A 56,630-nucleotide genomic window follows, 5' to 3' on the forward strand; every position below is an offset into this window, starting at 1 on the left:
GTACTAATAGACCGAGGGCTTGACCAGGTAAAAGCACTTGTACTCTGATTGCAAAGCAGATTATTATTCAGTTCTGAAGGCACGTCCTTCTAAAAAAGAATAGAGAGATATGTCCGGAAAAGACAACAGCGAGAGCTGATCATATATTCCGGACAGCCGGTGTCGATGACGGTGAGGTCCCACCTGTTCCCATTCCGAACACAGAAGTTAAGCTCACTTGTGCCGAAGATAGTTGGCTGGACACGGCCTGTGAAAATAGGTAGATGCCGGCTTCTCTCAAAACAAGACCCCTGAGGCGTATGCCTTGGGGGTTTTGCTTTTTGGAGCGACAACATAAACGCCTCCACACATGGAAAATGCACGGTGCGGAGGGTACTCCGGCTTACCTTACCTTGCATTCCGGACAGGGAAGCGATCCAATGCGGCTGCCGTGCCCCTGCGGCGGTCGGACGGCCTTGCAGATAAAACAAAACCCTCGCAGGAACTTTCGAACCTGCGAGGGTTTTTTGGCGGAAAGATGGGGATTCGAACCCCAGAACGCTTTTACACGTTACACGATTTCCAGTCGTGCGCCTTAGACCAACTCAGCCATCTTTCCATCTGTTTTTCTTTTGTTTTGCCGCTCAGCGTGGAGCGCTCCATAATAATACATGAATTGCCGGGTTTTGTCAAGCCTTTTTTGAAAAAAAGTTTTGCGGTTTGTTTTTGGGCTTCTTTTTGCCGGCTCTGCTTGACGGCGGGGCCGAACTGGCGTATGATGTGTGTCAGAGAGAATGGGCGGCGTTGCCGTCCTATGGAAAAGGAGCAACCTATGACATACACCGACGTTTTGGAAAATGCCCGCGCCTGCCTGGGAGATACCTGCAAGGCCTGTCCCATCTGCAATGGCGTTGCCTGCCGCAACCGCATCCCCGGCCCGGGAGCCAAGGGGGTAGGAGATACCGCCATCCGCAACTACAACAAATGGGCTGACATCCGCCTGAATATGGACACCATCTGCGAGGGCGGCGCCCCCGATACCACCTGCCAGCTGTTTGGACGCACCTTCCGCTATCCCTTTTTTGCGGGGCCTGTGGGGGCGGTCAACCTGCACTATTCCGAAGCCTACAATGACATGACCTACAACGATGTGCTGGTGCGCAGCTGCGCCGCAGGCGGCATCGCGGCCTTCACCGGGGACGGCACCGACCCCAACGTTATGACGCAGGCCACCCAGGCCATTGCGGCTGCGGGCGGCTGCGGCGTGCCCACCATCAAGCCGTGGGATATGGATACCATCCGGGCCAAGATGGAACAGGCGCGGCAGAGCGGCTGCTTTGCGGTGGCTATGGACATCGACGCGGCAGGGCTGCCCTTTTTGAAAGACCGCAATCCCCCTGCGGGCAGCAAGAGCGTGGAACAGCTGGGTCAGATCGCCCGGATGCTGGACAAGCCCTTTATTGTCAAAGGCGTCATGACGGTCAAGGGGGCGCTCAAAGCACAGCAGGCTGGCGCCGCCGCTGTGGTGGTCTCCAACCACGGGGGCCGTGTGCTGGACCAGTGCCCCGCCACCGCCGAAGTGCTGCCTGAGATCGTCGCCGCTCTGCAGGGCAGCGGGACCGCCGTCCTGGTGGATGGCGGCATCCGCACCGGTACCGATGTGTTCAAGGCGCTGGCCCTGGGGGCCAAAGGGGTGCTGATCGCCCGGCCTTTCGTCACCGCTGTGTATGGCGGCGGGGAAGAGGGGGTACGCCTGTACATCCAGAAGCTGGGAGCCGAGCTGGCCGACGCCATGCAGATGTGCGGCGCCCGCACCCTGACACAGATCACCCCCGACATGGTCCGCATTTGCGGGTGACCTGCAGGCCAGGCTGGAGGGTCTTCACAGGGCAGAGGCAGATAAAAGGAAAATAGAAACAAGAAAAGCGGCAGCCGTCTGGCTGCCGCTTTTGTGCGTCTATCGTTTATTGCAAGGTGCCGTCCAGGATCTGGCCGTAGTACCAGGGCTTGGGCGCATGGAAGACTTTGCCGCCCACATCGGCCAGGAGGCTGCCGTCGGGGAAGGAGGGCAGAGCCAGTTCCCAGGCGCAGAGGGCCTGGTATTTCAGCTTCAGCTCCCGGTTGGCGGCGTTGTTGCCATATTTGCTGTCCCCCAGGATGGGGCAGCCGATGCTGGCCATATGGGCCCGGATCTGATGGGTGCGACCGGTGATCAGCCGCACCTTCAGCAGGGCCAGCCGCCCCGACACGGCCACTGTCTCGTACTCGGTGCACACCTCTTTGGCCCCCGGCTTTTTCTCGGGCAGGATCTGAACCTTGCCCAGTTCGGCGTCCTTGAGCAGATAGCCGCCCAGGGTGCCCGCAGGGGGCACCGGCCGCCCGAAGGTGACGCAGAGATAGGTCTTTTTCACCTGCCGCTCCCGGATGGCCTCCAGCAGGATCTGCTCGGCCTCCGGTGTCTTGGCGATCAACACCAGGCCGCTGGTGCCGGTATCCAGTCTATGGCACAAAGCGGGCTGGTACAGGCTGTCAGGACCGTACTGCCCCTGCTGGTGCAGATACAGCAGCGCACGGTTGAGCAGGGTATCGTTTTCGGGACCGTCCACCGTCAGGCCGGCGGGCTTGTTCACCACCAGCAGCTGGGGGCAGTCGTAGACCACCTGGGCCGGTCCCCGGGCCCGCAGCCAGCCGGGGCCGCCGGTATCTTGGCCGGCGTCCAGCTGATCGTCCAGGATGAACAGCTTGATCTCATCCCCGGCCATCACACGGGTGGAGAGGGGCTGTTTTTTGCCGTTCAGCTTGATCTTGTTCTCCCGCAGGGCCTTGTTCAGGCGGCCGGGGGTCAGGGCAGGGTATTGCTGCATCAGGTAATGGTCCAGCCGGGTAGGGGCCAGGCATTTCACTTTCAGTATCTTCAAACCGATTCCTCCGTTGGTTTTTTGCTTTTACATACGGGTTTATTGTAGCCTATGGGACGGGGCTGTGTCAAGTTTCCTGCCCCCAGAAGGCATCCAGAGCCTGCTGCAGGGCCCCGGTGCCGGACAGATATTGGATATGGGTCCAGTGCCGGGGGAACAGCCTGCGGTAGCTCTCCTGGGCAAAGCGGTCGTCCAGCAGCAGCACCACACCCCGGTCGGTCTCGGTGCGGATGACCCGGCCGGCGGCCTGCAGCACCTTGTTCATGCCGGGGAACCGATAGGCGTAGTCAAAACCGCAGCCGTCCTTCTCGTCAAAATAACGGCGCAGCATCTCCTGCTGGGGATTGACCTGGGGCAGTCCCACCCCCACGATGGCGCAGCCGATCAGGCGGCTGCCCGCCAGATCCACCCCTTCGCCAAAGACGCCTCCCAGCACTCCGAAGCCCAGCAGGGTCTCGGCGGGGTCGGGAGCGAACCGGGACAGAAAATCAGCCCGCCCCGCCTCGTCCAGGCCGCTGGCCTGGGCAATGGTGCGGATGTGGGGATAGCGGTCGGTAAAGTCCTCGTACACCTGCTGCAGGTAGGCATAGCTGGGGAAGAAGGCCAAGTAGTTGCCCACCCGGCCGGCCGCCAGGGCCGCCAGCGCGTCCGAGATGGGCCGTATGCTGGCTTCCCGGCAGCGGTAGCGTGTGGAGATGCCGGGCAGGCAATAGAGCCCCAGATTGCCGGCAGGAAAGGGGCTTTCCAGCGCCACCGCCCTGGCCCCGCTGCATCCCAGCACGCTCTTGTAATAGCCCGGAGGGATCAGGGTGGCGCTGAACAGCACCGCAGTGCGCCCACAGGCCAGACTGCTGTCCACAAAGGCCGACGGGTCCAGGCAGAGCAGCCGGATGATCAGCTCACTGCCCCGGGCGGTCAGCTGGGTGACATAGTGCTCGTCGTACCGCTCGGCGGTGCGGATCAGGTCGTGCAGCTCAAAATAGAGGTCCAGCAGGGCCTCGTGGGCGGGGTCATCGGGATTCTTCTCCAGCCAGTCCTGCAAAGGGGACAGGAGCCCCTGCAGGGGCCGGATCAGGGCAGGGGGCAGCTCCCTGAAAAAGCAGGTGCCATCCTGGGCATAGAGGGGCTGGGGCAGTGCAGGGGCGCTGGCCTGGGCGGACTGGTCAAACAGGCCTAGCTGTTCGGCCTGGGCCGGTGCATCCTCTGCGCCGCCCTCTTTGCCCTCGCGGCGGGGGGCCAGGGCCTCGCAGGCCCGGCGGACAGCCAGCAGCGCCTTGTCTGCCCGCATCAGATGTCCCTTGAGGGAGTTTTTGCCCCGCAGGATGGCCCGCCTGGCCTGGAGGATGCTGCTCTTGGCAAAGCGGGCCGAGTACATATCCCGGGCACGGTCGGGCAGATTGTGGGCCTCGTCGATGAGGAACACCCAGTCTCCTGCCATCTCGAAGAAGCGGCGCAGGTGGACGGTGGGGTCAAACAGGTAGTTATAGTCCCCGATGATCAGGTCGCACCAATCGCTCAGGTCCAGCCCGAGTTCGAAGGGGCAGACGCTGTATTGCCGGGCCGCTGCTTCGATGGCAGGCCGGTCAAAACAGCCGTCCCCGTCCAGCAGGGCGGCCAGGGCAGGTTTGAGGCGGTCGTAATAGCCCCGGGCATAGGGGCAGGCATCGGGTATACAGACCGGTCTGCCCGCCTCGTTTTTGCACAGGCAAACCTTTTCCTTGGCGGTGAGGGTCACCGAGCGGAAAGCCAGGCCGGCGCTGGTGCGGCGCAGCAGCTGCACGGCCTCCTCAGCGGCCGCCCGGGCGGTGCTCCTGGCTGTAAAGTAAAATAACTTTTCGCCATTTCCTTCCCCCATCGCCTTCATGGCGGGAAAGAGGGCGCTCATGGTCTTGCCGGTGCCGGTGGGCGCCTGGCAGAACAGGCGGGAGCCTTTTTTGGAGCCGGCCCGGCCGGTGCGGCAGGCCCGGTACACCTCGCCGGCCAGGGCCCGCTGGCCCGGCCGGTAACTGGGATAGGGGAACGGAAGGGCGGTCAGGCTCTGCTGGCGCAGGCCCGCCCAGCGCAGCTGCCGTCTGGCCCAGGGCAGGTAGTCCCGCAGCAGCTCCAGCAGGAAATCCTGCAGCTCCGCACTGGTAAAATGACGTGTAAAGTATATAATCTTGTCATCATCGACCTGATAATAAGTCAGCCGGACATCGAGTTTTTCCAGGGCGCTGTGGGCAGCATGGATGGCCCCGTAGACCATCCCCTGGGCCCAGTGGCAAAAATTCATCCCCTCGGTGATCTGGTCGGTGGGAACGCCGGTGGTCTTGATCTCGTCGATGACGGTGCGGCCCTCTGCATCCTCAAAGATGCCGTCGGCCCGGCCCTCGATGGTGTAGACGACTTCCTCCACCTGCTGTGTGATGGAGAGAAAGACCTCGGGTCGGTAGCCTTCCCCCGCCTGCTTTTGGAGGCGGCGGTGGATGCGGGCCCCCTCGTTGGCCCGGTCGAAGCCGGAAAACCGGCTGTCGATGTCCCCCCGCTGGAGAAGAAACTCCACCAGCTGGCGGACGGCCAGACGGATCTCGTGCATGGTTTCACCTTCCTTGTTGTTTGCTTTTCAGCTTGTGGGCAGGCCGATCATCCGGGCGCAGTCCCGTGTGATCTGCTCCACGGCGGCAAAGTCCACCGCCGCCCGGTAATAGCTCTCCAGCTCGTCGTGGCAGGCTTTGGCGCTGGACATCAGGTCCACTGCCTGCTGGATCAGTTCCTGGGCGGCCCGGGCGTTGAAGTGCAGCCGCGCCCGGAAGCCGGACAGGTTGTTCCGGTCCAGGAACCGGCTGCACCGCACCGCCTGCTGACCTGGCAGGCCGGCGGGATGCCAGCTGTTGTCGGTGACAAAGGCCAGCCGCAGTTCGGGGATCAGGATGTGGTCGATCTTGTCCTCGGGGTGAAGGGCGCAGGGGCAGGTGATGATCCGGTAGCCCCTGCCCAGGGCTTCGGTCCGGATCTGTTCCAGCAGGAAGCGGGAAGCCGCCCCGTACTCGTCCCGGAAGATGACCGCCCGGTCGGCCAGAGCCTGGATGGTGGCGTTGTAAAAAACCGGCCCCTGGGGGGTCACTGCCGACAGCAGACGCACCTGTTCGACGCCCTGCCCCCCCTTGCGGGGCAGCAGACGGGCGCACAGCCGCTTGACGTAGCGGCGCACCTTTTCAAAGTCGGTGCTGCACGCCTCGGCCCGGCGGCTGTCCAGAAGCAGACTGCCCGCCGATGCGATGTAGCGGGCGGCCCGGCTGCGCAGGGCGGCGTTGCGGGCAAACAGGCTGCGGATCTCCTCCCGGTGGGGACGCAGGACATCCGGGTCCAGGGTGTGGTACAGGCTGACCACCACTTCTCCGGCGCCGGGAGCCAAAGGCTCCAGGGTGTGAGGGGCGGTGGCGTCCAGGATGGCGGCGTTTTTGTCGCAGAACACCACCCCATCCAGGCTGTCGGGGTCGCTGGAGCAGTGGATGCGCTGCACCGGCCCGTCGGAGCTGCGGGCCAGCTGCTTCATCAGGGTGGACTTGCCGCAGCCCGGGCCGCTTTTGATGAGGTACAGCTGCATCTCGGGTTCCTGCCCGAGCTCCTGGAAATACCCCCGGAACCCTGCGGGAGTGGTGGTGCCCAGAAAGAAATCGACGGCTTGCGGACACTTTGTCTCCATAGTAAAACACCTCGCTTTTGGCACAAGGTATGCAAAAGCGAGGCGGATTGCCACTGCCCCGGGTCCGGGCGGCGGGATTTTGTCTCAGTAGGTGTGGGTGCACACCTGGCCGATCTTATCCCGCAGGGCCGCAAAGTCCCCAAAAGCCAGAGGCTTGTTCTGGGGCTGGCGCAGCAGGGCGGCCGGATGGAAGGTGCCCATAAAGGCCACCCCTCCCTTGTCCACAAACACTCCGTGTTCCTTGGTCACCGAGAAGTCGGGGCGGATCATCCGCTGGGCTGCGATCCTGCCCAGGCAGACCACGATCTTGGGCCGCAGGATGCGGAACTGTTCCCGCAGCCAGGGCATACAGGCCTCGCTCTCGGCGGGCAGGGGGTCCCGGTTCTGGGGCGGGCGGCACTTGACGATGTTGGCGATGTAGCAGTTTTTGCTCCGGTCCAGGTCGATGGCGAACAGGTATTTGTCCAGAAGCTGGCCGCTGCGGCCCACAAAGGGCAGGCCCTGCTGATCTTCGTTCTGGCCGGGCCCTTCCCCCACAAACAGCACCTCGGCGTCCGGCACGCCCTGGCCAAAGACGACGTGCTGGCGGGTCTCCCACAGGGGGCAGCGCTGGCAGGTCAGGCATTTGGCCTGCAAGGTTTCAAGATCCATGGAACTTCCTCCTTTTCTTGGCTTGCTTGTCTATTACTATAACACAAAACGCAGCGTTTGTCCTCCAAAGTTTTGCAGGGGCAACGGCCCGGGCGCGGGGGCTGGACACCGGGCGGGGGCGGGTGATAGAATGAGCCCATCTTATACCTTCCGGGAGGGATACTGGAATGCGTTTTCATACCTTGGGGGACCGCCGGCTGCCGGCGGTCATGCTGATCCACGGCGGGGGGAACGCCTGGTGGAACTATCTGCGGCAGGCCCGTGCCCTGTCGGAGCGGTATCATGTGATCCTGCCCACCCTGGACGGCCACGGGGAGGAATGCGCCGTGCCCTACGTCTCCACCGAGCAGGAAGCGGACGCCCTGCTGGCTTACATCGACGAACACTGCGGCGGGCACCTGTTCGCACTGTGCGGAGTGTCGCTGGGCGGCCAGATCGTTATGGAGCTGCTGTCCCGCAGGCCGGACCTGGCCCGCAAGGCCATCGTTGACGGCAGCCTGTGCATCCCCCAGCCCGTTATGGGATGGCTCTGCATGGCGTCGGTCTGGCTGGCGGGCAGGTGGATGTTCAGTCAAAGGGCCTGCCGTCTCCAGCTGGCCCTGATGCCCCGTGTGCTGCCGGCCGCGATGCAGTTCCCGCCCGAGATCCAGGCCCATTATCTGGAGGATCTGCCCCGCACTCCCCGCAGGACCCTGTATGCCATGTACCGCACCTATATGATGCGCTATCGCCTGAAGGAAAGCATCTCCGCCACCCGGGCCCAGGTGATGTACTGGTATGGGGAAAAGGAGATGAAATGCGTCAAGCGGTCCGCCCGGCTGTTCCAGGAGAAGGTGCCCTCCTGCCGGATCTACGAGGCCAAGGGCTGCGGCCACGGCTATCTGGCGGTCTATCTGCCCGAGGAGTGGATGAAGGTCGCGGTGCCCTTTCTGGAGGAGGGGGAGGGGCGGTCGGAGGAGAAGTGAACTTTTCACAAACAATCCCACCCATCTATTGACCTGGGCTGAAAATCCGTGCATAATGGAAGAAGACGAAGCGCGACGGGAGCTGCGGCTGCGGCGAAACGCTGCCCCGGCAGACCGGTAAGAATAGGAAAGTCAGGAGAAAACGGATGGAAAAACAGAACAAACGCTTTGCAGCCTTCCTGGTGTTCGGAGGGATCGCCTTTTATTTCGGGCTGACCCATTTCAACACGGTGACCCACTGGGCCAGTGCGCTGATCGGTCTGTGCACCCCGGTGGTGATCGGCGGGATCATTGCCTTTTTGCTCAATGTGCCCATGACCGCCATTGAGAACGGCCTGAAAAAACTGTTCCGCCGCCAGCCCAAACGGGCGGGCAAGGGGCTGCGGATGCTCAGTCTGCTGCTGACCTTTGTGTGCATCATCGTGGTGGTGGCCCTGGCGGTGCTGATGCTGATCCCGGAGCTGCGCAAGTCCATCATGAGCGTGATCGTGCAGATCCAGGAGAGCCTGCCCGGCATCATCGATTACCTTTACAGTCTGGGCATCGACTCCAGCGTGCTGACCATGGTGGAACAGCAGCTTGCATCCATCAACCTGCGGGAAGTGGCCCAGCAGATGATCACCGGCGCTTCCAGTATGCTGGGTACGCTGGTGGGGGCGGTCACCGCCACCGTCTCGGTGCTGGGCAACGCGCTGTTCTCCACCGTCATCGCCCTGTATATCCTCATCGACAAGGAGAACCTCTCCCGTCAGTGCCGCAAGCTGCTCTACGCCTTTGTCGAGCCCCAGGTGGGGGACAAGATCTGGCATGTGGGCAGCCTGATCCGGGAAGTGTTCGGCAAGTTCCTGGGCGGCCAGTCCATCGAATCCTGCCTGCTGGGCTTTTTGATGTTCGTCGCCCTGTCGGTGTTCCGGATCCCCTATGCCAGCCTGATCGCCGTTCTGACGGCGGTGTGCGCTTTTATCCCGTATATCGGCGCATTCCTGTCCTGCGGCATCGGCGTGGCGCTGATCCTGCTGGTGGACCCCCTGCAGGCGCTGCTCTGCCTGGTGGTGTACCAGGTGGTGCAGTTCATCGAGAATCAGTTCATCTACCCCCATGTGGTGGGCAGTTCGGTGGGCCTTGAGCCGCTGTGGACCATCATTGCGGTCCTGGTGGGCGGCGCGGCCTTCGGCGTCCTGGGCATGATCTTCTTCATCCCGGTGATGGCGGTGGTCTATATCCTGCTGAAAGAGTCGGTGAACGCCCGCATCGAGCGCAAAATGGCCGCCGCCCGGCAGGCGCAGACCGCGGAGGAGGACGCCGCCCTCCAGGTCCTGGAGGACGAGGAGCCGGCGGACGGCAACGGCTGACCCATAGAAAAACGCGCCGCTGGCCTTTGGACGGGCCGGCGGCGCTTTGTTGTTGCGGGCGGCGCCCGCCTTGCAGAATCGGGAGGACAGAGAAATGAGACCCATCCACGACATTGAGTTTTTGCCGGCAGCAGGGAGGAACGGCTGCCCGGCTTTGCCCCCGATTTTCCCTACATTGCCTCCTGGGTGGAGATAGACCGCTATCCCGGGCACGTTGTGCCCTGGCACTGGCACAGCGCAGTGGAGATCTTCTACATGGAAAAAGGTTCGCTGGAATACAGCACGCCGCAGGGCTCTGGTTGGCTCTGCGGCGTGTTTCTTTCTGCGGGGGCGGGTTTGCAGGTCAGAGGCTGCCTTTCAGGCCGATCTCCTCTGCGTGCTCCTTCATCCCTTCGATGGTCTCCCGGATCACATCATCCAGAGGGGTGCCCAGCATTTCGGCGCCCTGGCGGATCACATCCCGGTTGACCCCGGCGGCAAATGTCTTGTCCTTCAGCTTCTTTTTCACCGACTTGACTTCCAGGTCCAGCACGCTTTTGGAGGGACGCACTAGGCAGGCCGCGTTGATCAGGCCGGTCAGCTCGTCCACCGTGAACAGGGTCTTTTCCAGCAGGCTTTCGGGCCGGGTATCGGTGCACTGGCCGTAGCCGTGGCACTCCATGGCCCGGATGTAGAGCGGGTCCACGCCGTGCTGCTCCATCAACTGCCGGGCCTTATGGCAGTGCTCCTCGGGGTGTTTTTCATAGTCCAGGTCGTGCAGCAGGCCGGCGGCCCACCAGATTTCCGGGTCCTCACCGGCCATGCGGCCAAAGTGCTCCATGGCGGCGGCCACCTGCAGGGCATGCTTTTGCAGGGCAGGGGTCTCGGTGTAGGAGGACAGCAGCTGCCATGCCTGTTCTTTTGTCAGTTTGTTCATGGGGATACCTCCTTGTTGTGGGGCTCAGAAAACGTTCTGGACCAGGATCATATACAGGATCGTGCCTCCTGCGATGCTCAGCAGGGTGTTGTTCCGCCACTTGTGCACCAGGGCGGTGAAAAGGATGGCGATCAGCTCGGGCAGGCCGTGCCAGGATGTGAACAGCGTGTCCTTCAGGCAGTAGACCACCAGCAGCCCGATCACCGCATAGGGCAGCACGGTGCTCAGGTAGGTGATGGCGGCGGGGGGCGTCCTGCCCTCGGGGAAGATGAGGAAGGGGAGGAAGCGGGTGAGCATGGTGGCCAGCACCACCGCCGCGATGGTGAGGATGCTCTGGGCAACGGTCATGGTCATGATGCGCCGCCCTCCTTTTCGGGCCTGCCGGCCGCAAAGCTCCTGCGGGTGAACAGGAAGCTGAGGATGATAAGAGCCATGGCGGGCACGATGAAACTGCTGCTGCCGAACACCAGCAGGCAGAGCAGCGAGCAGCCAAGCCCCAGCAGGGCGGGCCGGTGGTCCCTGGCCTCCTGCCACTGGTTGAGGAACATGACCACGAATAGGGCGGTCATGACAAATTCGATGCCGGTGGTGTCAAAGTGGATGACATACCCCAGCAGCGCCCCCAGAGTGGAACCGGTCACCCAGTAGATGTGGTTGAGCAGGGTGACAAAGAACATGAACCAGCCTTTGTCCACATCGGGGGGCGGGGTGACGGTGCAGTTGATGGAAAAGGACTCGTCACACATGCCAAAAATCAGATAAAACTTTTTCATGCCGGTGCCCCGGTACTTCTGCAGCATGGACAGCCCGTAAAACAGGTGCCGCGCGTTGACCATCAGGGCCAGCAGAAAAGCGTGCAGGGGATTGTAGGCCGACAGCAGCAGCTCGGCTGTCACAAACTCCATCGACCCGGCAAAGATGAACAGGCTGGTGCACAAAGGATATACAAAAGAGAACCCTTTGCTCCGCATCAGAAAGCCATAGGAGATCCCCAGGAACAGAAACCCCACGCAGATGGGCAGGGTGTAGGGGAAGGCTGCTTTCAGGGCTTTGCGCTTCATAACATTCCCTCTTTCGGTTGATTTTTACATCCCTGGGCAGGGCTGTATTTTTTATTTTGCATCGGTTTGCTTCGTCTGTCAAGCGCCACGGGCCGACCCAAAAGGCTCCAAAGCGCAAATTTTTGGAGATCGAGCCGGAATTTTCCATAAAAAATCCCAATTCAATATTGAAGTTTTAGCGCCTTGTGTTAAAATAGAGACGGAAAGGCTCTTGTGTCCAACACAAAAGTAAATACTGGAACGTAATCGGAGGTATCACAATGGCAGATATGTTTGCGCCGCTGATCGAGCAGCTGAAGGCGAACCCCAAAACCATCGTTTTCACCGAGGGCAGCGACCCCCGCATTCTGGAGGCAGCCAGCAAGCTGCTGGCCGAAAAGATCCTGAAGGTGGTCATGGTGGGCAATAAGGCCGAGTGCGAAGCTGCGGCTGCGGCCGGCAACTTTGATATTTCGGGCGCTGAGATCGTTGACCCCGATACTTACGAGGGCTTCGATGAGATGGTCAGCACCATGGTAGAGCTGCGCAAGGGCAAGATGACCCCCGAGGAGTGCCGTGAGCTGCTGAAGAAATCCAACTATTTTGGCACCATGCTGGTCAAGATGGGCAAGGCCGACTGCCTGCTGGGCGGCGCCACCTATTCCACGGCAGACACCGTCCGTCCCGCCCTGCAGCTGATCAAGACCCGGAAGGGCGCGCATCTGGTCAGCTCCTGCTTCATCCTGGACCGCGACTGGGGCGATGAGGGCCTGAAGCGGATCGCCATGGGCGACTGCGCCATCAACATCGACTACCAGGACACCGTGGACAAGGCCACCGGCGAAGTCAAGCTGTCCGCTGCCAGCAAGCTGGCTGAGGTGGCCGTCGAGACCGCCAAGACCGCAGCTATCTTCGGCATCGACCCCAAGGTGGCCATCCTGAGCTTCTCCACCAAGGGTTCCGGCAAGGGCGGCACGGTGGCCCTGAGCCACGACGCCACCCTCAAGGCACAGGAGCTGGCCCCCGAACTGGCCGTCGATGGCGAGTTGCAGTTCGACGCCGCCGTCTCCCCCGAGGTAGCCAAGACCAAGTGCAAGGGCAGCGCTGTGGCCGGCCAGGCCAACACCTTCATCTTCCCCTGCATCGAGGCCGGCAACATCGGCTACAAGATCGCCCAGCGTCTGGGCGGCTATGCGGCCTACGGCCCCATCCTGCAGGGCCTGAATGCGCCCATCAATGACCTGTCCCGCGGCTGCAACGCCGACGAGGTCTACAAGATGAGCCTCATCACCGCCTGCCAGTCCTGAAAGACGCGGGATGCCCTTCTGCCTGGATACGCGGGCCGGAAGGGACTGCAGATCTGAAAACAAGAGCCGCCCGGCCCTCCGCAGATGAAGGGGAGCCGGGCGGCTTTTTGCACGCTCAGTCAAACAGGAAGATGTCCTCGAAAACCGATCTCTTTTGCACAGATCTTGTCAAAACTGAAAAGGTCCGGGGATTTTACCCCTTCGCTTTGGTTTTGATGTACTGGTCGATGGCCTTGGCGGCAGCCTTGCCGGCACCCATGGCCTTGATGACGGTGGCTGCGCCGGTGACCGCGTCGCCGCCGGCATAGACGCCCTCGCGGCTGGTATCGCCGTCGTCGCCGCCGGTGACGATGCAGCCGTGCCGGTTGGTCTCAAGGCCGGGTGTGGTGGCCCGCAGCAGGGGATTGGGGCTGGTGCCCAGGCTCATGATGACGGTATCCATCTCCAGAGTGAACTCACTGCCGGGGACCTCGATGGGGCGGCGGCGGCCGGAGGCGTCGGGCTCGCCCAGCTCCATCTGGATGCAGGTGATGGCCTTGACAAAGCCGTTTTCGTCGCCGTGGATCTCCACAGGGTTGGTGAGGGTCTTGAAGATGATGCCCTCCTCCTCGGCGTGCTCGATCTCCTCCTTGCGGGCGGGCAGCTCCTCCATACCGCGGCGGTAGACGATGTACACCTGCTCGGCGCCCAGACGCAGGGCGCTGCGGGCGGCATCCATGGCCACGTTGCCGCCGCCCACCACGGCCACCTTTTTGCCCACGTAGATGGGGGTCTTGCTGTTGGGCAGGTAGGCCTTCATCAGATTGGAACGGGTCAGGAACTCGTTGGCCGAGTAGACGCCCTTCAGGCTCTCACCCGGGATACCCATGAACCGGGGCAGGCCCGCGCCCGAGCCGATGAACACGGCCTCATAGCCGTACTGGCCCATCAGCTCGTCGATGGTCAGCACCTTGCCGATGACCATATTGCACTCGAAATCCACGCCCATGGCTTTCAGGCCGTCGATCTCCTGTTGGACGATGGCTTTGGGCAGACGGAACTCGGGGATGCCGTACATCAGCACGCCGCCCGCCACGTGCAGCGCCTCGTAGACGGTGACCTTGTAGCCCATCTTGGCCAGGTCGCCGGCGGCGGTCAGGCCCGCGGGACCTGCACCGATGACAGCCACCTTGTGACCGTTGGGAGCGGGCATTGCGGGGTCGGTGTGGACGTTCTCCCGGTGCCAGTCGGCTACGAACCGCTCCAGGCGGCCAATGCCCACCGGCTCGTTTTTGATGCCCCGGGTGCAGCGCCCTTCGCACTGACTCTCCTGGGGGCAGACACGGCCGCAGACGGCCGGCAGGGAAGAGTCCTGGCTGATGATCTGGTAGGCGGCCTCGAAGTTGCCCTCGGCGACCTGGGCGATGAAATCGGGGATCTTGATGCCCACAGGGCAGCCCTCCACGCAGGGCTTGTTCTTGCAGTGGATGCAGCGCTTGGCCTCGTTGACGGCCATCTCTGCGGTATAGCCCAGAGCCACCTCGCTGAAATTCTTGTTGCGGACGCTGGGGTCCTGGGTGGGCATGGGGCACTTCTTGGGGTCCATATTAAAGGCCATGGTCACTTTACCTCCATATGCAGCAGGTTGCAGGCTTCCTCACGGGCATGGGCCTCAAAGGGGCGGTACATGGCGCCCCGGGCCATTGCCTCGTCAAAATCCACCAGGTCGCCGTCGAAATCGGGGCCGTCCACGCAGGCGAACTTGGTCTTGCCGCCCACGGTCAGACGGCAGCCGCCGCACATGCCGGTGCCGTCGATCATGATGGGGTTCATCGACACGACGCTCTTGATGCCGTATTTCTGGCAGGTCTTGACCACAAACTTCATCATGATCAGCGGACCGATGGTGATCACTTCGTCGTACTGGTTGCCGGCGTTGATCAGCTCCTCCAGAGCGGCGGTGACCACGCCCTTGGTGCCGTAGCTGCCGTCGTCGGTCATCACACGCAGCTCATCGCTACAGGCGTCAAACTCGTCCTCCAGGATCAGCAGGTCCTTGGAGCGGAAGCCGATGACGCTGTGCACCACGCATCCCTGCTCGTGCAGCTTGCGGGCCACGGGCAGAGCGATGGCGCAGCCCACGCCGCCGCCTACCACGCAGACCTTCTTCAGGCCGTCGGTCTCGGTGGGGCGGCCCAGGGGACCCACAAAGTCGTGGACGCAGTCGCCTGCTTTCAGGGAGTTCAGCTCCATGGTGGTGCCGCCTACGATCTGGAAGATGATGTCCACCGTGCCGGCCTGCCGGTCATAGCCGGCCACCGTCAGGGGGATGCGCTCGCTGTCCTCAAACGGGCGCACGATGATGAACTGGCCCGGCTGCGCCTTTTGTGCGATCAGAGGCGCCTCGATGACGAGTTTGGTCACCGTGGGGTTCAGCTCGACCTTCTGCGTGATCCTATACATTGTGACAACTCCTTTATATACTGTTGATTCCATTCCCGCAGGGGGATGCAGCCCCTCTGCTGCAAATCTGATTTTTATTATACAGTTTTTTGAGGGATATTGCAATGCAAACCGGGCCTTTGCGGAAAAAGCTGAAATTTGGTGTTGACAACCGGCCCAAACTCAGGTATAATATTGCTCGTCGCCGGTCCCGCAGACCGGCACGGCACATGGAGTGTGCGGCCGTAGCTCATCTGGTAGAGCGCCACCTTGCCAAGGTGGAGGTAGCGAGTTCGAGCCTCGTCGGCCGCTCCATTGCATGGAAGTTTAGCTCAGCTGGGAGAGCATCTGCCTTACAAGCAGAGGGTCAGCGGTTCGAGCCCGTTAACTTCCACCATGTGGCCCGGTAGCTCAGTTGGTTAGAGCACCAGCCTGTCACGCTGGGGGTCGTCGGTTCGAGCCCGATCCGGGTCGCCATTATGCCTCTGTAGCTCAGTTGGTAGAGCAGGGGACTGAAAATCCCCGTGTCATTGGTTCGATTCCGATCGGAGGCACCATATGCGGCCGTAGCTCATCTGGTAGAGCGCCACCTTGCCAAGGTGGAGGTAGCGAGTTCGAGCCTCGTCGGCCGCTCCAAACAGACAGAAACGTCGGTATCAGCGCCCAAGCGCCGGTGCCGGCGTTTCTGTTTTCCTGTCCTTTCGGGCAGTGTTGACAAAGTCCGCCCGCGGGGGATATACTGATAGAACTGCGTGGGTGGCCAGGCAGAAAAACGGGCTGTTGGGGCCCGGAAAGACAAGGAGGAACAACTGTGATCTTTGGCAAATACATCAACCGCTATTACCTCAAAAACGCCCCGGCCCTGCTGCTGGGCGTGGCGGCGCTGATCCTGGTGGACTATATGCAGCTGATCATCCCTGAGCTGTACCGGATGCTGATCAACGGGATCAACAGCGGGCAGGTGCTGGTGGGAGGGGAGCCGGTAGCCTTTACCGCCCAGGTGCTGATGCAGAATATCTGTATGCCCATGATCGGCATCATCGTATCCATGGTGATCGGCCGGTTTTTGTGGCGCATCTGCTTTTTTGGGGCGGCCATCCGGGTGGAGACCGACCTGCGCAACCGGATGTTCGACCACAGCAAGGACCTGTCCCAGTCCTATTACCAGGTGAACAAGGTGGGCAACCTGATGAGCCTGTACACCAACGATCTGGAGACCATCCAGGAGTGCTTTGGGGACGGCGTGCTGATGTTCTGCGATGCGCTGTTTCTGGGGCTGCTCGCCTTTATCAAGATGTGGCAGATGGACCGCTCCCTGACCATGATGGCCATGATCCCCGCCTTCCTGATGTTCCTGGTAGGCAGCATGGTGGGCCGGGTGCTGACCCGCCGCTGGGAGGAGCGGCAGCAGGCCTTTGCGGACCTGTCCGACTTCGCCCAGGAAAACTTTTCGGGCATCGCGGTGGTCAAGGCGTTTGTCAAGGAGACCCGGGAGCTGCTGGCGTTCCGCAAACTGAACCGCGAAAATGAGGAGATCAACGTCATCTATACCCGCATCTCCACCCTGCTGAATATCCTCATCACCCTCTTTGTGGAGTCGGTCACCTGCGTCATCCTGGGCTATGGCGGGTATCTTGTCTATACAGGCCGGTTCAATGCCGGACAGCTGGTGGAGTATATTGGCTACTTTTCCGCCATCGTGTGGCCCATCATGGCGGTGTCCATGCTGATCGAAAAGACCTCCCGGGGCAAGGCGTCCCTCAACCGCATCAGTGAGCTGCTGGATGCTCCGGTGGATGTGGCCGACCGGCCCGGCGTCCGGGATCTGACCGACCCCAAAGGGGAAATCGAGTTCCGGCACCTGACCTTCCGCTATCCCGACGGGGAATACGATGTGCTGCGGGACATCTCCTTTACCATCCACAGCGGGGAGCGTGTGGGTATCGTGGGCAAGACCGGCGCGGGCAAGACCGCCCTGGTGGACCTGATCCTGCGGATCTACAATGTACCCGACGGCACCCTCTGGATGGACGGCCAGGATGTGAACACCCTGTCGATCCGGTCGGTGCGCTCGGCCTGCGCCTATGTGCCGCAGGACAACTTCCTCTTTTCGGACACCATTTCCCACAACATCGCCTTTGGTGTGGACGCCGCCGGCCAGGCGGAGATCGAGCACGCGGCCCGGATGGCCGATGTGCATGACAACGTAGCCGCTTTCAAGGAGGGCTACAACACGGTTCTGGGTGAGCGCGGCGTCACCGTCTCGGGCGGACAGAAGCAGCGCATTTCGATCGCCCGGGCCCTGCTGCTGGACGCCCCCGTCCTGATCCTGGACGATTCGGTGTCGGCGGTGGATACCCGCACCGAAAAGGTTATCCTGGAAAACCTCAACCGGGAGCGCGCAGGCAAGACCACCATCCTCATCGCGCACCGCATCTCGACGGTGGAGCAGATGGACAAGATCGTGTTCATCGACGACGGGCGTGTGGTGGACGTGGGCAGCCATGCCGCTCTGTACCAGCGCTGCCCCGACTATCGCAAGATGGTGGATCTGCAGCGGCTGGAGGACGAGCTGGGAGGTGGAAATCAATGATCCAACTGAATCCGCTTTGGCTGGCGGGCGGCCTGATCGGCGGCGTGTCGGCGCTGCTGATCCTGGCCTACGCCCTGGTCAAGGACAAAAAGACTTCCATGGGCTTTGAGCGCAACATCTCGGACGGCGAGATCGTCCGGCGGCTGGCCCATTACGCCCGGCCCTATCTGGGCAGCTTTGCGGTGGCGGGCCTGCTGATGCTGTTCTCCATCGTCTACGATATCGTGTCGCCCCTCATCGTGGGCTATGTGGAGGAGATGCTGGTGGGGGACTTCGCCCTCCGCAGCCTGTTTGCCACGGTGGCGGTATACGCCGGCGTGCTGGTGTTTTCGATGGTCAGCTCCTATTTCCAGGCGGTCATCCTGCAAAAGGCGGGCCAGCGGATCATCTCGGACCTGCGGGAGGATCTGTTCACCCACATCGAGTCCCTCTCCCACCAGCAGCTCAACGAGATCCCAGTGGGCAAGCTGGTGACCCGTGTCACCAACGACACCAACGCCATCTCGATGATGTTCACAAACCTTCTGGTCAACCTGGCAAAGAACTGCTTTGTCATTTTGGGCATCCTGGGCGCCATGCTGCTGGTCAACTATGAGCTGACCCTGATGGTCCTCTGCTTTGTGCCCTTCATCGTCCTGTTCACCGTCATTTTCCGGCGGTTCTCCCGCCGGGCCTACCGCCGGGTCAAGGACTGCACCACCGACATCAACACCTATCTGTCCGAAAACCTGTCGGGCATCAAGATCACCCAGATTTTTGGCCGGGAGGATGTGCGGATGGAGGACTTCCGCCGCCGCAGCGAGGCGCTGGGCAAGGCCAAGCGGGACGAGATCTTTGTATTCGGCGTCTTCCGGCCTTTGGTGTATATGCTGTACATCAGTTCGGTGCTGTGCCTGTTCTATCTGGGCGGCATGGGCTACCTGGACGGCCATTCCTTTTTGGGACAGACCATCTCGGGAGGCACCATCGTCACCTTTTATATGTACATCTCCAAGTTCTACAACCCCATCCAGAACCTGGCCGAGCAGTTCAACTGGCTGCAGTCGGCCATGGCTTCTTCCGAGAAAGTCTTTTCCATCCTGGACCTCAAGCCCACCATGGTGGACGCTCCCGATGCCATCGACCTGCCTGTGATCCAGGGGGATATCGAATTCCGGGATGTGTGGTTCAGCTATGTGCCCGGGGAATGGGTGCTCCAGGGGGTCTCCTTCCATGTGTCCCCCCGCCAGACGGTGGCCTTTGTGGGCTCCACCGGTTCGGGCAAGAGCACCATTCTGTCCCTGATCTGCCGCAATTATGAGTTCCAGAAAGGGCAGATCCTCATCGATGGGGTGGACATCCGCAAGATCAAGATCTCCTGCATCCGCAGCCACTTCGGCCAGATGCTGCAGGATGTGTTCCTGTTCTCGGGCACCATCCGCAGCAACATCGTCCTGCGGATGGAGGATGTGCCCGACCAGCGGATCCTGGAGGTGTGCCGCTATGTCAATGCCGACCACTTCATCGACAAGCTGGAGGGCGGTCTGGACGAGCCGGTGCGGGAGCGCGGCAACAACTTTTCGGCGGGCCAGCGGCAGCTGATCTCGTTTGCCCGTACCATCCTGCATGAGCCTGCCGTGATGATCCTGGACGAGGCCACCGCCAACATCGACACCGAGACCGAGCTGCTGATCCAGGACTCTCTGGAGAAGATGCGCTCGGTGGGCACCATGCTGATCGTGGCCCACCGGCTGTCCACCATCCAGCACGCCGACAACATCATCGTCCTCTCGCATGGCCGCATCCTGGAGCAGGGCACCCACCAGCAGCTGCTGGAAAAGCGGGGCCGCTACTACCAGCTTTATACGCTGCAGTACCATAAAGAGCAGATGCGAAAAGAAACCGCCCGCTGATGCAAAAAACGCCCCCCGCCGGAAAAAGCCGGCGGGGGGCTGTGTGATTTGCGGGGAAACTTGAGGTCAGGCCATGGTATAAATGAGCTGCTGCACCTCGTTAAAGAACCGGGACAGATGGAACCCGTCCGCCACGGCGTGATGGATATTCATGGTCAGGGGCAGGACCAGCTTGCTGCCCTCCGGCTCGAAGCGGCCCCAGGTGATCACCGGGGCCAGGAACCGGCCCTGGTCAAAGACGTGGACGTCGAAATGGCGGTACCGCACCCAGGGCAGGCAGGACACATCGAAGAAGTTGGGGGGCTGGCCGGGCAGGATGCCCCGGTCCTGTGCAAAGCGCTCCTTGTCCGCAAGAAAGCGGGCGTGGAAGGCAAAAAGGTCTTCTGTGTAGGGGGTGACCAGCTTGGTGAACCGCTGGTCCTCCTTATGGAAATCGGCGTAGCTGGGAAAGACGCAGTCCCACCGGATCAGACGGCCCTGCGGGTCCCATCCGTATTTGAACTCGTCGTGGGCGTTGACCACCTTGGAAACCGCCCAGATCATGGCGGGGTAAAACCGCAGGCCGTGCCGCTTTGCAAACGAAACGAGCGGCGCTGCGTCCACATCCACCGTCAGACTCATGACGATGGGCATTTCATGGATGTAAAAGGAAAAAAGCTGGCCTCGGTCCCAGCTGTCCAGGTCGATGATCTGTTTGTGCATCTTGATCCTCCTTTGCGATCTGTGGCTTGGCAACAGAACTGCAAAGTCCCGGGATCGTGCATAGGCTCCATGCAAAAGATCTCAGGCTTTGCATGGAGCGGCATCAAGGCCCTGTTTCATACGTCACACCTCCTATCCTGTGTGCTGTGCTTATTGTAACACCCGCACCGGGGATTGTAAACGGCCTATTTGTCCTCCCGGCCGGCGTTCAGCCCCAGGACAAAAAAGCACAAACCTACCGCATAAAAAGAAGGCGATCCGCCCAGCCACCCGCTGAGAAAGAACAGGGACCCCGACAAAAAGAAAAGATTGCGGCCCAGGGTGCCCTGCTTTGGGCCGGGCTTGCCCCGCCACGCGATCCATGCCCGGACAGCCAGCAGGAGCACCAGCAGAAAACCGCCCAGCCGCATGATGTCACAGGGGACGGGGCCCCAGACTTGCCGTACCGGAAAGCTGCCCAGCAGCAGGGCCACGGCGGCCAGGCGCATGGTCCACAGGAGAGGAGGATTCATGGCAGTGCTCCTTTCAGAGGCCGGACACGGAGGAAGCGCCCCGGCGGTTGAGCTCATCCACAAAGGAGACGCTTTTGGCGGTCAGTTCCACCCAGGCGGGGAGGAAGCCGCTGCGTATGGCGTTGCGCACCGATTTGATGTTGGACCAGGCGGCGCAGTAAAAAGGGACTTTGCCCCGCTCCAGGATGGCCAGTGCCAGCCGGCTGGTCAGGGCGGAGGCGATGCCCTGACGGCGGTATGCGGGCAGTACGTCGATCCCGATCTGCCACATGGAGTCGCAGTCGGCCGAGCAGGCAGCCAGCCCCACCAGACGACCGCCATCGTAAGCGCCTATCCCCAGGACGTCCAGTTCCTTGCGCCGGGCGCAGAGGGCGTTGCTCCATGCATCGGTGTAGAGCGGGGCAAAGTCCTCCGGATGCAGCTCTCTGCAGGGAAGGGGACAGTCCAGAGGCTGCAGCCGCTCCAGTCTGGGCAGAAAGTATTCCGCCATAAAACAGACCCGCAGCCCCTTTTGCTGCAGGGCGTCGTTCAATACATGGAGGTTGGGGGTCTCGAAACAGTGCTCGGCCGGATAGCTGCGGATGAACGGCTCCACAATGGGGCGGCAGTCCGCACGGACCGACGCCACGATGTTGCTTCCGTAAGAGATCAGGTGACAGTCAAAGGGCAGGCTCAGATATTTGCGGGCCCGCGGGTCTGCTTTGGACAACACGATGACGTTTTCCTGCTTTGCAAAGTCTTCCGGGCGGCAGGCCGCATCGATGGCGGATTGTGCCATGGCGGCCTGCAGGATGCTTCGGTCGGTGAAGGGCATCGGGATCTCCTCCTTGACATGGATTCATTGTCCTGATTCTAACACATCCGCCCGGAAAGAGAAAGGGCTAGGGTTGCCATTTGTGAATTTTGCCCAAGATTATTTACAGGGACCGGGCAGACTGGTACAATAGAGGAAATCCAAAAAGCTCTGGGGCGGATCGGAAAAGCCGGATGGCACGGATACCGGGTGCGGTGTTCCTGCGCCTGGCCGGACGCACCCCAAGGAGGACGCAGCATGATCTACACCGTAACGTTTAACCCTGCCATCGACTATGTGGTCCGGACCGACGGGCCTTTTGTGCCGGGGCAGGTCAACCGTTCTGCGCAGGAGGACTACCAGTTCGGCGGCAAAGGGATCAATGTATCCCTGATGCTGGCCCGTCTGGACTGTCCCAGCGTGGCTTTGGGCTTTGTGGCCGGAGCCACCGGCAGCTGGCTGGAGCAGGGACTGCAGGCGCAGGGCCTGCACAGCGACTGGATCCATCTGCCCGGCGGGATGACCCGCATCAACGTCAAGATCAAGGCGCAGACCGAATCGGAACTCAACGGACGCGGCCCGGACATCACACCCGAGGCGATGGAGCAGCTGTATGCCAAGCTGGATGCCTTGCGGGAGGGAGACATCCTGGTGCTGGCCGGCAGCCTGCCGGGCGGCCTGCCCTCCAATACTTACCGCCGCATTCTGGACAGGCTGGCGGGCCGGGGCATCCGGGCGGCCGTGGACACGGCTGGGGAAGCGCTGGCGGCGGTGCTGCCGGCACGGCCGTTCCTGATCAAGCCCAACCACTGCGAGCTGACCGCCCTGGCGGGCCGGCCTCTGACCACCCAAACGGAGATCGAAGCGGCGGCCCGCGATTTGCAGCAGCAGGGCGCCCGCAATGTGCTGGTGAGCATGGCGGGGGACGGCGCTTTGCTGGTGGACGAGACAGGCGCGGTCCACCGGATGGGCTGTCCCCAGGGCCGGGTGGTCAACAGCGTGGGGGCAGGGGACAGTATGCTGGCGGGCTTTTTGGCCGGCTGGCTGCAGTCCGGCGACTATGCCTGCGCCCTCAGGCTGGGAACGGCCTGCGGCAGCGCCACCGCTTTCAGCCTGGGCCTGGCCGACCGGGCCGGCATCGACCGGCTGCTGCGGACGCTGCAACATGATGCATGAGGTGAAACGATGATCGAAACATTGGAACGGATCGCCATTGCCGCAACGGTGGCGGTGGCAGTACTGGGGGCGGTGGAGGACTGGAAAACGGACGCCCCTTCGGTGGCGCAGGACTATTACGTCCAGACCGTCACCGGCGGCCCTCTGGAAGAAAAGTACACCGCCATGGGGGACTATGAGGTGGCCTATGCCGAGTACCCGGCGGCGGATCTTCTGTCGGTGGGCCGGTATGAGATCTGGTATCCCGAGGCTATGGCAGAGCAGGACCGGACCTGGCCCGTTGTGATGATGTGCAACGGCACCGGGGTGGCGGCCTCCCGCTATACCCCCATCTTTGAGCACCTGGCTTCCTGGGGCTTTGTGGTGGTGGGCAACGAACAGCAGAATTCCTGGAGCGGCGCCGACGCCGATGACGGCATCGAGCTGCTGGAGGACCTGAACGAGAACCCCAGCACCGTCTTTTACCACAAGCTGGACCTGGAACGGGTGGGCGCTGCGGGGCACTCCCAGGGGGCCATCGGAGCCATCAACGCGGTGACAACACAGGACAATGGTTTCCGCTACAAAGCGCTGTACACCGCCAGTACCCCTTCCAGCCTTTACGCCCAGACCTTGAACTGGGCATACGATGTCTCCCAGATCCGGATCCCATACCTGATGGCGGCAGGCACCGGCCTGCTGGATGCGGGCGGGGGCGGCACCGACGAGGTGGCCCAGCAGGCCCAGGAGCTGTCCATCTCGCCCCTGTGGTCCCAGGAGGAAAACTACAAAAACATCCCCGACGCCACCCCCAAGGTGCGGGCGCGACGCATGGGAGCGGACCACGCCGAGATGCTGCCCTGGGCGGACGGCTACATGACCGCCTGGTTTATGTACTGGCTGCAGGGAGATGCTCAGGCGGGGGAGGCCTTTTTTGGCCCGGACGCCGAGCTGGCGCACAATCCCTACTGGCAGGACGTCGAAAAAAATATCTGAAAAAACAGCGCCCGGCCGCCTTCCCGGCAGCAGGGCGCTTTCTGCGGCAAAAATATGGATTGACAATTCCCGCCCGGATTGGTAGACTAGGGTGTATCTGAGAAGCCGGAAAAACGCTGTGCCGGCTGTCTCCATGCGGGAGTGGCGGAATGGCAGACGCGCTGGTTTTAGGCACCAGTTCCGAAAGAGTGAGAGTTCGACCCTCTTCTCCCGCACCACAAACAAAGGCCCGGATGCTGTATGCATCCGGGCCTTTTAGCGTGCGTCCGGCTTTATGCGTTGAAGACGTATTTGTCCAGCCGGTGGAAGGCCTCCTCCACCCGGGAGAAGGGCAGGGCCAGATTCATCCGCACCGAGCAGGGGCCATGGAACATCCGGCCGTCCTGGATGGCTACGCCCACCGCCCAGGCGGCCTTTTCCACGTCCTCGATGGTCTTGCCGTGAGCCTGGCACCACTGCGAACAGTCCACAAACAGCATATAGGTGCCCTCGGGCCTGGACACCTCCACACCCTGGAAGTGGTCGCGGATGTAGTCGCAGGCAAAGTTGATGTTGCCGCTGAGCACCTGGCACAGCTCGTCCACCCAGACATAGCCTTCGGGCTGGTAGGCGCCGATCAGCGCATGCATGGACAGGACGTTCATGTCGTTGTAGTGGCACTTGGAACTCTTGGCACGGCACCGGTCCCGCAGATAGGGGTCGTAGATGATGTGGTAGCTGCCCACCAGACCCGCCAGGTTGAAGGTCTTGCTGGGGGCATACAGGGCGATGGTGCGGCTGCGGGCGTCAGCGCTGATGCTTTGGGTGGGAGTGTGCTTGTGACCGTTGAGCAGGATGTCGGACCAGATCTCGTCCGAGATGACCACGCAGTGGTTGGCCTTGTAGATCTCCATGGCCCGCTCCAGCTCCCAGCGCTCCCATACCCGGCCGCAGGGGTTGTGGGGACTGCACAGGATGGCTGCATGGATGTGGTTCTCCCGGATCTTGCGCGCCATATCGTCGTAGTCCATCCGCCAGACCCCCTGCGCATCCCGCACCAGGGGAGAGTGGACGATGGAAAAACCGTTGTTGGACAGCGATTTGGTGAAGCCGATGTAAGTGGGGCTGTGCACCAGCACCGGGTCGCCGGGGTTGGCAAAGCTGGTCAGGGCGCTGACCACGCCGCCCAGCACCCCGTTTTCGTAGCCGATGCAGTCCCGGGTCAGCAGGGCGGGGTCGCATCCGTTGCGGGTGACGTGCCAGCGGATGATGGCGTCATAATAGGCGTCGGTGGGGCTGAAATAGCCGTAAGCGGGGTGGCTGGCCCGCTCGATCAGGGCCTGGGGAACGGTGGGCACGGTGGGGAAGTTCATGTCCGCTACCCACATGGGGATGGGGTCGAAACCGGGCTGGGGCGCATCAGGGGCAAAGCCGGGGTTACGGCCCAGGCTGTCCAGTGCCAGGGCGTCTTTGCCGCTGCGGTCCAGGATGGAAGTGAAATCGTATTGCATAGGGCATTCCTCCTTTGGTCACAAACTACTGATTCCAGTGTAGCACAGCCCGGCGGGCGGGTCAATGGGCGCATATTCCGCCGCCCCCTGCGCATACTGAGAAAAACGGATGAGGAGGTGGCCTGGATGCCAAACCGAGCCCTGCGCTGCCTGGCAGCGGTTTTGCTGGGGGTGTTCTGTCTCGCCTTTGCCCGCAGCGACACCGCCGCCAAAAGTATGGTGCGCGCTCTGCTTTTGGAGCCGGGCCCTTCGGGCTGGACGGTGGGGCTGCTGTACCAGGCCCCCGAGGGTTCGGCGGATTCGGCGGAGGCTTCGGATGGCATCCGCTTTGCGGCGGCCCAGGGGAGCAGCCTGGAGCGCGCCATGCAGAACGCGGAGAGCGCCCTTCCCCTGGACCCCAACTACCGCCTGTGCGACCATCTGCTTTTGATGCCCGGCGGCGGCTGGGATGCCCTGCGCAGCTATGAGGCGCTGGTGCTGGAGCGCCGCTGCGGCCGGACCAGCGCTTTGGTGGCGGCCTGCACCTTCACCTGCGCCCAGCTCTCCGAGGAGACGGAGGAGGGCGGTTCGCTGCTGACCGGGCTGCTGCAGACCCTCAAGCAGGCCCGGAAGGCCAGCCCCCGGCTGTACGAGGCGGGCAGCCAGGGAGCTTTGCTGCTGCCGGTGCTGGATCTGGGGGAGGGAGGCGCGGTCCTTTTGCCGGAGGGACTGTTCCTTTCGGAGCGGGAACAGGCGCTGTGGGAGGCGGAGCCCACCGCCGCTTACAGGCTGCTGACCGGCCGCGGAGAGTCGTTTGCCTTCTGGCTGGGGGAGCGGCCTCTGATCCTGCGGCGTCCGCTGCTGAGCGTGGAAAGGACGGAGGAGGGGAGCTTTGCGGTCCGGCTGGACTGCCAGACCGGCCCGGGAAGCGCCGCCCCCACTCAGGAAATGCTGGACCGTCTGGGCAGCGTATGCAGCCGGCTGCTGACCGAGCGCTGGGCAGCCGGACAGGATCTGCTGGGACTGGGCGCCCGGCAGGCCCTGGCGCTGGGACCCGGCGCCGCCCTGGACCCAGCAAAAAACGCCTGCCCGCAGCTGCGGACAAGCGTGAAGGTATACTGAAAGGGTCAATGGATGGCCTCGAAGGTGATGGTGACGGTGGTGCCTGCGTTGACCTCGCTTTCCAGGCGGATGCGGGCTTTGTGGATGCGGGCGATCTGTTTGACGATGGCCAGCCCCAGGCCGGTGCCGCCGGTGGCTTTGCTGCGGCTCTTGTCCACCCGGTAAAACCGCTCAAAGACGCTGGACTGCGCCTCCTTGGGGATGCCGATGCCGTTGTCCTGGACCGAAAGATAGGGGTGGCCCTCTTTGGTGCAGCCGGTCTCCAGCAGCACCCTGCCCCCCGGCCGGTTGTAGCGGATGGCGTTGTCGCACAGGTTCTGGCACAGCTCCTCCAGCAGGCTGGGCGAGCCCATCACCTGGACGCTCTCCCCCCTGCAGCTCAGGGTGACATAGGAGCGGCGGGCGTTGACCATCAGGCGCTCGGCGCACTCTTTGGCGATCACCGACAGGTCCACCGGCTCCATGGAAGGGGAGTCATGGGTGCTGCCCGAGGCGTCCAGATGGGACAGCTGGATGATGTCGTTCACCAGGCGGAGCATCCGGCTGGCCTCGCTGTGGATCTTCTGTCCAAAGGAGGCCACATCTTCAGGACGGGCCAGCCCGGTCTCGATCATCTCGGCATAGCCCGAAATACTGGTCAAAGGCGTCTTGAGTTCGTGGCTGACGTTGGCCGTGAACTCCTGGCGCATTTTTTCGTTGCTCTCCCGCATACTGCGGTCGGAATAGATGGCGTCGGCAAAGGGGACCAGTTCCCGGTAAGGGACGTTCTCCTGGATATGGTCCAGATCTTCGGCCATCCGCAGCATGGGCTGCACCAGCCGGCGGGTCAAAAACCCGGCCAGCAGGGCGGCGATGCCCATGATCACAAAGCAGCTGACCAGAATGGCGGGCAGCGCCGCGTTGTAAAGGGACCAGATGGTCTCGGCATCCTGGCTGGTGCGCAGGACGTTGCCGTCCGGGAGCAGCACCGCATAGTAATAGGTCTCATAGCCGGTGGTGGCGGAATCCCGGATGTCCTGGCCGGAGCCGCCGGCGAACGCCTGCTGCACCTCGGGGCGGGAGAGATGGTTTTCCATCTGCTCCTGTTCGTCGGCCTCGGTGGATTCGTACAGCACTTCGCCCGCGGGAGAGATCAGGGTCACCCGGACGTTGTTCAGGTCCAGGGCGTTGAGTCCTTTGGGGTCGTAGGAGTACTGGGCGGCCACGATGGAGGATTCGTTCTCCAGGGCACGCCAGGCCTGCATGGTAAAGGCCCTGTGAAAGACAAAGACGCACATTGCCACCGCCAGCACCAGACTGAGCAGGCCCATCAGGTACAGCCGGCGGCAGATGGTCTCCTCCATGCTGCGGGTCTTCATTCTTCGACGCCCTCCTCACTGTCTGCCAGCTTGTAGCCCACCTTGCGCACAGTCAGGATATAGCTGCCGGCGCTGCCCAGCTTTTTGCGCAGGGTACGGATGTGCATATCCACCGTGCGGCTCTCCACCGAAATGTCGGTGCCCCACACCACCTGCAGGATGGTCTCCCGGGTGACCACCAGGTTGGTGTTTTCCAGCAGCAGGCGCAGCAGGCTGTATTCTTTATAGGTCAGGTCCACCGGAGTGCCGTTGACCGTCACGCTGTGGCGGGCGTTGTCCAGCATCAGCTCGTGGAAGGTATAGACGTTGGGTTTGGCCGGCGGGGCCGAACGCCGCAGAGCGGCCCGCACGCGGCTGAGGAACTCCATGATGCCGAAAGGCTTGGTGATATAATCGTCGGCGCCGCAGTCCAGCCCCCGCACCGTGTCCAGCTCGCTGGATTTGGCGGTGACCATGATGATGGGCAGCTGGCGCAGGGCAGGGGTGCCGCGGAGCTTTTTCAGGATCGAAAAGCCGTCCTCCCCCGGGAGCATGACATCCAGGATCACCAGCTCCGGCTCAGTGATCCGCATGGCCTGCCAGAAGGCCTCGGGTTCCTCGAACGACTTGACATCGTATCCGCTGGACTGGAGCGCGTACTGCTCCAGTTCCCGGATGGAAGCGTCGTCCTCAACAATGTAGATCATCAAAATTCCTCCTTCTTGTCGGCCGGTCCGCCGCCGGCTGCCTCATCCTGGGGAAACCTGTACCGGGCCCGGTAGCGGTCCACACGCCGCTGGAAGGCCTTGCTCTCCTCAGCGGCCTTGTTGTGCCGCAGGTCGGACAGGTATGCGTGGGTATCAAAACTGTCCTGGGCCACTTCGATCTGGGCCACCGCCACATTGCTACAATGGGCGCAGATGCGGGAGTAGCTGGTCAGAAGGTCGTCCAGCACAAAGCCATAGTGGATCGAGCAGCTGCCCGCCTGCAGCCGCGCGATGTGCCGGGCCTTGATGGCCCGCGCCAGTTCGCCCAGCACCGACTCCATGGGTTCCACTTTGCTGGCCAGGTGCAGGTCGTTCTGGCGGAAGGCCTCGGTGGTGCGGTTCAGCAGATCCTGCACCACATCTTCCAGCACGCTCAGCTCTTCCTGCGCATCGGCGGAGAAGGTGATCTCCTTGTCGTGGATCTCCTGGGCCGACAGCAGCAGGTTGACCGAATAGTCGCTGATCCGCTCAAAATCGCTTATAGTATGCAGCAGGGTGTTTACCTGCTGGCTGTCCTCGTGGTTTAGTTCGTGGCCCGACAGCTTGACCAGGTAAGTGCCCAGCGCGTCCTCGTAGCGGTCCACCTGCTTTTCCTGTTCCCGCACTTTCTGGGCCAGGTCGGCGTCCCACCGGTGGGTCAGGCTCATGGCCTGGAGGACGCCGGAACGGGCCATTTCCGCCATCTCGGAGGTAACCGAACGGGCCTGCTCCACCGCCACCGAGGGGGTGTTCAGCAGACGCTCGTCCAGCAATGCGAACTTTTCCTTCTTTTCATCGTCAGGGATGGTCAGGCAGGCCAGACGCTCCAGCAGCCCGGTAAAGGGCAGCAGCAGGGCAGTGGCCCCCAGATTGAAGGCGGTGTGCACCACCGCGATGCCCCAGGGGGCGATGACGTCGGTGATGAAGCTGAAGTGGAACACCGCGTTGAGGCCGTAGAAAAGGACGAGAAAGACCGTCACGCCGATGACGTTGAAGTAAAGGTGGATCATGGCCGCACGGCGGGCGTTCTTGTTGGTGCCCACCGAGGAGATGAGGGCGGTGGCGCAGGTGCCGATGTTCTGGCCCATGATGATGGGGATGGCGCTGCCGTAGGTGATGACGCCGGTGGAACTGAGGGCCTGCAGAATGCCCACGCTGGCGCTGGAACTCTGGATCACGGCGGTGACCAAAGCGCCCACCAGCACGCCCAGAACGGGATTGGAGAAGCGAACGAACAGTTCAGTGAACCAGGGCTCATTCTCCAGCGGGGAGACGGCGTCGGACATGGCGGTCATGCCGGTCATCAGGATGGCAAAGCCGATCAGGATACCTCCGATCCCTTTTTTCTTCTCGCCGCCGAACATGAACAGCAGGATGCCGATGAACGCCAAAAGCGGACTGAAGGTGGAGGGCTTGAACAGCTGGATCAGCAGGCTGTCTCCCTCCAGGCCGGTGAGGCTGAGCAGCCAGCTGGTGACGGTGGTGCCCACGTTGCTGCCCATGATGATGCCGGCGGCCTGGTGCAGCTGCATGATGCCGCTGTTGACAAAGCCTACCACCATCACGGTGGTGGCGCTGGAGCTCTGGATCACAGCGGTGACCGCAAGGCCCAGCAGAAAGCCCTTGAAGGGGTTGTCGGTCAGGCGGCTGAGGATCTTTTGCAGCCGGCTGCCGGCCTGCCGCTCCAGGGATTTTCCCATCAGATCCATGCCATATAGGAACAATGCCAAGCCGCCAAGCAGGGAAAATACGTGCGTAATGTTCATGTTCTGTCCTCGTTTCTGCGGTTTTACAAAAAATTTACCTGTACCTGTTCTGAGTATAGTCCTTGGGATGTAAAATGCGAAATCGGCCCAATGTAAAATTAAAGTAAAGAAAATCTTACATAAATACCGACTTTCCCAATATAGTATACAGGCAAAGCCCCTTTTGTACAAGCGGTGAAAATTGCGGGCGGGGGAATTGTAATCCCGTCCTGTTTTGATTATAATATAAAAAATGGGAAATTGCGCACAGCCTGCAAATCCCGACCGAAACGGACAGACTGCACAGCCTGTTACCAGGGAGGATATAAGGATGGAAAATTTTACCGTATCGCTGGCCAAACTGTCTGAGCGGGTCAACATGGAGGTGGTCTACACCCCCCGCGAGCTCAGTCAGATCCATGTGGAGATCGCGGAGGTCAACCGCCCGGGCCTGTTCCTGGCAGGGTACTATGAGTATTTTGACAACCTGCGGCTGCAGATCATGGGCCTGGCCGAGATGAACTTTTTGTCGGTGCAGACCCCCGAGCGCCGCTATGAAGCGCTGGACCACCTGTTTGGGGCCATGCCCCCGGCGGTGATCGTCTCCCGCAGCGACGAGCTGGCCCCGTTCCCCGAGATGCTGGAGCTGGCTCAGAAATATAAGGTGGCGTTGCTGCGCTCCAATGAGGCCACCTGCGTTTTGATGGGCAGCCTGCTCAGCGTGCTGAATATGGAGCTGGCGCCCCGCATCACCCGCCATGGCGTTCTGGTGGAGGTGTACGGCGAAGGCATCCTGATCCTGGGCGACAGCGGCATCGGCAAGAGCGAGCTGGCCATCGAGCTGGTCAAGCGGGGCCACCGTCTGGTGGCGGATGACGCCGTCGAGCTGCGCAAGGTGTCCAACCGGCAGATCATGGGCACCGCCCCCGAGAACATCCGCCACTTCATCGAGCTGCGGGGCGTGGGCATCGTCAACGTGGCCCGGGTGTACGGCGTGGGTGCCGTCAAGGTGACCGAGACGGTGGACTTTGTGGTGCAGCTGGAGGCCTGGGACCCCAGCAAGAACTACCAGCGCACCGGCCTGGAGACGGAGTATTACGAGATCCTGGGGGTCAAGATCCCCAGCACCGCCATCCCGGTGTCTCCCGGGCGCAACCTGGCCGTTGTGCTGGAAACTGCGGCCATCAACAACCGCCAGAAGAAGATGGGCTACAATGCAGCCAAGGAGCTGCTGATCCGTTTGGGCCTGGATGCCACCATGGACTGAGGAGTGGAATTTTGGAGCAGATGCAGACATTGAAGGAGCGGCTGGAGGCAGCCGCCCTGCCTTATAGGGAACAGGAACCTCTGGCAGGCCACACCACCTTTAAAATCGGCGGGCCGGCGGCCGTGTTTGTACAGCCTGCGGACGAGGCGCAGCTGTGCGCCGCCGTGGCCCTGTGCAGGGAGCTTGCGGTGCCTTACTACATCCTGGGCAACGGCAGCAACGTCCTGTTTGGAGACAAGGGCTGGGCCGGCGCGGTCATCTGCCTGGCCGGCATGAAGGGCGGCGTTCGCCGGGAAGGGAACACCCTGACCGCTCCGGCCGGCCTGCCCCTGAGCGCCCTGTGCACCGCCGCCTGGGAGGTCGGCCTTGCCGGGCTGGAGTTCGCCTATGGCATCCCCGGCACGGTGGGGGGCGCAGTGTATATGAATGCGGGCGCCTATGGCGGCGAGATGAAAGACGTCCTGCTCTCGGTGCGGTATCTGACCGCCGAAGGGCAGATCGAGGAGGCCCCCGCCGAGGGTCTGGATCTGGGCTACCGCCACAGCATTTTTGAATCGAACGGCGGCTGCATCCTGTCGGCACAGGTCAGGCTGGAGGCAGGGGACCCGGCGGCCATCCGCGCCAGGATGGATGAACTGATGGGCCGCCGCCGCGACAAGCAGCCCCTGGACAAACCCAGCGCAGGCAGCACCTTCAAGCGGCCTGTGGGCGCCTTTGCCGGCGCGCTGATCGAACAGTGCGGCCTGCGGGGCCACCGCCACGGCGGGGCTGCCATCAGTGAAAAACACTGCGGTTTTGTGGTCAATCTGGGGGGCGCCACCTGTGCGGATGTGCTGGCCCTGTGCCGGGAAGTGCAGCAGATCGTGAAGGAACAGACCGGCTATACCCTGGAAAAAGAGATCCGGGTAGTGGAATGCTGAAAGGAACCGGGGAGGCGGCTATGGAGCTGTTGATCGTGAGCGGGCTTTCGGGCTCGGGCAAATCTGTCTCAATGAATGCGCTGGAAGATATCGGCTTTTTCTGTATGGATAACATCCCGGCCCGGCTGCTGCCCAAGATCGTGGCCTTTTCCCGGGCGGGCGACAGCCAGCTGGACCGGGTGGCCATCTCGATGGATGTCCGCGGGTGCCACTCGCAGCAGGAGATCCTGGAGGCGCTGGACCAGCTGGACCTGCAGCAGACCCCCTATAAGATCCTGTTTTTGGACGCATCGGACGATGTGCTGCGCCGCCGCTACAAGGAGACCCGCCGCCGCCATCCCATCAGCCTGGCCGAGAACATCTCCACCCAGGAAGCGCTGGCCAAGGAGCGGGAGATCCTGCGTCCCCTGCAGGACCGCGCCGACTATATCATCGACACCAGCCTTTTGTCCACCGCCCAGAACAAAGAGCGGATCTGTGATTTGTTTGTGCCGGGCGGCGGGGCCAAGGCCGCCATGCGGCTGACCGTCATGTCCTTCGGCTTTAAGTTCGGGCTGCCGGGGGAGGCGGACCTGGTGCTGGATGTGCGCTGCCTGCCCAACCCTTTCTATGTGCCCGAACTCAAGCACAAGACCGGCATGGAGCAGGAAGTGGTGGACTATGTCATGAGCTTTGCCCAGTCCCGGGAACTGCTGGCCCGCATCGAATACCTGCTGGCCTACGCCCTGCCTCTCTATGTCAAGGAGGGGAAAAGCGCCTTGACCATTGCGGTGGGCTGCACCGGGGGCAAGCACCGCTCCATCACCTTTGCCCGCAAGATCGCGGAATATTGCCAGCAGCAGGGTTATGCCGTCAGCATCCAGCACCGCGACGCCGCCCGCTGAACAGAAACAAAGGAGTAGACCAAAGCATGAGCTTTGCTTCCGGGGCCAGGGGCGAGATCGCCCGGCGCGCACTGACCAGTGAGAGCGACGTCCGGGCGGCCTGTTATGGGCTGGCCTGTTTTGCCAAACATTTCGACACCAGGGGTCTGGTGATCCAGACCGAGCAGGAGGAGACAGCCCTCTATGCCCAGCAGTGCTTTGCCTGCTGCGGCATCCAGGGGCAGATCCGCTGCCGGGAACACGCCAGCGGCCCCGTCTATGAATTCAAGATCGACCAGGCCGGTCCGGTGGCTCAGATGCACGCCCTGTTCGGCACCACCGGCGCCGAACCCAGTCTGCAGATCGACCCTGCGCTCATCCGCACCCCCCGCAGCGTCAGCGCCTATGTGGGGGCGGCTTTTTTGTGCTGCGGCACCGTCACCGATCCCCAAAAGGGCTACCATCTGGAGTTTACCACCCCCCGCACCAATCTGGCGCGGGATTTTGAGGCTCTGCTGGCCGAGCACGAGTTCGGCCCCCGGCGCAGCCGCCGCAAAGGGGTGAATGTCATCTACCTCAAGGCCTGCGCCCATATCCAGGCGCTGCTGGTCTTTATGGGGGCCGGCCAGGCCGCCGGCCTGATGGGCACCCAGCAGGCGGTCAAGTCGGTGCGCAACCGCGTCAACCGCTCGATCAACTGCGAGACCGCCAACCTGGGCAAGACGGTGCGGGCCAACGCTTCGGCCATCAAGGCCCTGCGCTATCTGCAGCAGCAGGGCGCTCTGGATACCTTGCCCGAGCCTCTGCGGCAGACCGCCGTCAAGCGGCTGGAGTACCCCGAGCTGTCCCTGGCGGCCCTGTGTGAAAAGATGGAGCCGCGGCCCAGCAAGTCGGGGCTGGCCCACCGCCTCAAGCGGCTGGAGGAATTGTCCGCCGACCTGCGGACCAGAAGGGAAGGAGGGAGACCCGCATCATGAGCGAGACCCAAGCAGACGGACAGGGGTTCGTGCACCTGCACGTCCACACCGAATACAGCCTGCTGGACGGCGCCTGCCGCATCGACCAGCTGATGGACCGGGTGAAGGAGTGCGGCCAGACCGCCATTGCCTGCACCGACCACGGCGTGATGTACGGCTGCGTCCAGTTCTACAAGGCCGCCAAAAAGGCGGGCATCAAGCCCATCATCGGGTGCGAGGTCTATGTGGCCACCCGTACCCGCTTTGACAAGGTGAACAAGATCGACGGCAACAACCATCTGATCCTGCTGTGCAAGAACGAGACGGGCTACCGCAACCTGATCAAGATGGTGTCGGCAGCCTTCACCGAGGGGTTCTATTCCAAGCCCCGGGTGGACAAGCAGCTGCTGGAGCAGTACCACGAGGGCCTGATCTGCCTGTCGGCCTGCCTGGCGGGAGAAGTCCCACAGGCCCTGCTGGCAGGGGATTATGAGCGGGCCAAGGCCGCAGCCCTGTGGTATAATAATCTGTTCGGCCCGGGCAACTACTACATCGAGCTGCAGGACCACAACCTGGCCGAGGATGAAACGGTGCTTCCCCAGCTGATCCGGCTGTCCCGGGATACCGGCATCCCCATGGCGGCCACCAACGACGCCCACTACCTGCGCAGGGAGGACGCCCGGGTTCAGGAGATCCTGCTGTGCATCCAGACGGGCAAGACCATCCAGGACGCCGACCGGATGGAGTTCCAGACCGACGAATTCTACCTCAAGACCACGCAGGAAATGTACGACCTGTTCGCCGTGGTCCCCGAGGCCTGCGCCAATACGGTCAGGATCGCCCAGCAGTGTGATTTCGATTTTGATTTTGGGCACACCAAGATCCCCTACTACAAGGCCCCTGACGGGATGGACAACCAGGCTTATTTTGAGAAGTTGTGCTGGGAGGGGTTGGAGCGCCGGTACGGCCCCCAGGTGCCCCAGGCCAATAAGGACCGGCTGTCCTATGAGATCGGCGTCATCCGGTCGATGGGGTATACCAACTACTATCTGATCGTTTTCGACTACATCAACTTTGCCAAAAGCCAGAACATCCCGGTAGGTCCCGGGCGCGGTTCGGGCGCGGGCAGTATCGCCGCTTACTGTGTGGGCATCACCGACATTGACCCCATCCGCTACAACCTGATCTTTGAGCGGTTCCTCAACCCCGAGCGGGTGAGCATGCCCGACTTTGATGTGGACTTCTGCTACGAGCGGCGGCAGGAGGTCATCGACTACGTCAACCGGAAATACGGCTCGGACCATGTGGCCCAGATCGTTACCTTCGGCACCATGGCCGCCCGCAATGCCATCCGGGACGTGGGCCGGGTGATGGGCCTGCCCTACCAGAGCGTGGATACGGTGGCCAAGCTGGTGCCCATGGAGCTCAAGATGACCCTCAAGCGGGCGCTGGAGGTGTCCGGTGAGCTGAAAAAGCTCTACGACATCGACCCGCAGGTCAGGGAGCTGATCGACACGGCCGCCAAGGTGGAGGGGATGCCCCGGCACGCATCCACCCATGCGGCAGGGGTGGTCATCACCCCGGAGCCGGTGGATCACTACCTGCCCCTGGCCACCAACGACGGCCTGCCGGTGACCCAGTTCAACATGACCGAGATCGAGGAGCTGGGCCTGCTCAAGATGGATTTTCTGGGCCTGCGCACCCTCACGGTCATCCGGGACGCCGAGACCGCCGCCCAGAAAAAGGACCCCGGCTTCCGTATGTCCGGCCTGGACTACGACGACAAGGCCACCTATGAAATGCTGGGCCGGGGCGAGACCGAGGGCGTGTTCCAGCTCGAATCCACGGGGATGCGGCAGGTGCTGATGGGCCTGCAGCCCCAGAACCTGGAAGATGTCATCGCTCTGATCAGCCTGTACCGCCCCGGGCCGATGGACTCCATCCCCACCTATCTGCGCAACCGCCATCAGCCGGACAAGATCAGCTACAAGACCCCCCAGCTGGCCCATATCCTGGACGTCACCAACGGCTGCATCGTCTACCAGGAGCAGGTGATGCAGATCTTCCGGGAGCTGGCAGGCTTCTCGTTCGGCCAGGCCGACAACGTCCGCCGGGCCATGAGCAAGAAGAAACACGACGTGATGGAGGCCGAGCGGGAACACTTCGTCCACGGCTGCACCGAGCCGGGCCATGAGTGCCCCGGCTGCGTGGCCAACGGCATCTCCGAGCAGGTGGCCAACGAGATCTACGACGAGATGTCCAGTTTTGCCTCCTACGCCTTCAACAAGAGCCATGCGGCCTGCTATGCCTATGTGGCTTACCAGACCGCCTACCTCAAGTGCCACTATCCCGCCGAGTTCATGGCGGCGCTGCTGACCAGTGTGCTGGACAACACCGACAAGGTGATCGAGTACACCGCCGAATGCGCGCGCCTGGGCATCAAGGTGCTTCCCCCTGACATCAACCGGTCGGCGGGCGGCTTCACCGCCGACGGGGAGGGGAAGATCCGTTTCGGGCTGAACGCGGTCAAGAATGTGGGCCGCAATCTGATCGAAGGGGTGCTGAAGGAGCGAGAGAAAGAGCCGTTCCGCAGCCTGTACGATTTCTGCCGCCGGATGCATGGCAGCGAGCTGAACCGCCGCGCCCTGGAGTGCCTCATCAAGGCGGGCGCCTTCGATGGGATGGGGGCCACCCGCCACAGCCAGGTGGAAGCGGTGGAAGGGATCCTCAAGAGCGTGGAAAACGACGCGCGCCGGAACCTGGAAGGCCAGCTGGACCTGTTCTCGGTGATGGCGGGCGGGGACGGCCCGGCTCCCCAGGAAGGCTATGAGATGAAAGCTCTGCCCGAATACACCCACAGCGAGCTGCTGCGGATGGAAAAGGAGGTCAGCGGGCTCTACCTGTCGGGCCACCCGCTGGACGCCTATCGGGAGCAGTCGGCCCGCTTTTCCTCCCACAGCATCAAGATGCTGACCGGGGAGGACGCCCACCAGCTGGACAACACCCGGGTCAAGATCGTCTGCACGGTGGTCAAAAACCGGATGATGACCACCAAGAATAACTCGATGATGGCCTTCACCAGCGTGGAGGACCTGACCGGCACCATGGAAGTGATCGTCTTTCCCCGGGTGCTGGATACCTACCGGGACGCCCTGCAGGAAAACGCCGTGGTGGTGATCGAAGGGAGGCTGTCGGTGCGGGAGGACGAGCCGGCCAAGCTGATGGCCGAGACCGTCACCCCCATCGACCGGTACGATCCTGCCCGGCCCGACGGCTACCGCCCCGACCCGCTGCGGGAAGCGCCCAAACGGCTGTACCTGCGCCTGCCCTCCCGCAAGGGGATGGTCTATCAGAAGGTGGTCAACCTGCTGGAGATCTTTGACGGGGATATGCCGGTGGTGCTGTATCTGGAGGACGAAAAAAAGAAGCTGGCGGCCCCCCGCCGGCTGTATACCTCGGGCCATCCGCTTTTGATGCAGGAACTGGGCCGGCTGCTGGGGGCTGAAAATGTTGCAACAAAATAACATGTATGTGAGTGAATCGAAACGGGTGCCCTGTTCCCAAACCGGGCGAAATGTGTTATAATGTCTGTAATAAGGCAAAGGGGCCGTTCCGCTGCAGCTGCGGCGGGACGGGTCTTTGCTGCGGGCGCGGCTGGGGCGGCAGGGTCCCGGCACGCAGCCTATGGATAAGAAGGACCAAAGCATAGAGGGCCAGAAGGCCCTGGCAAAAAGGGAAATATGTGAATGGGAGGGTTTCTACTATGGAGAAACAGATCAAATCCATCGGCGTGCTGACCAGCGGCGGCGATGCACCTGGCATGAATGCCGCGGTGCGTGCCGTCGTGCGCACCGGCATCCACAAAGGCTACCGGATGATCGGCATCCAGCGCGGTTACAACGGCCTGCTGAACGGCGAGTGCTATGAGATGAACCTGCGCAGCGTGTCCAACATCATCCAGGACGGCGGCACCATCCTTTACACGGCCCGCTGCCTGGAGTTCAAGACCAAAGAAGGTCAGGACAAGGGCGCGGCCAAGTGCCGTGAATTGGGCATCGACGCGCTGGTGGTCATTGGCGGCGACGGTTCGTACCGCGGCGCCCGTGAGCTGGCGCACCGCGGCATCCCCATGGTGGGCCTGCCCGGCACCATCGACAACGACATCGCCTGCACCGACTACACGGTGGGCTATGATACCGCCATGAACACCGCCATGGAGATGATCGACAAGCTGCGCGATACCACCCAGAGCCACGACCGCTGCAGCGTCGTGGAAGTCATGGGCCGCAACGCCGGCTACATCGCACTGAACGTGGCCATCGCCTCGGGCGCCATGGCTGTGCTGCTGCCCGAATATGAGTTCGATATGCAGCGGGACATCCTGGACAAGATCGAGCTGACCAAAAAGACCGGCAAGAACCACTTCATCATCATCGTGGCCGAGGGTGTGGGCCACGCCCAGGAGATCGCCAACGAGATCCAGGCGCGCACCGGCATCGACTCCCGCGCCACCATCCTGGGCCATGTGCAGCGCGGCGGCTCGCCCACCCTGCGGGACCGCGTGAACGCTTCGGCCATGGGCTACCGCGCCGTCTGCCTGATCGATGAGGGCAAGTACAACCGCATCGTGGGTATGCGCGGCGAACAGCTGGTGGATTACCCGGTGGACGAGGCCCTGGAGATGACCAAGGGTCTGGACCCGGTGCTGCTGGATGTCTGCAATACCATTTCGATCTGATGCAGGGCAGGGGAGAGGCCGGCCGGCAGGCTGAGGCTCTTCCTGTCTGAAACATAAAGTTACTACATTCCGGCGCGCGGCGCAGGTGCAAAAGCCTGTGCCGCGCGCTTTTGTTTAAAAACAACGCAGGAACGACCATAAAAAGTGCGATAATACGAATCGTATAACGCTTGGTGATTCACAATCACCCAAAGCGCCGATCGGGTCTGTCTGTTTGCATACCCCCGGGCGGTGCCGGATGACGTTTCGGAGAAGCGAAAAAGAGGTCCCTCTCACGTAGATGCAAAATCAACGCAAGAGGGACCTTTTTTGCATCGACAGAAAAAGCCCCCGTTCGCAGAGGAACGGGGGCGCGGATGCGGATGAACGGCTTGCTTTTAGGGTGTATCTGAAGTCAAAATGCCCAAATGCAAGGCAGATGGGCGTTTTTGGCAGAATGGAACAGCGTTGCGTTTTTTCAGATACACCTTAGTCCAAAGTCAGGGAAGGTGCGGTGTAAGTACGGCTCAGCAGCTCGCTGTTCAGCATATAGAGGCTGCGGGCGTCGCCGCCGTACAGCTCCATCTTGGTGATCTGGTCGGCGGAGTTCTTTTCCTCCTCGCCCTGCTCCTTGATGAACCAATCCAGGAACTGGACGGTGCGGTAGTCCTTGGCCTCCACAGCAGCCGCATAGATGGCGTTGATGAGGCTGGTGACATACTTCTCATGGCCCAGGGCAGCCTTCAGAGGGCCGATCAGGTCGGTGAAGTTGGTCTCGGGCTTCTGGATGGTGTCCAGCACCACCGGCTGGCTGTTGTTGTGCAGGTAGCGGTAGAACAGCATGGCGTGATCCTGTTCTTCCTTGGCCTGGATCTCGTACCAGTTGGCAAAGCCGTCCAGGCCCTTGGCGTCATAGTAGTTGGCGATCTCCAGATAGAGGTAGGCGGAGTAGAACTCCTTGTTGATCTGGGCGTTGAGCAGTTCATAAACTTTCTGATCCATGGCAAAGAACCTCCTGTGTATGGTCAAAAGGCTGCGGGTGCAGCCGTGTGGTTTGTATGTGCTAATCATAGCATGGGACGGCGGGAAAGTCAACCTTCCCTGTGAGCGGGTCACATTTTTAAAAGAGATGGATTCCGGTTGGAACGTTCCCTTCCCGGGCGTTTTATGGTATTATGTAAGAGAGGCCCCGGCTGCCGGGGCGGAAGGAGAGGATCTATGATGGAACTGGAACAGGCCCGCCAGCGTGCACAGGAGCTGCGGCGGGTCATCGAATACAACAACCGCCTGTACTACGACCAGGACGCCCCCCAGCTGGAGGATTTCCAGTACGACGACCTGATGCGGGAGCTGCGTCAGATCGAGGCGGAGTACCCTCAGTTGGTCACCCCCGATTCCCCCACCCAGCACGTGGGCGGCACCCCCAGCGGCCGCTTTGCCAAGGTGACCCACACGGTCAAAATGGAGAGCCTGCTGGATGCATTCAGCTACGACGAACTGCGGGACTTTGACCGCCGTGTGCGGGACGCAGGGATCCAGCCACAGTACGTGGTAGAGATCAAGATCGACGGGTTGTCCTGCAGCCTGGAGTATGAGAACGGCCAGCTGGTACGGGCCTCCACCCGGGGAGACGGCGAGGTAGGGGAGGATGTGACCCCCAACGTGCGGGCCATCCGCAGCATCCCCAAGACTTTGAAGGAAGGGGCCCCCGCCTATCTGGAGGTGCGCGGTGAAGTGTATATGCCTCACAGGGCGTTCCAGAAGCTATGCGAGGAACAGGAGCTGCAGGGGGCGGCCCCGTTCAAAAATCCCCGCAACGCCGCCGCCGGCAGTCTGCGCCAGAAAGACCCCAAGGTGACAGGCAGCCGCGGTCTGGGCATCTTCATTTTCAATGTGCAGCAGGTGCGGGGGATGGAGCTGACCAGCCATGCCGCCAGCCTGGACTATCTGAAACAGCTGGGGCTGCCGGTGTCTCCCCGGTATCACCTGGTGGACAACATCGAGAACGCCATTGCGGAGATCGAACAGATCGGCACAGAGCGTGCAGCCCTGGGGTTCGACATGGACGGCGCGGTGATCAAGGTGGACAGCCTGGCCCAGCGGACTCAGCTGGGCTCCACCGCCAAATTCCCGCGGTGGGCTATCGCATTCAAGTATCCCCCCGAGGTCAAGGAGACCAAACTGCTGGACATCGAGGTGGCGGTGGGCCGCACCGGTGTGCTGACCCCGACGGCTTCCTTTGAGCCGGTCACCCTGGCGGGCACCACCGTGTCCCGGGCGACGCTGCACAACGAGGACTTTATCCGGCAGCTGGGTCTGTGCATCGGGGATACCATCCAGGTGCGGAAGGCAGGGGAGATCATCCCCGAGGTGATCGGTGTGACCGCCCACGCTCCGGAGGCGCAGCCTTGGCAGATGCCTGCCGTCTGTCCCAGCTGCGGGGCGCCTGTGGCCCATCTGGCCGATGAGGCCGCCCTGCGCTGCGTCAACCCCGAGTGCCCCGCCCAGGCCCTGCGCAACCTGATCCATTTTGCCTCCCGGGATGCCATGGACATCGACGGGCTGGGAGTGGCGGTATGCACCCAACTGGTGGACCGGGGCCTGGTGCGCTCGGCCGCAGACCTGTATACCCTGACCCGGGAGCAGCTGCTGACCCTGGACAAGTTCAAGGACAAGAGCGCCGACAACCTGCTGGCGGCCATCGCCCACAGCAAGGAGAACAACCTGGACAAGCTGCTGTTCGGCCTGGGGATCCGGAACATCGGCGACAAGGCCGCCGCCCTGCTGGCGGGTCACTTTGGCACGATGGAGGCAGTGGCCGCCGCCACCGCAGAGCAGATCTGTGAGATCGACGGATTTGGCGCGGTGATGGCCCAGAGTGTGGTGGAGTTCTTCGCCCGGGAGGGGACTGCCGACCTGGTGCGGCGTCTGGCCGCCCAGGGAGTGAATATGCGGTGGCAGGGCCAGGTCCGCACCGATAAACTGGCCGGCAAGACCATCGTTGTGACCGGGACGCTGCCCACCCTTTCCCGCAAGGAAGCCGAGGCGATGATCGTTCAGAACGGGGGCAAGGCCAGCAGCTCGGTGTCCAAAAAGACAGCCTATGTACTGGCAGGCGAGGCCGCCGGCAGCAAGCTGGACAAGGCCCGCCAGCTGGGTGTGCCGGTGCTCAGCGAGGCGGAGTTTTTGTCGATGATCGGATCGTAACCTGTCGAAGCTGTGCTGCAGGACAAAAGGCGGTTGGCAGATGACTGTAATTTCCAAAAATTGCCAATTTATACTGTTGAAGTAACTGGGAAATTATGGTAAAATCCATTGTGCTGGGACATTTCCACGGACTGTCCGCAGCCCTGTCGGGCGCGGGCGGCCCTGCCGCTGTGAAACCTTTTGACACATGCTGGAGGAACGATCATGGACAAAGTGAGATTTTTGATGTCTGATACGGGGCCGGATGTCACCCCTTTATGCCGGGAAGCGCTGGAGCAGAAAGGCATTGAAGTGACCGTGGTGGAAAAGGACGGTTTAAAGGTACTGCAGAAAATGTTGGTGCTTCGTCCCCATGTGGTGCTTCTGGACGCCTTTATGCCCGGGCTGGATGCTTTGACGGTCAAGCAGCGCTACAACACCGCGGGGGAGCTGAGCACAGCTTTCTTTGTGACAGGGGCCTTTCAGAGTGAGAACGTGATCCAGGAGCTGCTGGATGCGGGGTTCTCCTACTACTTTGTCAAGCCTTTCGATGAGAACATCCTCGCGGCCCGTGTGCTGAAAGCGGCGGCCGGACGCAACCGCCAGCCTGCCTATTCCAGTGCAGACAGCGACGAGATGACGGTGACCGAGATCCTGCACCAGATCGGGGTGCCGGCCCATATCAAGGGCTATCAGTTCCTGCGGGACGGAATCCTGCTGACCATGAACGATCCCGATTATATCAACGCGGTGACCAAGCGCCTGTATCCGGAGATCGCCCGGATGAACAACACCAGCGCCAGCCGGGTGGAACGCGCCATCCGTCACGCCATTGAAGTGGCCTGGGACCGGGGCGACGTGGAGACATTGAACCACTATTTCGGCTACACCGTCCACAGCCTGCGCGGCAAGCCCACCAACAGCGAGTTCATCGCCATGATCGCCGACAAAATGCGTCTGGACAAAAAACGCCGCACAGGCTGATAAAACAGCGATAAAAAGCCATTTCTCTATATCGTTGGCCTGTGCCGTGCGCGGTCCGGTCCAAATCAAAGACCTCTGCCTTTTGACGGGCAGAGGTCTTTTGCTTGAAATGATTTTGGTTTTTCCGGTCAGAGGATATCGATGTACTCTCCGTTCAGGGCCTTGTTCATGCTGCGCACCGCGCAGAATTTGCCGCACATGGAGCAGCTGTCCTCAAATTCGGGGGAACGGTCGGCCCGGATGCTCTTGGCGGTCTCGGGGTCCATGGCGCACTCCCACTGCTTGTCCCAGTCGAAGGTGCGGCGGGCATCGGCCATGGCGTCATCGGCGTCCCGGGCGTGCGGCACCTTTTTGGCGATATCGGCTGCATGGGCTGCGATGCGGGCGGACATGATGCCCTGCTTGACGTCTTCCAGATTGGGCAGGGCCAGGTGTTCCGCCGGGGTCACATAGCACAGGAAGGCGGCTCCTGCCGCCGCAGCCATGGCGCCGCCGATGGCCGCCGTGATGTGGTCGTAGCCGGGGGCAATGTCGGTGACGATGGGGCCCAGCACATAGAAGGGGGCGCCCATGCAGAGGGTCTGCTGCATCTTCATGTTGGCCTCGATCTGATCCATGGGCATATGGCCGGGGCCTTCTACCATCACCTGGACGTCCTTGGCCCAGGCCCGCCGGGTCAGTTCGCCCAGCCGGACCAGTTCTTCGATCTGGCACACATCGCTGCCGTCGGCCAGGCACCCGGGACGGCAGGCGTCTCCCAGCGAGATGGTGACATCGTACTCCCGGCAGATATCCAGGATCTGGTCGAAATATTCATAAAAGGGGTTTTCCTGGCCGGTCATGCTCATCCACGCAAAGACCAGCGACCCGCCCCGGGAGACGATGTTCATTTTGCGCTTGTGGGTCTTGATCTGCTGGATGGTCTTGCGGGTGATGCCGCAGTGGAGGGTGACGAAATCCACGCCGTCCTGGGCGTGCAGCCGGATCACATCCAGGAAGTCCTGGGCCGACAGGGTGGCAAGATCCCGCTGGTAGTGGATGACGCTGTCGTAGATGGGTACGGTGCCGATCATGGCCGGGCACTCCCGGGTCAGTTTCTGGCGGAAGGGCTGGGTGTTTCCATGGGAGGACAGGTCCATGATGGCGTCGGCCCCCATGTCCACGGCCAGCATCACTTTTTTCATCTCCACATCATAGTCCTTGCAGTCGCGGGAGACCCCCAGGTTGACGTTGATCTTGGTGCGCAGCATCGAGCCCACGCCCGCCGGTTTGAGGCAGGTGTGCAGCCGGTTGGCACAGATGGCTACCTGGCCTTGGGCCACCAGCTGGCGGATCTCTTCTTCGGTGCGGTATTCCTGAGCAGCCACCGCCTTCATCTCAGGGGTGACGATGCCCAGACGGGCGGCTTCCATTTGGGTCGCATAGGTTCGCATGGTGATAGCTCCTTTCGTGTGGGTGCGGCTGGGCTGGTCTGCTCACGCCCCAAAGGGGCTGTGCAGGTCAAAGGCGTGATCCATGGGCCCGCGGCCCTGCCCCAGATCCAGCATGGCGGCCAGAGCTCCGGACAGGTACTCTTTGGCCCGCTGGATGGCCTGGGGCAGGGGATAGCCCTTGGCCAGGTTGGAGGCGATGGCCGAAGACAGGGTACAGCCGGTGCCGTGGGTGTTGGGGTTCCGGATGCGCTGGCCGTAGAACCATGTGGGGCCGTCCCGGGTCCATAACAGATCGTTGGCGTCGTTGACACTGTGCCCGCCCTTGACCAGCACGGCACAGCCATAGCTCTCGTACAGCTGCCGGCCGGCTAGCTCCATCTGGGCGGGGGTGCAGATCTCTGCCCCGGTCAGTACCTGTGCTTCGGGGATGTTGGGCGTGATCAGGGTGGCCAGGGGCAGCAGCTCGGATTTGAGCGCAGCCACGGCCTCGCTCTCCAGCAGGGCCGAGCCGCTGGTGGTCACCATCACCGGGTCCACTACGATGCTGCGGGCCTGGTATTGGCGCAGCTTCTGCGCGATCACCCGGATCAGGGCCGAGGAGGAGACCATCCCCACCTTGACCGCATCGGGGAAGATGTCGGTGAACACCATGTCCAACTGCCGGGCCAGAAAGTCGGGGTCCGCCTCCTGGATGGCCGCCACACCGGTGGTGTTCTGGGCCGTCAGGGCTGTGATGGCGCTCATGCCGTAGACGCCGTTCATGGTCATGGTCTTCAGGTCGGCCTGGATGCCGGCGCCGCCGCTGCAGTCACTGCCGGCAATGGTCAATGCAGTCTTTTTCTTCATGGGATAGCTCCTTTCATCTCAGCGTGGCCGGGACCGCCGCACCGCCAGGGGCTCAGCGGCCAGTCATTTGGCGGGCCAGCTGTACCAGCCGTGCGGTGGCGGCTCCCGGGTCGGGGGCGCCGAAAATAGCCGATACCACCGCCACCCCGGCGGCACCGCAGCCGGTCAGCTGCAAAAGATTGGTTTCGGTGATGCCGCCGATGGCCACCACCGGGATGGAGACGGCGGCGCAGATCTCCCTGAGGGTGGTCAGGGGCAGGGGAGAGGCATCCGCCTTGGTGGAGGTGGAAAACACCGCTCCCACCCCCAGGTAGTCGGCGCCGGCGGCCTGGGCTTCCAAAGCCTCCTGCACCGTGTGGGCCGAGGCTCCCAGGATGAGATCCGGGCCGGCCATCCGGCGGGCCTGGGTGATGGGCATATCCTGCTGGCCCAGATGGACCCCGGCTGCCCCGCAGGCCAGAGCCACCTCCACGTTGTCGTTGATGATAAGAGGCACGCCGTACCGCCCGCACAGGGCGGCCATCTGCCGGGCCTCCTCCCGAAAGGCGGCGGGGTCGAGAGCCTTTTCCCGCAGCTGCAGGCAGGTGGCCCCGTTTTGCAGGGCGGCTTCCACCTGCCGGGCCAGGGGCTGACTGCCGGTCCAGGCCCGGTCGGTCACCGCGTAGAGCAGCAGGGTGTCCTTATCGCACTTCATAGTCGGCACCTTCTTCCAATTGCGCGCCGGTGAGGTTGTACACCGCGTCGATGATGTAGTTGCGGTAGCTGGCGTTGCCGTCCAGCGGGGTCATGCGGCGGCGGGCCAGCTGACCGCACAGCCCCATGGCACAGACAGCCGTCACGGCCCCGGCCAGGAGCTCCTGCGGGACCGCGGCCAGACAGGCCCCCATCATGGCGGACAGCTGGCATCCGGTGCCGGTGACCCGGCTCATTTCGGGGCAGCCGTTGCGGATGCAGAAGGCTCGCCTGCCGTCGGTCACCACATCAATGGACCCGGTGATGGCGACGACCGCGCCGGTCTGCCGGGCAAAAGACTTGGCAAAGGCGACCGTCTGGTCCAGTGTCCCGGCGGTGATCCGGTCGGCAGGGGCGGCGTCCACCCCATGGGCGGCCTGGCCGCTGCCGGCCAGGGCGCGCATCTCGGACAGGTTGCCCCGGATGGCAGCCGGCTGCAGCCGCTCCAGCAGGATACGGGCGCTTTCGGTGCGCAGTCGGGAGCTGCCTGCCCCCACCGGGTCCAGCACTACGGGAAGGCCCAGGGCGTTGGCCCTGGCCCCTGCGGCCAGCATGGCAGGCAGGACGCTTTGACGCAAGGTGCCGGTGTTCAGCACCAGAGCGCCGCACTGGGCGGTGACCTCCTCTACCTCACCGGGATCCTCCGCCATGACGGGGCTGGCCCCGCAGGCCAGCAGGATGTTGGCGCAGTCGTTGGCTGTGACATAGTTGGTGATGCAGTGGACCAGAGGCGCCGCCGCACGCAGGCGGTCAAGCGTTTCCCGCAGCATGGCTGCCTCCTTTCGCCGGCAGGTCCAGACGGCGCTGCACCTGCGCCAGGGCGCCGGTCCGGGCGAGTGCGTAGAGCAGGATGCCCGACAGCACCGCGCCCCCTGCGGTGGAGACCAGGAAGGGGACGATGTAGACATAAAAGGCTATCTCCCCGGCGCTCTGCCCCATCAGAAAGACGGCCACCGGCCAGGCGCACAGCCCGCCCAGGATCGAGGTGCCGAACACCTCCGCGACCAGAGTGGGGAGGATAGCCTTGAGCTTCCAGTAGGCCAGCCCACACAGCAGCGCTCCGAACATACTGCCCGGGAAAGCCATCAGGCTGCCCAGGCCCAGCAGGTTGCGCAGCAGGCTGGCGGCAAAGGCCACCGCCACCCCGTAGCCGGGGCCCAGCAGCACCGCACACAGGATGTTGACCATGTGCTGTACCGGGGCGCATTTGCTGCCCAGCACCGGGAACGAGAACATGCTGCCCACTACGGCCACGGCGCAGAGGATGCCGGCGATGGTCAGCTTTTGGATGTTGGTATGTTTCATGACAAATCCCTCCATAATGCGTGAAAATGGGACCAAACACAGTCCCCCAAAGCCGGTCGAAGCTTGCTGGCTTCCTCTCACGCCGGAACACGGCTTCCCATCGCTGTATACAAGGCCTGAGGCGCTCCCCTCCTGCCCGGCACGGTCTGCCCGTGCATTCTGTGCATCCGCTCCCTTCCTGCAAAAGCAAAAGCCGGAGACACCCAAACTGGACATCTCCGGCACAGAAAACATTCTTTCCCTACGTTGGCATTATCCAAATCAGGTTACGGGTCGAAGGCCACACCTTCCTCTCAGCCTATGTATAAGCTCCCCACGGTCTTCGGTTTTTGCGCTTGTAGTATAGCATCAAAGGGCGCCGGTGTCAAATCCGGAAAAAAGGGGACCCCGGCCTGCGGCGCGCTGCAAAAAAGCCCTTGATTTTTTTCAGATTCGTGCTATAATAGTTCAGCAATCGTTTCCAAGGCCGCTCGAGGGGGTAGCCGAAATTGAAGGTTGTGATGGGCGCATACATCGGAATATGGCCCCAATTCGTCAGAACCAGAAATGAGGTGAATCGCAAATGAAACAGGGTATCCATCCCAATTACGTTGACTGCACCATCACCTGCGCGTGCGGCAATGTGATCCACACCCGCTCCACCAAGCCCGAGATCCACGTGGAAGTCTGCTCCAAGTGCCATCCTTTCTACACTGGCAAGCAGAAGCTGGTTGATACCGGCGGACGTGTCGATCGTTTCAATCGCCGCTTTGGCCGCAAGTAATTTGCAGCAACGGGCCGCTTCCCCGATGGGGGAGGCGGCCTTTTTTGATTTCATCACTTTGCCATGATTTGAACACATTTCCAGCCTATATTTGCTGGTGGGCGGGTTTTTCCTGCCACACTGTTCGAAAAGGAGCGTGCGCATGATCCAAGTTTCGCATCTGACCAAGGTCTATGGCCGCCGGACGGCGGTGCAGGACCTTTCCTTTACGGTGGAGGACGGGCAGATCTGCGGACTGCTGGGGCCCAATGGGGCGGGCAAGTCCACAGTCATGAACATCCTCACCGGCTACATCGCCCCTACCAGCGGGTCAGTGTCGGTGGAAGGCCACCCGCTGCCCGAGGAGGCTGCCGCGGCCCGGGCCTGCGTGGGGTATCTGCCCGAAACGCCGCCCCTCTATCCGGACATGACGGTGGCCGAGTACCTGCGTTTTGCCGCCGAGCTGAAGGGGGTGCGCCGCGCCGGCCGGGCTGCGGCTGTGGCGGCGGCCGCACGCCGCACCGGGGTGGAAGATGTGCTGCCCCGCCTGATCCGCAGCCTGTCCAAGGGCTACCGCCAGCGGGTGGGCATCGCCCAGGCGCTGCTGTCCGACCCGAAGGTGATCATCCTGGATGAGCCCACCGTGGGTCTGGACCCGGCCCAGGTCACCGGCATCCGCCGCCTGATCCAGCAGCTGGGCCACAAGCACACGGTCATCCTGTCCAGCCACATCCTCAGCGAGGTGCAGGCGGTGTGCAGCCGTGTGCTCATTTTGTCCCACGGGGTGCTGGCAGCGGACGGCACATTGGAAGAACTGACCGCCGGCGGACGCAGCCTGGAACAGGTCTTTCTGGAGCTGACCGGCTCCGATGCGCCGGGAGAGGAGGGGGCGGAATGATCGCCATTTTCAAACGGGAATTCCGGGCCAGCTTCACCGGCATGATGGGCTGGCTGCTGACCGCCTTTCTGGCGGCAGCTTCGGGGTTGTATTTCTTTGCCCTCAACCTGGGCTACGGTCTGACCGACTTTGGCTATTACACCCTCTACCGCACCGTATTTGTGCTGCTGCTGTATGTGCCGGTGCTGGCCATGCGCAGCCTGGCCGAGGAGCGGCGGGCACGCACCGACCAGCTGCTGCTGACCAGTCCTGTGCCGGTGTGGGGGATCGTGGTGGGCAAGTACCTGGCCATGTGCGCTCTCTTTGCGGTGCCCTGCGGGGTGGACGCGGTGATGATCCTGGCCCTGCGGGCCCTGGGGTGCACGGCGGCGTCTTTGGCCTCCAATCTGGCCAGCCTGCTGTGCTACTATCTGCTGGGATGTGCCGCCATTGCGGTGTGCGAATTCCTCTCGGGCCTGACCGAGAACCAGATCATTGCGGCCCTGCTGGGCTTTGGAGCCCTGCTGTCAGCCTATCTGATGCCCAGCCTGCGCAGTATGTTCGCAGCGGGCAGCGGGGCGGCCCTGCTGGTGTTCACGGCGCTGGCCGCAGTGGCGGGGTTCCTGGTGGGCCTGCGCTGCCGCAGCCTGACGGCGGGGTGCCTGCTGTTTGCTTTGCTGGCGGCGGGGATCGCCGTTTTGTTCACGGTCCGCAGCGCCTGGCTCACCCAGGCGTTCAGCCGGGTGCTGGGGGCGCTGTGCCTGTTCGAGCCTTTTGAGAGCTTTGTCAATGGCAGCTTTTCGGTACCTGCTCTGGTCTATTATCTGACCGTGCCGGCGCTGTTCCTCTTCTTTACGGCGCAGCAGATGGAAAAGCGCCGCTGGGTCTGAAAGGGGGTGGGTTTGTATGCTGCATATCCGATTCAAAAGGCATCCCGCCCCGGACGGCGGCCGGGTGTTCCGCAGCGGGCTGCTGTCTGCCGCCACCGTCGCGGCGGCTGTGGTGCTGGCCGTGCTGGTTAACCTGCTGGTGGGGGCCATCCCTGCCCGCTACACCCAGTTCGACCTCTCTGCCGGCGGACTGTATACCCTCGGCGATACCTCCCGTCAGGTGGCCGGCAGCCTGGAGGAAGACCTGACCATCTACTATCTCTGTGAGACGGGCGCGGAGGACCGGATCATCACTCGTCTGCTGGACCAGTACGCCGCGGCGGGTCCCCACATCCGCTGGGAGCAGATCGACCCCGCCGTCTATCCCACCTTTGCGTCCCGGTACGGGGCTGAGAATGCAGCCTCCGGCAGCCTGATCCTGGATACGGGCGATGCCAGCACCGTGCTGGATGCCGCCGGGCTGTATGTCTATGACTATGCCAGCTATTATGAGACGGGCGCCTACGATGTCCGTTTTGACGGCGAGGGCCAGATCACATCGGCCATCTACCGCCTGACCAGCGGCCAGGCCAGCCGGGCCTATTACACCACCAACCACAGCGAAGCGGCTCTTTCGGACACCCTGACCCAGGCGCTGGAGGCCCAGAACATCGAGACGGCCCCCCTCAGCCTGCTGTCCGGCGGAATCCCCGAGGACTGCGCCCTGCTGATCGTCAACTGCCCGGCCAGCGACTTTGCGGGGGCGGACGGGGTGGTGGATGAGACGGCCCTCCTGCAGGAATATCTGGCGGGGGGCGGCAAGCTGCTGCTGATGACCGATGCCTATTATGACACTCCCAATCTGGACGAGGTGATGGCCGGCCTTGGGCTGGCCCGGGTGGACGGCCTGGTGGTGGAGGGCGACCCCGATCACAGCCTCTATGGGTACAGTTACTATCTGCTGCCCGACTACGCCCAGCCCTCTGTCAGCACGGCCCTGGACGGCATCACGTCCAGCGTGCCGGTGCTGGTCCAAATGGCCCAGGGCATCCGGATCACCCCCACCGACGGAGTGACGGCAGAACCCCTGCTGACTACCTCCGGCTCTGCGTACAGCAAAGCTGCGAGCTATGAGATGACCACCACCGAGAGAGAGGGGGGGGATCTGGACGGCCCCTTTGACCTGGCGGTCTATGCGCAGGCCGAGGACACCGGGGCAGAGGTGATCTGGATCGGGTCCTCCAACATGGACAACGAGGCCAATTACCCCAGCGTCCCGGGCAACTGCGATTTCCTGGTGGGGTGCGCGGCTTCCCTCACAGGGCAGTCCAGCGATATCCTCATCGATTCCAAAGCCCTGGAGGCGGACCTGCTGACCATCCCGGCGGGGGTGGTGGCCCCTCTGGGCCTGACCTTCCTGCTTGTGATCCCGGCGGGGCTGCTGATCGCCGGTGCGGTGGTCACCATCCGCCGCCGGCGCAGATAAGGGGGTGCCGCCATGAAGGCCAAACAGCGCACCCTGCTGGTGCTGGCGGCACTGATCCTGCTGGCCGCCGCCGCGCTGGCTGCGGTGACTGCGGCGAACCGCCATGCCGAAGCCGCATCCAGCGAAGCCGCTGCAGGGGATATCCCCCTGGCGGCGTTCGCCCAGGCGGAGCTGACCCAAATCGCCTATACCTGGCAAGGTGAGACCCTGACCCTGGACTACGACGGCAGCCGGTGGACCCTGGCGGAGGACCCGGACTACCACCTGGATCAGACCAAATGCAACACCATGGCCGCCGCCATGACGGGTCTATCGGCCAAGCGCCGCCTGGAGCCCCAGCCCGGGGAGGATTACGGGCTGGATGAGCCCTCCCTGACCGTGTCGGTCACCGCAGCGGGCCGTACCGAGACCTATACTTTTGGGACCACCAACCCGGTCACCGGGGACATCTATCTGCAAAGGGAAGGGGACAGCGCTCTTTACACCGCCGACCCGGCCAAGGCGGAGTGCTTTGCCTATGACAAGGAGGGGCTGTTCGGCCCCTTCCAGCCGGCGGGCATCACGGCCAGCAGCCTGGAGGCAATCGTCTATACCCGTGCCGATGGGGCAGACCGCTTCACCGTCAGCCTCAAGGCCCTGTCGGTGGAAGGGGAGGACGGCGCCTACTCCACTCAGTGGCGTCTGGAGCAGCAGCCCGATACCCCTCTGGACCAGGAGGCCGTACAGCAGCTTCTGTCGGTTCTGGGCGAGTATGCGGCCGGACAGGTCACCGGCGCGGATGCGGCGGCCCTGGGGCTGGGGGAACCGTCGGTCACCGTGACCGTCACCGATGATACGGGAAGCCGCACCCTGACCTATGCCGCCGGCACCGACGGCTGTTACCTGACCGTGGAAGGGGACAGCTCGGCCTATCGGGTGGATGCGGATGCCCTCTCTGCTTTCTGCCCGGCGGAAGAACTGATGTAAAAGATAAGGCATATTTCTGCAAAAGCTGGACGCATAGACGCTGTGCGCCCGGCTTTTTTGCGCTTTTTGATTCGACGGGAACAGAAACTTTGGTTTGTGAATTGACATTTTCCGTGGGATTGTTTAAGATAGACCCATTGGGGGTGGTCCTGCCGGCAGGCGGATAACCCCCTTGTGTGCTGGCGGCGCCCTGCCGCCGGCAGGCGCAAATGAGAAAGCAAGGGGAGGACTCATCTGGAAAATGGACAACTCTGTAATCGTATCCCTCCGGGACATCGTGGTGGATTTTGACGGCCAGCGCATTTTGAACGGCCTGAATCTGGACATCCACGACAAAGAATTCGTCACGCTGCTGGGCTCGTCCGGCTGCGGCAAAACCACCACCCTGCGCCTGATCGCCGGATTTCTGGAGCCCAACGCCGGTACGGTCAGCCTCCATGGCAAAGATATCACCGGGGTGCCGCCCTACAAGCGGCCGGTGAACACGGTGTTCCAGAAATACGCCCTGTTCCCCCACCTGAACGTGTTTGAAAACGTGGCCTTCGGCCTGCGGCTGAAACACCTGGACGAGGAGACCATCCGCACCAAGGTGCGGGATATGCTGGAAGTGGTGGGCCTCAAGGGCTTTGAGCGGCGCAGCATCTCCCAGATGTCGGGCGGCCAGCAGCAGCGGGTGGCCATTGCCCGCAGCCTGGTCAATGAACCCGAGATCCTCCTGCTGGACGAGCCTCTGGGCGCTCTGGACCTGAAGCTGCGGAAAGAAATGCAGCTGGAGCTCAAGCGGCTGCAGCGCGAGATGAACATCACCTTCATCTATGTTACCCACGACCAGGAAGAAGCCCTGACCATGTCGGACACCGTCGTCGTCATGAACGGCGGCGTCATCCAGCAGGTGGGTACCCCCGAGGAAATCTACAACGAGCCCAGGAACGCTTTTGTGGCGGACTTCATCGGCGACTCCAACATCATCGACGGCGTGATGCACCGGGACTTTCTGGTGTCGTTTGCGGGGGCGCAGTTCCCCTGCGTGGACCGGGGCTTCAAGCCCGAGCAGAGCGTCCAGGTGGTGGTGCGCCCCGAGGACATCGAGGTGGTCTCCCCCGTGGAGGGCCAGCTCACCGGCGTGGTGGAGGAAGTGATCTTCAAAGGGGTCCACTTCGAGATGCACGTGGACTGCGACGGCCGCCAGTGGCTGATCCACTCCACCCGGGCCTGCACCCCCGGCGAGCGGATCGGGATGCGCATCGGCCCCAACGAGATCCACATCATGGCGCGCAGCGAGGTGTAAGAAGATGAAGGTATATGACAAGCGTCTTGCCTCGCCGTATCTGGCATGGATGGTGCTGTTCACCGTCATCCCGCTGCTGATCGTCTGCTACTATGCCCTGACCGACGGGGAAGGGCAGTTCACCCTGGCCAATCTGGCCTCGGTCAGCGGCTACGGCTCGGTCTTTGCCCGCAGTCTGCTGCTGGCCCTGATCGCCACCGTCATCTGCCTGGTGATCGCTTTCCCTGTGGGGTACTTTTTGTCCCGGCTGCGGGTGAACAAGCAGCGGATCATGCAGATGCTGGTGATGCTGCCCATGTGGATGAATTTTCTGCTGCGCACCTATGCCTGGATGGGCCTGCTGAGCATCAACGGCCCCATCAACACCCTGCTGGGACTGGTGGGTCTGGGCCCGTTCAATATGCTCAACACGGCCGGAGCGGTGGTGCTGGGCATGGTGTACAACTATGTGCCCTATATGATCCTGCCTCTGTACACCAGCATGACCAAGATCGACCAGAGCATCATCGAGGCCGCCCAGGACCTGGGCGCCAACACCACCAAGACCCTGTTCCGGGTGCTGATCCCCATGAGCGTGCCCGGCATCTGCACCGGCATCACCATGGTGTTCGTGCCGGCGGTGTCCACCTTTGTGATCAGCCGGATGCTGGGCGGCGGCGCCAACCTGCTGATCGGCGACCTGATCGAGATGCAGTTCCTGGGCAACAGCTACAATCTGAACGTGGGCTCCGCCATGAGCCTGGTACTGATGATCATCGTGCTGCTGTGCATGAGCTTTACATCCAGCTTTGACGAAGACGAAATGGAGGGGGTGTCCTGATGAAAACAAAGCATCTCCGCCTGATGCAGCGGACCTATATCATCCTGTTTTTCGGGTTCATGTATCTGCCCATCGCCTATATGATCCTGTTCAGCTTCAACGAGAGCAAGGGCTACGCCCTGTTCACCGGCTTCACCCTCAAGTGGTATCAGAGCCTGCTGCACAATTCCTCCATCCTGCGGGCGCTGGCGGTGTCGGTGGAAGTGGCCCTGGTGTCCTCGGTGGTGGCCACGGTGCTGGGGACGGCGGCTTCTCTGGGCATTGCCGGCATGAAGCGCACCTCCCGCCTGGTGATCACCAACATCACCTATATCCCGGTGGTCAACCCCGAGATCATCACCGGCATCTCCCTGATGCTGCTGTTTGTGGCCTACCAGCGGTTTGCGGCGGATGTGCCCTGGCTGCCCGACACCATCATGGGGATGCCCACTTTGCTGATCGCCCATGTGGCGTTCAACGTACCCTATGTCATCTTCAATGTCAGCCCCAAGCTGCGCCAGCTGGACATCCACCTTTATGAGGCGGCTCTGGACCTGGGCTGCGACCCCCGGCAGGCTTTCTTCAAGGTGATCCTGCCCGAGATCAGTCCCGCCATCGTCTCCTCCTTCCTGATCTGCCTGACCTACTCCATCGACGATTTTATGATCTCCTACTTCAACTGCGGCACGGTGGAGACGCTCCCCATCGCCATCTACTCGATGACCCGCCGCAAGGTCAGCCCCGAGATCTATGCTCTGTCCACCATCATGTTTGCGGCCATCCTGGCGGTGATCCTCCTCTCCAACGCGGCGGAGGGGCGCCGCTACAAGCGGGATCAGGCCGCCCAGCAGATGCAGGTATAAAGGGAGGGAAAGCGATGAAACGCATTCTGACTTTTCTGTCTGCCCTGGTGCTGGCGGGGGCCTGCGCGGTCTCTGCGGCTGCGGCGGAGCCCATCCGGGTCACCGAGGAGATCAGCGTGTCGGGGGACTATGACTGGACCCGTTTTGCAGGCCGGAACGTCACCCTGAACGTCTACAACTGGGGCGAATACATCTCCAACGGCTCGGACGGCAGCCCGGACGTTGTGGCTGCCTTTGAAGAACTCACCGGCATCGAGGTCAACTACACCACCTTCGATTCCAACGAGTCCATGTACGCCAAACTCAAATCCGGGGCGGCGACCTACGACGTCATCATCCCCTCCGATTATATGGTGGCCAAGATGACCCAGGAGGGGATGCTGCTGCCGCTCAACTACGACAATATCCCCAATTTCCAGCTGATCGACCAGCAGTACCGCAACCCCGATTACGACCCCGAAAACGCCTATACGGTGCCCTATATGCTGTGCACCACCGGCATCATCTACAATACCACCATGGTCAGCCAGGCGCCCACCCGCTGGGCCGACCTGTGGGATGAACAGTATGCCGGAAGCATTCTGATGTTCAACAACAGCCGGGACGCCTACGCCATCGCCGCCTTCAAGGAGGGCAGGAGCGTCAACCCTGCCACCACCGATGAAGTGGATCAGGTGATGGAGCAGCTCAAAGCGCAGAAGCCTCTGGTGCAGGCCTATGTCATGGACGAGATCTTCGACAAGATGATCGGCGGCGAGGCGGCTGTGGGCGTATACTATTCGGGGGACGCCATCACCATGATCGACGACAACCCCGACCTGGCCTGGGTCTTCCCGGAAGAAGGCAGCGTGCTGTCGGTGGACTGCATGTGCATCCCCGCCACCAGCCAGAACCAGGAGGCCGCCGAAATGTTCATCAACTTCATGTGCGAGGTGGATGTGGGGGTGGCCAATGCAGAGTACATCGGCTATACCACCCCCAGCACCGCCGTCTGGGAGCAGCTGGACGAGGAGCTGAAGTACAGCGAGATCGCTTACCCTTCCGCAGAGATCGCGGCCAAAGAACAGGTGTTCACCGCCCTGAGTGAGGAAGTGAACAGCCAGCTGGACATCAAGTGGAGCGAGATGAAGAGCTACGACGAAGGGGGAAGCAGCTACCTGTTCCTGCTTTTGCTTTTGGCCATGGTGCTGCTGGCCTGTTTCAACATCTGGCGCAAGATGCGCCGCAAGGTGCGC

At 62.3% G+C, this 56,630-nt stretch carries 48 protein-coding genes, 7 tRNA genes, 1 rRNA gene and 1 riboswitch (1 of these 57 running past the window's edge); of the genes, 33 read left to right on the forward strand and 23 right to left on the reverse strand.

Translation table 11 applies throughout. From position 1 onward, the window contains the following. The first annotated feature begins 155 nt into the window (after positions 1-155). Positions 156-272, forward strand: a 5S ribosomal RNA gene (gene rrf / locus B5G12_RS02385). A gap of 235 nt (positions 273-507) precedes the next feature. On the opposite strand, the gene B5G12_RS02390 is transcribed toward rrf, so the two are convergent. Next, a tRNA-Ser gene (locus tag B5G12_RS02390) sits at positions 508-598 on the reverse strand. Between the two features lie 213 nt (positions 599-811). On the opposite strand from B5G12_RS02390, the gene B5G12_RS02395 reads away from it, so the two are divergent. Beyond that, the gene (locus B5G12_RS02395; protein ID WP_087323559.1) at positions 812-1,837 is read left to right on the forward strand and encodes an alpha-hydroxy-acid oxidizing protein; all 1,026 of its coding nucleotides are present in this window, start codon (positions 812-814) and stop codon (positions 1,835-1,837) included. Between the two features lie 106 nt (positions 1,838-1,943). On the opposite strand, the gene B5G12_RS02400 is transcribed toward B5G12_RS02395, so the two are convergent. From B5G12_RS02400 to B5G12_RS02415, 4 genes are all read right to left on the reverse strand, one after another. After that, entirely contained in the window at positions 1,944-2,897 is a 954-nt protein-coding gene (locus tag B5G12_RS02400) for an RluA family pseudouridine synthase (RefSeq protein ID WP_087323561.1), read from the reverse strand. Between the two features lie 67 nt (positions 2,898-2,964). After that, positions 2,965-5,472, reverse strand: coding sequence for an ATP-dependent DNA helicase (locus B5G12_RS02405; RefSeq protein WP_087323563.1), 2,508 nt, complete (start codon positions 5,470-5,472; stop codon positions 2,965-2,967). A gap of 27 nt (positions 5,473-5,499) precedes the next feature. Continuing rightward, a complete protein-coding gene (locus tag B5G12_RS02410; RefSeq protein ID WP_087323565.1) occupies positions 5,500-6,582 on the reverse strand; it encodes a hypothetical protein in 1,083 nt (360 codons plus the stop codon). Positions 6,583-6,666: 84 nt separating this feature from the next. Next, positions 6,667-7,233 carry a uracil-DNA glycosylase gene (locus tag B5G12_RS02415; protein ID WP_087323566.1) on the reverse strand — a complete coding sequence of 189 codons (567 nt, stop codon included), beginning with the start codon at positions 7,231-7,233 and terminating at the stop codon, positions 6,667-6,669. 167 nt (positions 7,234-7,400) lie between these two features. On the opposite strand from B5G12_RS02415, the gene B5G12_RS02420 reads away from it, so the two are divergent. After that, positions 7,401-8,198, forward strand: coding sequence for an alpha/beta fold hydrolase (locus B5G12_RS02420; protein ID WP_087323568.1), 798 nt, complete (start codon positions 7,401-7,403; stop codon positions 8,196-8,198). 146 nt (positions 8,199-8,344) lie between these two features. Continuing rightward, a complete protein-coding gene (locus B5G12_RS02425) occupies positions 8,345-9,550 on the forward strand; it encodes an AI-2E family transporter (protein WP_087323570.1) in 1,206 nt (401 codons plus the stop codon). 343 nt (positions 9,551-9,893) lie between these two features. On the opposite strand, the gene B5G12_RS02435 is transcribed toward B5G12_RS02425, so the two are convergent. From B5G12_RS02435 to B5G12_RS02445, 3 genes are read right to left on the reverse strand one after another with little or no spacing between them, the layout of a single operon-like run. Next, positions 9,894-10,466 (reverse strand): HDIG domain-containing metalloprotein, encoded by a 573-nt coding sequence (locus B5G12_RS02435; RefSeq protein WP_087323571.1) that lies wholly within the window; start codon positions 10,464-10,466, stop codon positions 9,894-9,896. A gap of 24 nt (positions 10,467-10,490) precedes the next feature. After that, positions 10,491-10,820 (reverse strand): AzlD domain-containing protein, encoded by a 330-nt coding sequence (locus tag B5G12_RS02440; protein WP_204245652.1) that lies wholly within the window; start codon positions 10,818-10,820, stop codon positions 10,491-10,493. After that, entirely contained in the window at positions 10,817-11,527 is a 711-nt protein-coding gene (locus tag B5G12_RS02445; protein ID WP_087232139.1) for an AzlC family ABC transporter permease, read from the reverse strand. The genes B5G12_RS02440 and B5G12_RS02445 overlap by 4 nt, the downstream gene beginning before the upstream one ends. Before the next feature lie 260 nt (positions 11,528-11,787). Between B5G12_RS02445 and pta the strand changes: the two genes are divergently transcribed. Beyond that, positions 11,788-12,813 (forward strand): phosphate acetyltransferase, encoded by a 1,026-nt coding sequence (gene pta, locus B5G12_RS02450; RefSeq protein ID WP_087323573.1) that lies wholly within the window; start codon positions 11,788-11,790, stop codon positions 12,811-12,813. 193 nt (positions 12,814-13,006) lie between these two features. Here pta and gltA read toward each other — a convergent pair whose 3' ends face one another. Both gltA and B5G12_RS02460 read right to left on the reverse strand, forming a co-directional pair. Further along, positions 13,007-14,410 (reverse strand): NADPH-dependent glutamate synthase, encoded by a 1,404-nt coding sequence (gltA, locus tag B5G12_RS02455; protein WP_087323575.1) that lies wholly within the window; start codon positions 14,408-14,410, stop codon positions 13,007-13,009. Between the two features lie 2 nt (positions 14,411-14,412). Continuing rightward, positions 14,413-15,255: a sulfide/dihydroorotate dehydrogenase-like FAD/NAD-binding protein gene (locus B5G12_RS02460; RefSeq protein ID WP_087323577.1), complete on the reverse strand. Its 843-nt coding sequence runs from the start codon at positions 15,253-15,255 to the stop codon at positions 14,413-14,415. A gap of 218 nt (positions 15,256-15,473) precedes the next feature. Here B5G12_RS02460 and B5G12_RS02465 point away from each other — a divergent pair. From B5G12_RS02465 to B5G12_RS02495, 7 genes are all read left to right on the forward strand, one after another. After that, a tRNA-Gly gene (locus tag B5G12_RS02465) sits at positions 15,474-15,549 on the forward strand. 6 nt (positions 15,550-15,555) lie between these two features. Then, positions 15,556-15,631, forward strand: a tRNA-Val gene (locus tag B5G12_RS02470). A gap of 3 nt (positions 15,632-15,634) precedes the next feature. Then, positions 15,635-15,711 (forward strand) — tRNA-Asp (locus B5G12_RS02475). A gap of 4 nt (positions 15,712-15,715) precedes the next feature. Next, positions 15,716-15,791: transfer RNA gene (locus tag B5G12_RS02480), tRNA-Phe, on the forward strand. 3 nt (positions 15,792-15,794) lie between these two features. Further along, positions 15,795-15,870 (forward strand) — tRNA-Gly (locus tag B5G12_RS02485). Positions 15,871-16,045: 175 nt separating this feature from the next. Then, the gene (locus B5G12_RS02490; RefSeq protein WP_087323579.1) at positions 16,046-17,827 is read left to right on the forward strand and encodes an ABC transporter ATP-binding protein; all 1,782 of its coding nucleotides are present in this window, start codon (positions 16,046-16,048) and stop codon (positions 17,825-17,827) included. Continuing rightward, a complete protein-coding gene (locus B5G12_RS02495; protein ID WP_087323581.1) occupies positions 17,824-19,719 on the forward strand; it encodes an ABC transporter ATP-binding protein in 1,896 nt (631 codons plus the stop codon). The genes B5G12_RS02490 and B5G12_RS02495 overlap by 4 nt, the downstream gene beginning before the upstream one ends. A 66-nt stretch (positions 19,720-19,785) precedes the next feature. Here the strand turns inward: B5G12_RS02495 and B5G12_RS02500 are convergent, their stop codons facing one another. The 3 genes from B5G12_RS02500 to B5G12_RS02510 form a co-directional block, all read right to left on the reverse strand. Continuing rightward, a complete protein-coding gene (locus tag B5G12_RS02500) occupies positions 19,786-20,421 on the reverse strand; it encodes a CatA-like O-acetyltransferase (protein ID WP_087323583.1) in 636 nt (211 codons plus the stop codon). Between the two features lie 185 nt (positions 20,422-20,606). After that, entirely contained in the window at positions 20,607-20,933 is a 327-nt protein-coding gene (locus B5G12_RS02505; protein ID WP_087323585.1) for a hypothetical protein, read from the reverse strand. A 13-nt stretch (positions 20,934-20,946) separates the two neighbouring features. Then, positions 20,947-21,747 (reverse strand): GNAT family N-acetyltransferase, encoded by an 801-nt coding sequence (locus tag B5G12_RS02510; protein WP_087323587.1) that lies wholly within the window; start codon positions 21,745-21,747, stop codon positions 20,947-20,949. Between the two features lie 237 nt (positions 21,748-21,984). Here B5G12_RS02510 and pfkB point away from each other — a divergent pair, with 237 nt between their 5' ends. From pfkB to B5G12_RS02525, 3 genes are all read left to right on the forward strand, one after another. Continuing rightward, a complete protein-coding gene (gene pfkB, locus B5G12_RS02515; RefSeq protein ID WP_087323590.1) occupies positions 21,985-22,902 on the forward strand; it encodes a 1-phosphofructokinase in 918 nt (305 codons plus the stop codon). Positions 22,903-22,911: 9 nt separating this feature from the next. After that, positions 22,912-23,877, forward strand: a complete 966-nt coding sequence (locus B5G12_RS02520) for an alpha/beta hydrolase (RefSeq protein ID WP_087323592.1) — start codon at positions 22,912-22,914, stop codon at positions 23,875-23,877. A gap of 135 nt (positions 23,878-24,012) precedes the next feature. Continuing rightward, positions 24,013-24,095 (forward strand) — tRNA-Leu (locus tag B5G12_RS02525). A 54-nt stretch (positions 24,096-24,149) separates the two neighbouring features. Here B5G12_RS02525 and B5G12_RS02530 read toward each other — a convergent pair. Continuing rightward, positions 24,150-25,367 carry a MalY/PatB family protein gene (locus B5G12_RS02530; protein WP_087323594.1) on the reverse strand — a complete coding sequence of 406 codons (1,218 nt, stop codon included), beginning with the start codon at positions 25,365-25,367 and terminating at the stop codon, positions 24,150-24,152. A gap of 126 nt (positions 25,368-25,493) precedes the next feature. On the opposite strand from B5G12_RS02530, the gene B5G12_RS02535 reads away from it, so the two are divergent. Further along, positions 25,494-26,468: a hypothetical protein gene (locus B5G12_RS02535; RefSeq protein WP_087323596.1), complete on the forward strand. Its 975-nt coding sequence runs from the start codon at positions 25,494-25,496 to the stop codon at positions 26,466-26,468. A gap of 5 nt (positions 26,469-26,473) precedes the next feature. Here B5G12_RS02535 and B5G12_RS02540 read toward each other — a convergent pair whose 3' ends face one another. The 3 genes from B5G12_RS02540 to B5G12_RS02550 are packed head-to-tail and all read right to left on the reverse strand — an operon-like array spanning position 26,474 to position 30,317. Next, positions 26,474-27,826: a sensor histidine kinase gene (locus B5G12_RS02540; protein WP_087323598.1), complete on the reverse strand. Its 1,353-nt coding sequence runs from the start codon at positions 27,824-27,826 to the stop codon at positions 26,474-26,476. Beyond that, positions 27,823-28,512 carry a response regulator transcription factor gene (locus B5G12_RS02545; RefSeq protein ID WP_087323600.1) on the reverse strand — a complete coding sequence of 230 codons (690 nt, stop codon included), beginning with the start codon at positions 28,510-28,512 and terminating at the stop codon, positions 27,823-27,825. The genes B5G12_RS02540 and B5G12_RS02545 overlap by 4 nt, the downstream gene beginning before the upstream one ends. Then, complete coding sequence (locus B5G12_RS02550; RefSeq protein ID WP_087323602.1) at positions 28,512-30,317, reverse strand: Na/Pi cotransporter family protein; 1,806 nt, start codon at positions 30,315-30,317, stop codon at positions 28,512-28,514. Before B5G12_RS02550 ends, B5G12_RS02545 begins: the two co-directional genes overlap by 1 nt. 310 nt (positions 30,318-30,627) lie before the next feature. On the opposite strand from B5G12_RS02550, the gene hprK reads away from it, so the two are divergent. From hprK to pfkA, 6 genes are all read left to right on the forward strand, one after another. After that, on the forward strand, positions 30,628-31,563 hold the full coding sequence (gene hprK, locus B5G12_RS02555) for an HPr(Ser) kinase/phosphatase (protein ID WP_087232088.1): 936 nt from the start codon (positions 30,628-30,630) through the stop codon (positions 31,561-31,563). Positions 31,564-31,583: 20 nt separating this feature from the next. Next, a complete protein-coding gene (murB, locus tag B5G12_RS02560; RefSeq protein WP_087232180.1) occupies positions 31,584-32,483 on the forward strand; it encodes a UDP-N-acetylmuramate dehydrogenase in 900 nt (299 codons plus the stop codon). A gap of 20 nt (positions 32,484-32,503) precedes the next feature. Further along, positions 32,504-33,367, forward strand: coding sequence for an RNase adapter RapZ (gene rapZ / locus B5G12_RS02565; RefSeq protein WP_087232177.1), 864 nt, complete (start codon positions 32,504-32,506; stop codon positions 33,365-33,367). A gap of 26 nt (positions 33,368-33,393) precedes the next feature. Then, a complete protein-coding gene (gene whiA / locus B5G12_RS02570) occupies positions 33,394-34,323 on the forward strand; it encodes a DNA-binding protein WhiA (RefSeq protein WP_087323604.1) in 930 nt (309 codons plus the stop codon). Next, a complete protein-coding gene (locus tag B5G12_RS02575; RefSeq protein WP_087323606.1) occupies positions 34,320-37,826 on the forward strand; it encodes a DNA polymerase III subunit alpha in 3,507 nt (1,168 codons plus the stop codon). Before whiA ends, B5G12_RS02575 begins: the two co-directional genes overlap by 4 nt. A gap of 239 nt (positions 37,827-38,065) precedes the next feature. Beyond that, positions 38,066-39,040 carry a 6-phosphofructokinase gene (gene pfkA, locus B5G12_RS02580; protein WP_087232079.1) on the forward strand — a complete coding sequence of 325 codons (975 nt, stop codon included), beginning with the start codon at positions 38,066-38,068 and terminating at the stop codon, positions 39,038-39,040. A gap of 468 nt (positions 39,041-39,508) precedes the next feature. On the opposite strand, the gene B5G12_RS02585 is transcribed toward pfkA, so the two are convergent. Next, positions 39,509-40,021 (reverse strand): ferritin, encoded by a 513-nt coding sequence (locus tag B5G12_RS02585; protein ID WP_087323608.1) that lies wholly within the window; start codon positions 40,019-40,021, stop codon positions 39,509-39,511. A 219-nt stretch (positions 40,022-40,240) separates the two neighbouring features. Here B5G12_RS02585 and ligA point away from each other — a divergent pair, with 219 nt between their 5' ends. After that, complete coding sequence (gene ligA / locus B5G12_RS02595; protein ID WP_087323862.1) at positions 40,241-42,226, forward strand: NAD-dependent DNA ligase LigA; 1,986 nt, start codon at positions 40,241-40,243, stop codon at positions 42,224-42,226. Between the two features lie 204 nt (positions 42,227-42,430). Beyond that, a complete protein-coding gene (spo0A, locus tag B5G12_RS02600) occupies positions 42,431-43,189 on the forward strand; it encodes a sporulation transcription factor Spo0A (RefSeq protein ID WP_087232070.1) in 759 nt (252 codons plus the stop codon). A 128-nt stretch (positions 43,190-43,317) separates the two neighbouring features. On the opposite strand, the gene thiC is transcribed toward spo0A, so the two are convergent. The 5 genes from thiC to thiW are packed head-to-tail and all read right to left on the reverse strand — an operon-like array spanning position 43,318 to position 47,505. Beyond that, on the reverse strand, positions 43,318-44,622 hold the full coding sequence (gene thiC / locus B5G12_RS02605; RefSeq protein ID WP_087323612.1) for a phosphomethylpyrimidine synthase ThiC: 1,305 nt from the start codon (positions 44,620-44,622) through the stop codon (positions 43,318-43,320). A 42-nt stretch (positions 44,623-44,664) separates the two neighbouring features. After that, positions 44,665-45,468 (reverse strand): bifunctional hydroxymethylpyrimidine kinase/phosphomethylpyrimidine kinase, encoded by an 804-nt coding sequence (gene thiD / locus B5G12_RS02610; RefSeq protein WP_087323614.1) that lies wholly within the window; start codon positions 45,466-45,468, stop codon positions 44,665-44,667. Between the two features lie 52 nt (positions 45,469-45,520). Then, on the reverse strand, positions 45,521-46,162 hold the full coding sequence (thiE, locus tag B5G12_RS02615; protein WP_087323616.1) for a thiamine phosphate synthase: 642 nt from the start codon (positions 46,160-46,162) through the stop codon (positions 45,521-45,523). Next, positions 46,149-46,970, reverse strand: coding sequence for a hydroxyethylthiazole kinase (gene thiM, locus B5G12_RS02620; RefSeq protein ID WP_087323618.1), 822 nt, complete (start codon positions 46,968-46,970; stop codon positions 46,149-46,151). The genes thiE and thiM overlap by 14 nt, the downstream gene beginning before the upstream one ends. After that, on the reverse strand, positions 46,951-47,505 hold the full coding sequence (gene thiW / locus B5G12_RS02625) for an energy coupling factor transporter S component ThiW (protein ID WP_087323620.1): 555 nt from the start codon (positions 47,503-47,505) through the stop codon (positions 46,951-46,953). Before thiW ends, thiM begins: the two co-directional genes overlap by 20 nt. 221 nt (positions 47,506-47,726) lie before the next feature. Next, positions 47,727-47,831: riboswitch (TPP riboswitch) on the reverse strand. Positions 47,832-48,067: 236 nt separating this feature from the next. On the opposite strand from thiW, the gene rpmE reads away from it, so the two are divergent. The 9 genes from rpmE to B5G12_RS02670 form a co-directional block, all read left to right on the forward strand. After that, positions 48,068-48,268 carry a 50S ribosomal protein L31 gene (gene rpmE, locus B5G12_RS02630; protein ID WP_087228482.1) on the forward strand — a complete coding sequence of 67 codons (201 nt, stop codon included), beginning with the start codon at positions 48,068-48,070 and terminating at the stop codon, positions 48,266-48,268. A gap of 142 nt (positions 48,269-48,410) precedes the next feature. Continuing rightward, entirely contained in the window at positions 48,411-49,145 is a 735-nt protein-coding gene (locus B5G12_RS02635; RefSeq protein ID WP_087323622.1) for an ABC transporter ATP-binding protein, read from the forward strand. Further along, positions 49,142-50,014, forward strand: a complete 873-nt coding sequence (locus B5G12_RS02640; RefSeq protein WP_087323625.1) for an ABC transporter permease — start codon at positions 49,142-49,144, stop codon at positions 50,012-50,014. The genes B5G12_RS02635 and B5G12_RS02640 overlap by 4 nt, the downstream gene beginning before the upstream one ends. A 16-nt stretch (positions 50,015-50,030) precedes the next feature. Then, positions 50,031-51,479, forward strand: coding sequence for a DUF7088 domain-containing protein (locus B5G12_RS02645; RefSeq protein ID WP_204245653.1), 1,449 nt, complete (start codon positions 50,031-50,033; stop codon positions 51,477-51,479). A 12-nt stretch (positions 51,480-51,491) separates the two neighbouring features. Beyond that, positions 51,492-52,445, forward strand: coding sequence for a DUF4340 domain-containing protein (locus tag B5G12_RS02650; RefSeq protein WP_087323627.1), 954 nt, complete (start codon positions 51,492-51,494; stop codon positions 52,443-52,445). Positions 52,446-52,686: 241 nt separating this feature from the next. Continuing rightward, on the forward strand, positions 52,687-53,733 hold the full coding sequence (locus B5G12_RS02655; protein WP_087228486.1) for an ABC transporter ATP-binding protein: 1,047 nt from the start codon (positions 52,687-52,689) through the stop codon (positions 53,731-53,733). Positions 53,734-53,737: 4 nt separating this feature from the next. Next, positions 53,738-54,553, forward strand: a complete 816-nt coding sequence (locus B5G12_RS02660; protein ID WP_087228487.1) for an ABC transporter permease — start codon at positions 53,738-53,740, stop codon at positions 54,551-54,553. Next, the gene (locus B5G12_RS02665; protein ID WP_087228488.1) at positions 54,553-55,395 is read left to right on the forward strand and encodes an ABC transporter permease; all 843 of its coding nucleotides are present in this window, start codon (positions 54,553-54,555) and stop codon (positions 55,393-55,395) included. Before B5G12_RS02660 ends, B5G12_RS02665 begins: the two co-directional genes overlap by 1 nt. 14 nt (positions 55,396-55,409) lie before the next feature. Further along, on the forward strand, positions 55,410-56,630 hold the 5' portion of the coding sequence (locus B5G12_RS02670) for an ABC transporter substrate-binding protein (protein WP_087323629.1). Its footprint extends 12 nt past the window's final position; the window shows 1,221 of its 1,233 coding nt (coding positions 1-1,221); its start codon is at positions 55,410-55,412; its stop codon lies off the right edge, out of view.

It is taken from the genome of Faecalibacterium sp. An58, from assembly GCF_002161515.1.
Taxonomy (GTDB): domain Bacteria; phylum Bacillota; class Clostridia; order Oscillospirales; family Ruminococcaceae; genus Faecalibacterium; species Faecalibacterium avium.

Coding starts and splice junctions, on each gene's coding strand:
- B5G12_RS02460 (WP_087323577.1), bottom strand. CDS start 15,255: ATGTATAGGATCACGCAGAAGGTCGAGCTGAACCCCACGGTGACCAAA.
- B5G12_RS02505 (WP_087323585.1), bottom strand. CDS start 20,933: ATGAATCCTCCTCTCCTGTGGACCATGCGCCTGGCCGCCGTGGCCCTG.
- thiE (WP_087323616.1), bottom strand. CDS start 46,162: ATGAAGTGCGATAAGGACACCCTGCTGCTCTACGCGGTGACCGACCGG.
- thiW (WP_087323620.1), bottom strand. CDS start 47,505: ATGAAACATACCAACATCCAAAAGCTGACCATCGCCGGCATCCTCTGC.
- B5G12_RS02575 (WP_087323606.1), top strand. CDS start 34,320: ATGAGCGAGACCCAAGCAGACGGACAGGGGTTCGTGCACCTGCACGTC.
- ligA (WP_087323862.1), top strand. CDS start 40,241: ATGGAACTGGAACAGGCCCGCCAGCGTGCACAGGAGCTGCGGCGGGTC.
- B5G12_RS02510 (WP_087323587.1), bottom strand. CDS start 21,747: ATGCCCTTCACCGACCGAAGCATCCTGCAGGCCGCCATGGCACAATCC.
- B5G12_RS02440 (WP_204245652.1), bottom strand. CDS start 10,820: ATGACCATGACCGTTGCCCAGAGCATCCTCACCATCGCGGCGGTGGTG.
- hprK (WP_087232088.1), top strand. CDS start 30,628: ATGGAAAATTTTACCGTATCGCTGGCCAAACTGTCTGAGCGGGTCAAC.
- thiC (WP_087323612.1), bottom strand. CDS start 44,622: ATGCGAACCTATGCGACCCAAATGGAAGCCGCCCGTCTGGGCATCGTC.
- B5G12_RS02415 (WP_087323566.1), bottom strand. CDS start 7,233: ATGGATCTTGAAACCTTGCAGGCCAAATGCCTGACCTGCCAGCGCTGC.
- rpmE (WP_087228482.1), top strand. CDS start 48,068: ATGAAACAGGGTATCCATCCCAATTACGTTGACTGCACCATCACCTGC.
- B5G12_RS02405 (WP_087323563.1), bottom strand. CDS start 5,472: ATGCACGAGATCCGTCTGGCCGTCCGCCAGCTGGTGGAGTTTCTTCTC.
- B5G12_RS02665 (WP_087228488.1), top strand. CDS start 54,553: ATGAAAACAAAGCATCTCCGCCTGATGCAGCGGACCTATATCATCCTG.
- B5G12_RS02445 (WP_087232139.1), bottom strand. CDS start 11,527: ATGAAGCGCAAAGCCCTGAAAGCAGCCTTCCCCTACACCCTGCCCATC.
- B5G12_RS02650 (WP_087323627.1), top strand. CDS start 51,492: ATGAAGGCCAAACAGCGCACCCTGCTGGTGCTGGCGGCACTGATCCTG.
- B5G12_RS02640 (WP_087323625.1), top strand. CDS start 49,142: ATGATCGCCATTTTCAAACGGGAATTCCGGGCCAGCTTCACCGGCATG.
- B5G12_RS02635 (WP_087323622.1), top strand. CDS start 48,411: ATGATCCAAGTTTCGCATCTGACCAAGGTCTATGGCCGCCGGACGGCG.
- B5G12_RS02660 (WP_087228487.1), top strand. CDS start 53,738: ATGAAGGTATATGACAAGCGTCTTGCCTCGCCGTATCTGGCATGGATG.
- pta (WP_087323573.1), top strand. CDS start 11,788: ATGGCAGATATGTTTGCGCCGCTGATCGAGCAGCTGAAGGCGAACCCC.
- B5G12_RS02425 (WP_087323570.1), top strand. CDS start 8,345: ATGGAAAAACAGAACAAACGCTTTGCAGCCTTCCTGGTGTTCGGAGGG.
- thiM (WP_087323618.1), bottom strand. CDS start 46,970: ATGCTGCGGGAAACGCTTGACCGCCTGCGTGCGGCGGCGCCTCTGGTC.
- B5G12_RS02585 (WP_087323608.1), bottom strand. CDS start 40,021: ATGGATCAGAAAGTTTATGAACTGCTCAACGCCCAGATCAACAAGGAG.
- B5G12_RS02410 (WP_087323565.1), bottom strand. CDS start 6,582: ATGGAGACAAAGTGTCCGCAAGCCGTCGATTTCTTTCTGGGCACCACC.
- murB (WP_087232180.1), top strand. CDS start 31,584: ATGCAGACATTGAAGGAGCGGCTGGAGGCAGCCGCCCTGCCTTATAGG.
- whiA (WP_087323604.1), top strand. CDS start 33,394: ATGAGCTTTGCTTCCGGGGCCAGGGGCGAGATCGCCCGGCGCGCACTG.
- spo0A (WP_087232070.1), top strand. CDS start 42,431: ATGGACAAAGTGAGATTTTTGATGTCTGATACGGGGCCGGATGTCACC.
- pfkB (WP_087323590.1), top strand. CDS start 21,985: ATGATCTACACCGTAACGTTTAACCCTGCCATCGACTATGTGGTCCGG.
- B5G12_RS02520 (WP_087323592.1), top strand. CDS start 22,912: ATGATCGAAACATTGGAACGGATCGCCATTGCCGCAACGGTGGCGGTG.
- B5G12_RS02540 (WP_087323598.1), bottom strand. CDS start 27,826: ATGAAGACCCGCAGCATGGAGGAGACCATCTGCCGCCGGCTGTACCTG.
- rapZ (WP_087232177.1), top strand. CDS start 32,504: ATGGAGCTGTTGATCGTGAGCGGGCTTTCGGGCTCGGGCAAATCTGTC.
- B5G12_RS02655 (WP_087228486.1), top strand. CDS start 52,687: ATGGACAACTCTGTAATCGTATCCCTCCGGGACATCGTGGTGGATTTT.
- B5G12_RS02500 (WP_087323583.1), bottom strand. CDS start 20,421: ATGCACAAACAGATCATCGACCTGGACAGCTGGGACCGAGGCCAGCTT.
- B5G12_RS02530 (WP_087323594.1), bottom strand. CDS start 25,367: ATGCAATACGATTTCACTTCCATCCTGGACCGCAGCGGCAAAGACGCC.
- pfkA (WP_087232079.1), top strand. CDS start 38,066: ATGGAGAAACAGATCAAATCCATCGGCGTGCTGACCAGCGGCGGCGAT.
- B5G12_RS02645 (WP_204245653.1), top strand. CDS start 50,031: ATGCTGCATATCCGATTCAAAAGGCATCCCGCCCCGGACGGCGGCCGG.
- B5G12_RS02435 (WP_087323571.1), bottom strand. CDS start 10,466: ATGAACAAACTGACAAAAGAACAGGCATGGCAGCTGCTGTCCTCCTAC.
- gltA (WP_087323575.1), bottom strand. CDS start 14,410: ATGGCCTTTAATATGGACCCCAAGAAGTGCCCCATGCCCACCCAGGAC.
- B5G12_RS02535 (WP_087323596.1), top strand. CDS start 25,494: ATGCCAAACCGAGCCCTGCGCTGCCTGGCAGCGGTTTTGCTGGGGGTG.
- B5G12_RS02545 (WP_087323600.1), bottom strand. CDS start 28,512: ATGATCTACATTGTTGAGGACGACGCTTCCATCCGGGAACTGGAGCAG.
- B5G12_RS02420 (WP_087323568.1), top strand. CDS start 7,401: ATGCGTTTTCATACCTTGGGGGACCGCCGGCTGCCGGCGGTCATGCTG.
- thiD (WP_087323614.1), bottom strand. CDS start 45,468: ATGAAGAAAAAGACTGCATTGACCATTGCCGGCAGTGACTGCAGCGGC.
- B5G12_RS02550 (WP_087323602.1), bottom strand. CDS start 30,317: ATGAACATTACGCACGTATTTTCCCTGCTTGGCGGCTTGGCATTGTTC.
- B5G12_RS02495 (WP_087323581.1), top strand. CDS start 17,824: ATGATCCAACTGAATCCGCTTTGGCTGGCGGGCGGCCTGATCGGCGGC.
- B5G12_RS02395 (WP_087323559.1), top strand. CDS start 812: ATGACATACACCGACGTTTTGGAAAATGCCCGCGCCTGCCTGGGAGAT.